The 56,456-nt window shown below is 74.3% G+C and carries 51 protein-coding genes (1 of these 51 running past the window's edge); 28 read left to right on the top strand and 23 right to left on the bottom strand.

Annotated elements, in window-relative coordinates; translation table 11 throughout:
- Positions 1 to 732: the 3' portion of a hypothetical protein gene (locus tag AB0J53_RS37830; protein WP_364181310.1), read on the top strand. Its footprint begins 444 nt before the window's first position; the window shows 732 of its 1,176 coding nt (coding positions 445-1,176); its start codon lies beyond the left edge, outside the window; its stop codon occupies positions 730 to 732.
- Complete coding sequence (locus AB0J53_RS37825) at positions 729 to 1,652, top strand: glycosyltransferase (RefSeq protein ID WP_364181307.1); 924 nt, start codon at positions 729 to 731, stop codon at positions 1,650 to 1,652. The genes AB0J53_RS37830 and AB0J53_RS37825 overlap by 4 nt, the downstream gene beginning before the upstream one ends.
- Positions 1,653 to 1,713: 61 nt before the next feature.
- Here the strand turns inward: AB0J53_RS37825 and AB0J53_RS37820 are convergent, their stop codons facing one another.
- Entirely contained in the window at positions 1,714 to 2,364 is a 651-nt protein-coding gene (locus tag AB0J53_RS37820) for a response regulator transcription factor (RefSeq protein ID WP_364181304.1), read from the bottom strand.
- Complete coding sequence (locus tag AB0J53_RS37815) at positions 2,349 to 3,518, bottom strand: histidine kinase (protein ID WP_364181300.1); 1,170 nt, start codon at positions 3,516 to 3,518, stop codon at positions 2,349 to 2,351. Before AB0J53_RS37815 ends, AB0J53_RS37820 begins: the two co-directional genes overlap by 16 nt.
- A 157-nt stretch (positions 3,519 to 3,675) precedes the next feature.
- Here AB0J53_RS37815 and AB0J53_RS37810 point away from each other — a divergent pair, with 157 nt between their 5' ends.
- Together AB0J53_RS37810 and AB0J53_RS37805 are read left to right on the top strand one after the other, a co-directional pair.
- On the top strand, positions 3,676 to 4,659 hold the full coding sequence (locus tag AB0J53_RS37810; RefSeq protein ID WP_364181297.1) for an ATP-binding cassette domain-containing protein: 984 nt from the start codon (positions 3,676 to 3,678) through the stop codon (positions 4,657 to 4,659).
- A complete protein-coding gene (locus tag AB0J53_RS37805) occupies positions 4,656 to 6,974 on the top strand; it encodes an alpha/beta fold hydrolase (protein ID WP_364181294.1) in 2,319 nt (772 codons plus the stop codon). Before AB0J53_RS37810 ends, AB0J53_RS37805 begins: the two co-directional genes overlap by 4 nt.
- Positions 6,975 to 7,013: 39 nt before the next feature.
- Here AB0J53_RS37805 and AB0J53_RS37800 read toward each other — a convergent pair whose 3' ends face one another.
- The gene (locus AB0J53_RS37800) at positions 7,014 to 9,248 is read right to left on the bottom strand and encodes an excinuclease ABC subunit UvrA (protein ID WP_364181291.1); all 2,235 of its coding nucleotides are present in this window, start codon (positions 9,246 to 9,248) and stop codon (positions 7,014 to 7,016) included.
- Positions 9,249 to 9,309: 61 nt separating this feature from the next.
- Between AB0J53_RS37800 and AB0J53_RS37795 the strand changes: the two genes are divergently transcribed.
- Positions 9,310 to 10,272: a WYL domain-containing protein gene (locus tag AB0J53_RS37795; protein WP_364181288.1), complete on the top strand. Its 963-nt coding sequence runs from the start codon at positions 9,310 to 9,312 to the stop codon at positions 10,270 to 10,272.
- Positions 10,273 to 10,293: 21 nt separating this feature from the next.
- Here the strand turns inward: AB0J53_RS37795 and AB0J53_RS37790 are convergent, their stop codons facing one another.
- Complete coding sequence (locus tag AB0J53_RS37790; protein ID WP_364181285.1) at positions 10,294 to 11,034, bottom strand: CPBP family glutamic-type intramembrane protease; 741 nt, start codon at positions 11,032 to 11,034, stop codon at positions 10,294 to 10,296.
- Between the two features lie 87 nt (positions 11,035 to 11,121).
- On the opposite strand from AB0J53_RS37790, the gene AB0J53_RS37785 reads away from it, so the two are divergent.
- Together AB0J53_RS37785 and AB0J53_RS37780 are read left to right on the top strand one after the other, a co-directional pair.
- A complete protein-coding gene (locus AB0J53_RS37785; protein ID WP_364181282.1) occupies positions 11,122 to 11,751 on the top strand; it encodes a TetR/AcrR family transcriptional regulator in 630 nt (209 codons plus the stop codon).
- A complete protein-coding gene (locus tag AB0J53_RS37780; RefSeq protein WP_364181279.1) occupies positions 11,741 to 12,412 on the top strand; it encodes a GNAT family N-acetyltransferase in 672 nt (223 codons plus the stop codon). The genes AB0J53_RS37785 and AB0J53_RS37780 overlap by 11 nt, the downstream gene beginning before the upstream one ends.
- 56 nt (positions 12,413 to 12,468) lie before the next feature.
- Here AB0J53_RS37780 and AB0J53_RS37775 read toward each other — a convergent pair whose 3' ends face one another.
- The 14 genes from AB0J53_RS37775 to AB0J53_RS37710 form a co-directional block, all read right to left on the bottom strand.
- Entirely contained in the window at positions 12,469 to 12,672 is a 204-nt protein-coding gene (locus tag AB0J53_RS37775) for a cold-shock protein (RefSeq protein ID WP_049565464.1), read from the bottom strand.
- A 202-nt stretch (positions 12,673 to 12,874) separates the two neighbouring features.
- Positions 12,875 to 14,038: an ATP-binding protein gene (locus tag AB0J53_RS37770; RefSeq protein ID WP_364181274.1), complete on the bottom strand. Its 1,164-nt coding sequence runs from the start codon at positions 14,036 to 14,038 to the stop codon at positions 12,875 to 12,877.
- The gene (locus AB0J53_RS37765; protein ID WP_219510678.1) at positions 14,035 to 14,688 is read right to left on the bottom strand and encodes a response regulator transcription factor; all 654 of its coding nucleotides are present in this window, start codon (positions 14,686 to 14,688) and stop codon (positions 14,035 to 14,037) included. The genes AB0J53_RS37770 and AB0J53_RS37765 overlap by 4 nt, the downstream gene beginning before the upstream one ends.
- A gap of 42 nt (positions 14,689 to 14,730) precedes the next feature.
- Entirely contained in the window at positions 14,731 to 15,027 is a 297-nt protein-coding gene (locus tag AB0J53_RS37760) for a DUF3817 domain-containing protein (RefSeq protein ID WP_364181270.1), read from the bottom strand.
- 118 nt (positions 15,028 to 15,145) lie between these two features.
- Entirely contained in the window at positions 15,146 to 16,270 is a 1,125-nt protein-coding gene (locus AB0J53_RS37755; RefSeq protein WP_364181268.1) for a site-2 protease family protein, read from the bottom strand.
- A 57-nt stretch (positions 16,271 to 16,327) separates the two neighbouring features.
- Complete coding sequence (locus AB0J53_RS37750) at positions 16,328 to 18,007, bottom strand: glycogen debranching protein (protein WP_364181265.1); 1,680 nt, start codon at positions 18,005 to 18,007, stop codon at positions 16,328 to 16,330.
- A complete protein-coding gene (locus AB0J53_RS37745; RefSeq protein ID WP_357592334.1) occupies positions 18,007 to 18,828 on the bottom strand; it encodes a carbohydrate ABC transporter permease in 822 nt (273 codons plus the stop codon). The genes AB0J53_RS37750 and AB0J53_RS37745 overlap by 1 nt, the downstream gene beginning before the upstream one ends.
- Before the next feature lie 10 nt (positions 18,829 to 18,838).
- A complete protein-coding gene (locus AB0J53_RS37740; RefSeq protein WP_364181261.1) occupies positions 18,839 to 19,786 on the bottom strand; it encodes a sugar ABC transporter permease in 948 nt (315 codons plus the stop codon).
- Between the two features lie 2 nt (positions 19,787 to 19,788).
- Entirely contained in the window at positions 19,789 to 21,069 is a 1,281-nt protein-coding gene (locus tag AB0J53_RS37735; protein ID WP_364181258.1) for a sugar ABC transporter substrate-binding protein, read from the bottom strand.
- A gap of 43 nt (positions 21,070 to 21,112) precedes the next feature.
- On the bottom strand, positions 21,113 to 21,868 hold the full coding sequence (locus AB0J53_RS37730; RefSeq protein ID WP_364181256.1) for an SDR family NAD(P)-dependent oxidoreductase: 756 nt from the start codon (positions 21,866 to 21,868) through the stop codon (positions 21,113 to 21,115).
- Positions 21,865 to 23,013 carry an NAD(+)/NADH kinase gene (locus tag AB0J53_RS37725; protein WP_364181253.1) on the bottom strand — a complete coding sequence of 383 codons (1,149 nt, stop codon included), beginning with the start codon at positions 23,011 to 23,013 and terminating at the stop codon, positions 21,865 to 21,867. The genes AB0J53_RS37730 and AB0J53_RS37725 overlap by 4 nt, the downstream gene beginning before the upstream one ends.
- The gene (gcvPB, locus tag AB0J53_RS37720) at positions 23,010 to 24,551 is read right to left on the bottom strand and encodes an aminomethyl-transferring glycine dehydrogenase subunit GcvPB (protein WP_364181250.1); all 1,542 of its coding nucleotides are present in this window, start codon (positions 24,549 to 24,551) and stop codon (positions 23,010 to 23,012) included. Before gcvPB ends, AB0J53_RS37725 begins: the two co-directional genes overlap by 4 nt.
- Complete coding sequence (gene gcvPA, locus AB0J53_RS37715) at positions 24,548 to 25,873, bottom strand: aminomethyl-transferring glycine dehydrogenase subunit GcvPA (RefSeq protein ID WP_219514270.1); 1,326 nt, start codon at positions 25,871 to 25,873, stop codon at positions 24,548 to 24,550. The genes gcvPB and gcvPA overlap by 4 nt, the downstream gene beginning before the upstream one ends.
- Positions 25,870 to 27,834 carry a beta-galactosidase gene (locus AB0J53_RS37710; protein WP_364181246.1) on the bottom strand — a complete coding sequence of 655 codons (1,965 nt, stop codon included), beginning with the start codon at positions 27,832 to 27,834 and terminating at the stop codon, positions 25,870 to 25,872. Before AB0J53_RS37710 ends, gcvPA begins: the two co-directional genes overlap by 4 nt.
- Positions 27,835 to 27,959: 125 nt before the next feature.
- Here AB0J53_RS37710 and AB0J53_RS37705 point away from each other — a divergent pair, with 125 nt between their 5' ends.
- Positions 27,960 to 28,607 (top strand): GntR family transcriptional regulator, encoded by a 648-nt coding sequence (locus AB0J53_RS37705; RefSeq protein ID WP_364181243.1) that lies wholly within the window; start codon positions 27,960 to 27,962, stop codon positions 28,605 to 28,607.
- Here the strand turns inward: AB0J53_RS37705 and AB0J53_RS37700 are convergent.
- The gene (locus tag AB0J53_RS37700; protein ID WP_364181240.1) at positions 28,596 to 29,210 is read right to left on the bottom strand and encodes a TetR family transcriptional regulator C-terminal domain-containing protein; all 615 of its coding nucleotides are present in this window, start codon (positions 29,208 to 29,210) and stop codon (positions 28,596 to 28,598) included. The genes AB0J53_RS37705 and AB0J53_RS37700 overlap by 12 nt on opposite strands.
- Positions 29,211 to 29,265: 55 nt before the next feature.
- On the opposite strand from AB0J53_RS37700, the gene AB0J53_RS37695 reads away from it, so the two are divergent.
- The 5 genes from AB0J53_RS37695 to AB0J53_RS37675 all read left to right on the top strand — a co-directional run bounded on the left by AB0J53_RS37695 (position 29,266) and on the right by AB0J53_RS37675 (position 33,260).
- Positions 29,266 to 29,811 (top strand): GNAT family protein, encoded by a 546-nt coding sequence (locus AB0J53_RS37695; RefSeq protein WP_364181237.1) that lies wholly within the window; start codon positions 29,266 to 29,268, stop codon positions 29,809 to 29,811.
- Between the two features lie 80 nt (positions 29,812 to 29,891).
- A complete protein-coding gene (locus tag AB0J53_RS37690) occupies positions 29,892 to 30,470 on the top strand; it encodes a TetR/AcrR family transcriptional regulator (RefSeq protein ID WP_364181234.1) in 579 nt (192 codons plus the stop codon).
- A gap of 59 nt (positions 30,471 to 30,529) precedes the next feature.
- Positions 30,530 to 31,141, top strand: coding sequence for an ECF transporter S component (locus AB0J53_RS37685; RefSeq protein WP_364181231.1), 612 nt, complete (start codon positions 30,530 to 30,532; stop codon positions 31,139 to 31,141).
- Positions 31,138 to 32,559 (top strand): ATP-binding cassette domain-containing protein, encoded by a 1,422-nt coding sequence (locus tag AB0J53_RS37680; protein ID WP_364181228.1) that lies wholly within the window; start codon positions 31,138 to 31,140, stop codon positions 32,557 to 32,559. Before AB0J53_RS37685 ends, AB0J53_RS37680 begins: the two co-directional genes overlap by 4 nt.
- On the top strand, positions 32,556 to 33,260 hold the full coding sequence (locus AB0J53_RS37675) for an energy-coupling factor transporter transmembrane component T (RefSeq protein ID WP_364181225.1): 705 nt from the start codon (positions 32,556 to 32,558) through the stop codon (positions 33,258 to 33,260). Before AB0J53_RS37680 ends, AB0J53_RS37675 begins: the two co-directional genes overlap by 4 nt.
- Before the next feature lie 17 nt (positions 33,261 to 33,277).
- Here AB0J53_RS37675 and AB0J53_RS37670 read toward each other — a convergent pair whose 3' ends face one another.
- Positions 33,278 to 33,931, bottom strand: a complete 654-nt coding sequence (locus tag AB0J53_RS37670; RefSeq protein ID WP_364181222.1) for a helix-turn-helix domain-containing protein — start codon at positions 33,929 to 33,931, stop codon at positions 33,278 to 33,280.
- A 53-nt stretch (positions 33,932 to 33,984) separates the two neighbouring features.
- Here AB0J53_RS37670 and AB0J53_RS37665 point away from each other — a divergent pair, with 53 nt between their 5' ends.
- On the top strand, positions 33,985 to 34,968 hold the full coding sequence (locus AB0J53_RS37665) for an MBL fold metallo-hydrolase (protein ID WP_364181219.1): 984 nt from the start codon (positions 33,985 to 33,987) through the stop codon (positions 34,966 to 34,968).
- Positions 34,969 to 35,036: 68 nt separating this feature from the next.
- Positions 35,037 to 36,392: a GAF domain-containing SpoIIE family protein phosphatase gene (locus AB0J53_RS37660; protein WP_364181216.1), complete on the top strand. Its 1,356-nt coding sequence runs from the start codon at positions 35,037 to 35,039 to the stop codon at positions 36,390 to 36,392.
- Between the two features lie 25 nt (positions 36,393 to 36,417).
- Here AB0J53_RS37660 and AB0J53_RS37655 read toward each other — a convergent pair whose 3' ends face one another.
- Positions 36,418 to 38,031, bottom strand: a complete 1,614-nt coding sequence (locus tag AB0J53_RS37655) for a sulfatase (RefSeq protein ID WP_364181213.1) — start codon at positions 38,029 to 38,031, stop codon at positions 36,418 to 36,420.
- A gap of 119 nt (positions 38,032 to 38,150) precedes the next feature.
- Between AB0J53_RS37655 and AB0J53_RS37650 the strand changes: the two genes are divergently transcribed.
- The 10 genes from AB0J53_RS37650 to AB0J53_RS37605 all read left to right on the top strand — a co-directional run bounded on the left by AB0J53_RS37650 (position 38,151) and on the right by AB0J53_RS37605 (position 51,149).
- Complete coding sequence (locus AB0J53_RS37650; protein ID WP_364181210.1) at positions 38,151 to 39,134, top strand: NAD-dependent epimerase/dehydratase family protein; 984 nt, start codon at positions 38,151 to 38,153, stop codon at positions 39,132 to 39,134.
- 495 nt (positions 39,135 to 39,629) lie between these two features.
- Positions 39,630 to 39,866 carry a phosphopantetheine-binding protein gene (locus AB0J53_RS37645; protein WP_364181208.1) on the top strand — a complete coding sequence of 79 codons (237 nt, stop codon included), beginning with the start codon at positions 39,630 to 39,632 and terminating at the stop codon, positions 39,864 to 39,866.
- A complete protein-coding gene (locus AB0J53_RS37640) occupies positions 39,863 to 41,038 on the top strand; it encodes a nucleotide disphospho-sugar-binding domain-containing protein (RefSeq protein WP_364181205.1) in 1,176 nt (391 codons plus the stop codon). The genes AB0J53_RS37645 and AB0J53_RS37640 overlap by 4 nt, the downstream gene beginning before the upstream one ends.
- An 11-nt stretch (positions 41,039 to 41,049) precedes the next feature.
- Positions 41,050 to 42,480: an amino acid adenylation domain-containing protein gene (locus AB0J53_RS37635; RefSeq protein WP_364181203.1), complete on the top strand. Its 1,431-nt coding sequence runs from the start codon at positions 41,050 to 41,052 to the stop codon at positions 42,478 to 42,480.
- A 5-nt stretch (positions 42,481 to 42,485) separates the two neighbouring features.
- A complete protein-coding gene (locus AB0J53_RS37630) occupies positions 42,486 to 42,656 on the top strand; it encodes an MbtH family NRPS accessory protein (RefSeq protein WP_219514375.1) in 171 nt (56 codons plus the stop codon).
- A 5-nt stretch (positions 42,657 to 42,661) separates the two neighbouring features.
- Positions 42,662 to 43,948 carry an NAD(P)/FAD-dependent oxidoreductase gene (locus tag AB0J53_RS37625; RefSeq protein ID WP_364181200.1) on the top strand — a complete coding sequence of 429 codons (1,287 nt, stop codon included), beginning with the start codon at positions 42,662 to 42,664 and terminating at the stop codon, positions 43,946 to 43,948.
- The gene (locus AB0J53_RS37620; RefSeq protein ID WP_364181198.1) at positions 43,945 to 44,613 is read left to right on the top strand and encodes a DUF6875 domain-containing protein; all 669 of its coding nucleotides are present in this window, start codon (positions 43,945 to 43,947) and stop codon (positions 44,611 to 44,613) included. Before AB0J53_RS37625 ends, AB0J53_RS37620 begins: the two co-directional genes overlap by 4 nt.
- Positions 44,610 to 48,821: an amino acid adenylation domain-containing protein gene (locus AB0J53_RS37615; RefSeq protein ID WP_364181195.1), complete on the top strand. Its 4,212-nt coding sequence runs from the start codon at positions 44,610 to 44,612 to the stop codon at positions 48,819 to 48,821. Before AB0J53_RS37620 ends, AB0J53_RS37615 begins: the two co-directional genes overlap by 4 nt.
- Positions 48,818 to 50,107 (top strand): MFS transporter, encoded by a 1,290-nt coding sequence (locus tag AB0J53_RS37610; protein WP_364181192.1) that lies wholly within the window; start codon positions 48,818 to 48,820, stop codon positions 50,105 to 50,107. The genes AB0J53_RS37615 and AB0J53_RS37610 overlap by 4 nt, the downstream gene beginning before the upstream one ends.
- Positions 50,108 to 50,117: 10 nt before the next feature.
- Positions 50,118 to 51,149: a methyltransferase gene (locus AB0J53_RS37605; RefSeq protein ID WP_364181189.1), complete on the top strand. Its 1,032-nt coding sequence runs from the start codon at positions 50,118 to 50,120 to the stop codon at positions 51,147 to 51,149.
- A gap of 16 nt (positions 51,150 to 51,165) precedes the next feature.
- Here the strand turns inward: AB0J53_RS37605 and AB0J53_RS37600 are convergent, their stop codons facing one another.
- Entirely contained in the window at positions 51,166 to 52,851 is a 1,686-nt protein-coding gene (locus tag AB0J53_RS37600; protein WP_364181186.1) for an RICIN domain-containing protein, read from the bottom strand.
- A 285-nt stretch (positions 52,852 to 53,136) separates the two neighbouring features.
- Between AB0J53_RS37600 and AB0J53_RS37595 the strand changes: the two genes are divergently transcribed.
- Positions 53,137 to 54,687, top strand: coding sequence for an AMP-binding protein (locus AB0J53_RS37595; protein WP_364181183.1), 1,551 nt, complete (start codon positions 53,137 to 53,139; stop codon positions 54,685 to 54,687).
- Positions 54,688 to 54,690: 3 nt separating this feature from the next.
- On the opposite strand, the gene AB0J53_RS37590 is transcribed toward AB0J53_RS37595, so the two are convergent.
- Positions 54,691 to 55,401: a hypothetical protein gene (locus tag AB0J53_RS37590; protein ID WP_357593611.1), complete on the bottom strand. Its 711-nt coding sequence runs from the start codon at positions 55,399 to 55,401 to the stop codon at positions 54,691 to 54,693.
- Positions 55,402 to 55,858: 457 nt separating this feature from the next.
- On the opposite strand from AB0J53_RS37590, the gene AB0J53_RS37585 reads away from it, so the two are divergent.
- Both AB0J53_RS37585 and AB0J53_RS37580 read left to right on the top strand, forming a co-directional pair.
- Positions 55,859 to 56,050 (top strand): hypothetical protein, encoded by a 192-nt coding sequence (locus tag AB0J53_RS37585; protein WP_219514363.1) that lies wholly within the window; start codon positions 55,859 to 55,861, stop codon positions 56,048 to 56,050.
- Positions 56,051 to 56,064: 14 nt separating this feature from the next.
- On the top strand, positions 56,065 to 56,241 hold the full coding sequence (locus AB0J53_RS37580; RefSeq protein WP_219514365.1) for a hypothetical protein: 177 nt from the start codon (positions 56,065 to 56,067) through the stop codon (positions 56,239 to 56,241).
- The last annotated feature ends 215 nt before the right edge of the window (positions 56,242 to 56,456 follow it).

Raw genomic sequence — 56,456 nt, 5'->3', positions numbered from 1 at the left:
TTCGCCGTGCTCGGCCTCGGGATGGGCGCGATGGCGGCGCTCGCCTTCCTCGCCGGGGTCGGCCCGGCCGGCTACCTGGCCGGGCTGCTGGCGCTGGTCACCGCGCTCAACCTGTCCCTGCTGCCCGGGCTGCCGCGCGCATCACGGCCCCGGCCGGGGCTGCGCCGCGTGCTCACCGGCACGGTGCTGCTGATGGGCGCCGCCGATGTGATGAACAACGCGATGATCGGAGTGCTCTTCGTCGAGCTCGCCCTGAGCCCGTACGCGGCCCACAGCGGCGAGCTGTACCTGGTCACGCTGGGCTGGGGGTTCGCGCTGTCGATCCTCTACACGGTGCAGCGCATCTACCAGCCGCAGCTCTCCCTGCGGGTGGCCGGCGGGGGAGCGGCCGGGGCGCGCGTGTTGGGGCGGCGCATGGCCGGGCTCGCCGCGCTGGGCGCCGCCCTCTGGCTGACGGCCGCCGGGTTCGCGCTGGCGGCAGGCGCGCACGGGCCGGTCGCGCTCGCCGCGCTCGCCCTCACGCTGCTGCCGATGCAGGCCCTGGCCAGCGGCGCCACCTTCGTCGTCGAACACACCGACCTACGGGCCAACGCCCGGGCCGTCGTCGTCGCCCTGGTCGCGGTCGCCGCGCTGGGCGCCGTGGCCGTACCCCTGACCGGGGCGGCCGGAGCCGTGTACGCGCTGGGGGCGAACCCGCTCGTCCTCGGCCTGGCGCTGTGGAGGGCGCGATGAGCACCGGGCTGACCGTGCTGGTTCCGTGCTACAACGAGGGCGCGCAGGTGGAGGTCGCCTACCGGGAACTCACCGGGGAGCTGGCGGACCTCGCCGACCTGCAGATCCTGTTCGTCGACGACGGCAGCACCGACGACTCGCTCGCCCGCATCCGGGCGCTGGCCGGGGCCGACCCGAGAGTGGGCTACCTGTCCTTCACCCGCAACTTCGGCATCGACGCCGTCACGGCCGCCGGCTACCGCTACGCCGCGTGGCCGTGGATCGTGCAGTGCGACGCCGACCTGCAGGTGCCGCCGTCGCAGATCTGGAAGCTGCTCGACAGGGCCGCCGAGGGCTACGACGTCGTCTTCGGCCGCCGGGTGCGCCGGCGCGACCCGCTCCTGCGCAAGATCGGCTCGGCCGGGCTGCACTGGGCGGCGCGGGCCGTGTTCCGCATCGACATGCCGCGCGGCGCCTCCACGTTCCGGCTCATGCGCACCAGCGTCGCCCGGACGATCAGCGAGCTGCGCCTGCCCTGGTTCATGCCCGCGGTGCCGCTGGTGGGGGCGCGGCACACCGCGGTCGACGTCAGCCACCGCGAACGCGACGCCGGGCGCTCCAAGCTGCGGCCCGCCCGGCTGGCCGGGCACGCCTTCGAGCTGTTCTTCGGCTTCTCGTGGCGGCCCCTGAACGCGCTCTACCTGGTGGCGGTGCTGGCGCTGGCGGCGGCGGCACTCGGGCTGGAGGCCGCGCACCTGCTGGTGTCCGCGGCCACGCTCGCCGGGGTGGCGGTGGTCGGCCGCTACGTCCACCGCGTCGCCCCCCGCGCGCCCGCGTTCTACGTCCGCGAGTCGAACCTCCCCGTACGTCCCGAGGACACGCTCACCGGCGGCGCCCCGACCCCGCCCCCGCCCGGCCGCGTCCCCCCGGACGGCGACTGAGCCCTCCCCCGGCCCCCGTGCCCGTCCGGTTCGTCAGTGTGGACGGTGGGGCCGGGGGTGGCTATGGGGTGGCCTGGAGGTAGGCCAGGACCGCCATGACGCGCCGGTTGTGGTCGTCGGACGGCGGCAGGCCGAGCTTGGCGAAGATGTTCGTGGTGTGCTTGGCGACCGCCTTGTCGGTGACGCGGAAGCGCGCCGCGATCGCCAGGTTGGACAGGCCCTCCGCCATCAGGGCCAGCACCTCCCGCTCGCGCGGCGTCAGCGCGGCCAGCGGCTCGTCCCGGCCGCGCCGGGTGAGGAGCTGCGAGACGACCTCCGGGTCCATCGCGGTGCCCCCGGCCGCCACCTGGCGCACCGCGCCGACGAACCCGTCGACGTCGCCCACCCGGTCCTTCAGCAGGTAGCCCACCCCACCGGACCGGTCCGACAGCAGCTCCCTGGCGTACAGCTGCTCCACGTACTGCGACAGGATCAGCACCGGCAGCCCCGGCACCCGGGCCCGCGCCTCCAGGGCGGCGCGCAGCCCCTCGTCGGTGAAGCCCGGCGGCAGCCGCACGTCGATCACCGACACGTCGGGGCGGTGCCGCAGCAGCGCCTCCAGCAGCATCGGGCCGTTGTCGACCGCCTCCACCACGGTGCAGCCGTACGCCGACAGCAGCCGGACCAGCCCGTCGCGCAGCAGGGCAAGGTCCTCGGCTATGACAACGCGCACGGCACCTCCATGATCAGCTCGGTCGGCCCGCCCGGCGGGCTGTCCACGGTGAGCGTGCCGTCGAAGGCCGACAGCCGGTCCTCGATGCCGCGCACGCCGGTGCCGAGGTCGCGGCGCACGCCGCCGTGACCGTCGTCGCCCACCGTCAGCCGCAGCACGCCACCGGTGTGCCGCAGCCGCACCCAGGCCCGCGACGCGCCGCTGTGCTTGGCCACGTTGGCCAGCGCCTCGGCCGCCGCGAAGTACGCCGCCGACTCGACGGGCGGCTGCGGGCGGCCGGGCAGCTCGGCGTCGACGTCGACGGGGATCGGGCAGAGCAGCGCGGACGCCCCGATCGCGCCCGGCAGGCCGCGGTCGGCCAGCACCGGCGGGTGGATGCCGCGCACCAGGTCGCGCAGGTCGGTCAGGGCCTGACCGGCGACCTCCCTGGCTTCGTCGACCGCGCGCAGCACCTCGTCCGGGTCGGCGGCGGCGCGCGCCAGCCCCAGGCTCATGCGGATGGCGATGAGCTTGGCCTGGGCGCCGTCGTGCAGGTCGCGTTCGATGCGGCGCAGCTCGGCGGCGTGCGCGTCGACGACCGCGGCGCGGGAGGCGGTCAGCTCCCGGATGCGCGCGTCCGGCGCGGGCCGCGCGTCGAGCAGGCGCCGCGCCAGCCACGCCTGCCCGGTGCGGAACAGCGGCACGGCCAGCAGGGTCATGACCGCGATCGCCACGAGGGCCAGGCTGATGGAGTACGTGTTCAGCGTGCTCGGGCGGGACGGCTGGAGCCGGAAGAACAGATGGTCGAGGGCCGCCAGCATCGCCCACACCACGGCCACGGGAGCCGGTCCGGACACCGTGTGCACGGCCAGCCACAGCACCTCCCGCCGAGCGTCCGCCGGGGCATCCACCGGGCCGCCCGCCGGTGCGTCCGCCGGGCCGCCGTCCCGGGCGAGCACCCGCCGCGCCCACCGGCGCTGATGCCCGGCCAGCCGGCGCACCGCCGTGCGCGCCCACGCGAGCGGCCGCCCGGTGAGCGGCGCCAGCGCGGCGCCCGACGCCAGCAGGGCGAGCAGGACGGGCGCGGCCACCCCGGTGGCGGCGTTCAGCGCCAGCGCCCCCACCCCGGCGACGGCGCCGAGCGCCCGCCGGGCGACGGTCTTCCTCCCCTTCACCCCTGCAGTCTGCCGTGCCCGCGAGCATGCGGCGGTAGGTCTGCGCCTACCACCGGGGTGGTGAATTCCCACCCCGGAGGTGGACCGGCCCCCCTGGAGACCGGGCCCGCGCACCGCGAGGCTCGTTCCGGCCGACCATGCCGGACGAGGGGGAGACGTGATCGACGTACGGGGACTGACCATGCGCTACGGCCGCACGGTCGCCGTGGACGGGCTGACTTTCAGCGTGAGACCGGGCCTGGTGACCGGATTCCTGGGCCCCAACGGCGCGGGCAAGTCCACCACCATGCGGGCCGTGCTCGGGCTGGAGGTGCCCGCCGGAGGCGAGGCGCTGGTGGACGGGCGGCCGTACGCGTCGCTGCGCCGCCCGATGCGCACGATGGGCGCGCTGCTCGACGCCGGGGCCGTGCACGGCGGCCGGACCGCCCGCGACCACCTGCGCTGCCTGGCCCGCAGCAACGGCATCGGCGCCGGGCGGGTGGACGAGGTGCTCGGCCAGGTGGGGCTGACGGACGTGGCCGGGCGGCGGATCGGCGGCTTCTCCCTGGGCATGAAGCAGCGGCTGGGGATCGCGGCGGCGCTGCTGGGCGACCCGGCGGTGCTGATGTTCGACGAGCCGCTGAACGGGCTCGACCCGGAGGGCATCCGCTGGATCCGCGACCTGCTGCGGGCGCTGGCCGCCGAGGGGCGGACCGTCCTGCTGTCGAGCCACCTGATGAACGAGCTGGCGCTCACCGCCGACCACGTCGTCGTCATCGGGCGCGGCAAGCTGATCGCGGACACGGCGATCGGCGAGCTGGCCGGCCGCTTCCGCCGCGACGTGCTGGTCCGGGCCGCGGACCCGGAACGGCTGGCCGGGGTCCTGCGCGCGCACGGCGCCACCGTGACCCCCGAAGAGGAGCCCCCCGGCCCACCCGTGCGCGACCCGTCCGTACGTGGCCCGTCCGTGCGTGACCTGTCCGTGCGGGGGCTGTCCGTGCGGGGGCTGGACGCCGAGGTGATCGGGGAGCTGGCGCTGGGCGCGGGCGTCGCGCTGCGCGAGCTGACACCACGCGGCGCATCACTGGAGGAGGCATTCATGGAGCTCACCGAGGACAGCGTCGAGTACGGCGCCCGTACCGGGACGGAGCAGGGCCGATGACGGACGCGATCGCCGCCGAATGGCACAAGCTCCGCTCGCTGCGCTCCAACGCGTACCTGCTGGCCGTCTCGCTGCTCGCCGTGCTGGGCTGCGCCGGGGTGGCGTACCTGATCGGGCGCGGGTTCGACCGGCAGACGTTCGAGGAGCGGCTGGGCTTCACCGGCATCGGCGCCGGGCTGGGCACGGGCCTGCCGATCGCCTACGTCGTGTTCGGCACGCTGGGCGCGCTCACGATCACCGCCGAGCACGCCACCGGCCTGATCCGCACCAGCCTGGCGGCGGTGCCGAGGCGGCAGGTGTTCCTGTTCGCCAAGGTGCCGGGCCTGGCCGCCGTCACCCTGGTCGCCGGTCAGGTCCTGGCGTTCGCCATGCACGGGGCCGCGCAGGCGGTCCTCGGCAGCCGGGCGGACCAGCTGCTGCTCGACGGCGGGACGCTGGGGACCTCGCTCGCCGAGCCGGGCGTGCTCGCGTCGGTGGCCGTCTCCGGGCTGTCCATGACGGCGGCGGCCCTCGTCGGGCTGGGGGCGGGCGCGGCGATCCGGTCGACGCCGGGCACCCTGGTCGCGCTCGTGCTGGTCTTCCTGGTGCTGCCCGTGGCCGCGCAGGCGCTGCCGTCGCCGCTGCGGGCCCAGGTGGGCTCGTACCTGCTGGAGAACCTGCCCGCGCAGGTCGCCGGGGTGGACGGGCTGCTGCCGCCCGTCGCGGCGGCGGCGCTGCTCGCGGGCCACGTCGCCGTCGCGCTGGCGGCGGGCGCGACGGTCACGGCGCTGAAGGGCCGCAGGCTCAGGCCGCTGCTCGCCGGCGCGGCCGCGGTGCTGCTGATGGCGCTGACGGCGGTCCTGCCCACGGTCCTGCCGGCGGCCGGGCTGTCACCAGGGGTGCCGGAAGGGCCGGCGGTGGCGCCCGCGTCCGGTGACGCTGGCGGCGCGGCGTCCGCCCTGGCCTGGCGGCCGTGCGCGGACAAGGACGCGCCCGGGGACCTGCGGTGCGCCTCCGTCGAGGTGCCGCTCGACTGGCGGAAGCCCGCCGGGCGCACGATCACCGTGCCGGTCGCGATGCTGCCCGCCTCCGGGGCGGGCCGCCGGATCGGCGTCCTGTTCTCCGTCCCCGGCGGCCCCGGCGGGTCGGGGATCGACGACCTGAAGCAGCACCACGCGCGGTTCGCCAAGCTGCGCAACCGGTTCGACGTCGTCAGCCTCGCGCCCCGCAACACCGCCGTCCCCGGCGGCCCGCTGCCGTACGCGTGCCTGTCCACCGGCCCGTGGATCACGCTGCCCGGCGACCGCGCCGAGTGGGCCGAGCTGGCGCGGGCGAACCGGGAGCACGCCGAGCGGTGCCGCGCCGCAGACCCCGAGCTGTTCGACCACATGGACTCCGCCTCCGTCGCCCGCGACATCGAGGCCGTCCGCGTGGCGCTCGGCGAGCCGCGGCTGAGCTTCCTGGCCAACTCCTACGGCGGTCACCCCGCCGAGGCGTACGCCCGGCTGTTCCCCGCCCGGGTGCGCGCGATGGTCCTGGACGGCGCCGCCGACCACCAGGAGCCGGTCGCCGCCACCGAGCCCGCCCTGTACGCGCGGCTGGAGCGGCAGCTGGTGCGCTTCGCCGCCTGGTGCCGGGCGGACACCGCCTGCGCGCTGCACGGCAGGGACGTGGCCGGGGTGTGGCGACGGCTGGTCACCGCCGCCGACCGGAAGCCGGTGCCGGTGCGCGGCGACCCGTCGGGGGCCGCCTACAGCGGGTTCGACCTGAAGGTCGCCGCCGGGCCCAGCTTCGTCTCGCCCGGCCGCGAGCCCGAGGTGCCCCGCTGGGTCCAGCTCGCCGCCGCGATCGAGAAGGCGGAGGGCGGCGACGCCTCCGGGTTCGCCGACTACGTCAGGCAGGCCACCGGCAGCGCCAAGGTGCCCTCGGCCGCCGGCCAGAACATGACGCACTGCCTGGACGGCAAGGGGTACGGGAGCTACGCCGCCTTCCGTGAGGCGCTGCGCGAGGCGGAGCGGGTATCGCCGCACTTCGCCGGGCAGCGCTCGTGGTGGCCGCTGGCCTGCGCGGGCTGGCCCGCGCCGGTCACCAACCCGCCCGCGCCGCTGCCCGCGCGGGGGCTGCCGCCGCTGCTCGGGGTGGGGAGCTGGACGGACCACGACGAGGTGGCCCGCGCCGTCCGCCGGGTGCCGGGCTCGTCCAGCCTCCGGTACGAGGGCCACGGGCACACGCTGTACGTGTCCGGTCCTGGCGGCTGCGTCACCGCGCACGTCAACCGCTACCTGATCAGCCTGCGCCTCCCGCCGCCCGGCGCCACCTGCCCGGGCGCCGGGTGAGGGCCGCCCGCGATCACCCGGCGCGGTCACCCGGCGCGGTCACCCGGCGAGGGCGCGGCCGGTGGGGGTCGAGCGGTCGGTGCAGCCGGCGACGGGGCCCTCGTACAGCACGCTCCCGCCGTGCTGGCCCGGCCCCGGCCCGAGGTCCACGAGCCAGTCGGCCTGCCGGACGACGTCCAGGTTGTGCTCGATGACGACCACGGTGTGCCCCTGCGCCACGAGGTCGCCGAGGACGCGCAGGAGCGTGCCGACGTCGCTCGGGTGCAGGCCGGTCGTCGGCTCGTCGAGCACGTACACGGTGGGCCGAGCCGACTCCCGCAGCTCCTTGGCGATCTTGACGCGCTGGCACTCCCCGCCCGACAGCGTGCTCAGCGACTGCCCCAGGCGCAGGTAGCCGAGGCCGACGGCGGAGAGCTGGCGCAGCGCGTCCGCGATGGCCCGGTCGGGCAGCCGGTCGACGGCCTCGGCGATGGTGAGGTCGTCGACGTCGGCGATCGACAGGCCGTCCACGGTGTGGGCCAGGACCTCCGGGGTGAACCGGCGGCCCGCGCAGGTCTCGCACCGGACCTCCTGGCCGTCCATGAACGCCAGGTCGGTGTAGATCACGCCGAGCCCCTTGCACGCCGGGCAGGCGCCCTCGGAGTTGGCGCTGAACAGCGCGGCGGGGACGCCGTTGCGCCGGGCGAACAGCCTGCGGATCGCCGGGGCGATCCCGGTGTAGGTGATCGGGGTCGAGCGGCGGTTCGCGCTGACCGGCCGCTGGTCGATCACCGTGGCGTCGTGCTGGGCGACGAGCTCGTGGGCCAGGCTGGACTTGCCGGACCCGGCGACCCCGGTGAACACGGTCAGCACGCCCGTGGGGATCCGTACGGTGAGGTCGCGCAGGTTGTTGCGGGAGGCGCCCGCCACCGTGAGGTGGCCCGTCGCCTGCCGCGGGGCGGTGTTGACCGGCAGCCGCCGGGCCAGGGCGCGGCCGGTGGGCGTGTCCGCCTCCCGCAGCCGGTCGAACGGCCCCTGGAAGACGAGCCGCCCGCCGCCCGCGCCGGCGCCGGGCCCGATCTCGACGACCTGGTCGGCGTGCGCCATGACGGCGGGGTCGTGCTCGACGACGAGCACGGTGTTGCCGCTGTCGCGCAGCCGCTCCAGCAGCTCGATCATGGACTCCACGTCGGTCGGGTGCAGGCCCACGGTCGGCTCGTCCACCACGTACGTCATCTCGGCGAGGCTGGAGCCCAGGTGCTTGACCATCTTGATCCGCTGCGACTCGCCGCCGGACAGCGTCGTGGTCGCCCGGCCGAGCGTGAGGTAGCCGAGCCCGATCGTGACCATCGCCTCCAGCCGTTCCACCAGGGCGGCGACGACGGGCGCGACGCCGGGGGAGTCGATGGCGCGGACCAGGGCGGCGAGCTCGGTGATCTCCATGCGGGACAGCTCGCCGATCGTGCGGCCGAGCACGGTGGCCGTCCTGGCCGCCTTGGCGAGCCGGTCGCCGCCGCACTCGGGGCAGGTCCCGGCGCGGGTGAAGCGCCGGATGGCCTCCTGCTTGCGCTCGGACAGGTTGTCGGAGGTGTGCAGGTAGATGCGTTCGAACCGCTCGACGACGCCCTCGTAGTCCCGGGGCGGCCTGCTGCCGAGCGCGGCCGCGGCCTCGCCGCCGTACAGCAGTGCCTCGCGTTCGGCCGGGGTCCAGTCGCGGAGCGGGGTGTGGGCGTCGAAGGCGCCGATGTCGGCGTACCGGGAGTACCAGTAGCCGCCGTTGCCGAAGCCGGGCAGCAGGATCGCGCCGTCGGCCAGCGACTTGTCCAGGTCGAGGAAGCGGTCGACCGCGCTGACCACCACCTCGCCGAGCCCGGAGCAGGTGGGGCACATGCCGGCGGGCTCGTTGAAGGAGAACCGGTTCGACTCGCCCACGTACGGGCTGCTGAGGCGGGAGAACAGCAGCCGCAGGTACGTCCACGCGTCCGTGATCGTGCCGACCGTCGAGCGGGCGTTGCCGCCGATGCGCCGCTGGTCGATGACGACCACGGGGGTCAGGCCGCCGATGTGCTCGACGTCGGGTCGCGTCCACTTCGGCAGCCGGTTGCGGGCGAACGGCGGGAACGTCTCGTTGAGCTGGTGGCCCGCCTCGGCGGCGATCGTGTCGAACACCAGCGACGACTTGCCCGAGCCGGACACGCCCGCGAACACGACCAGCCGGTTGCGCGGGATGTCGACGTCCAGACCGGCCAGGTTGTTCGTCCGGGCTCCGCGAAGGGTGATGGTGCGCGCTGTCATGCCGTCACGCTACGAGCAGATGTGGCCGGATTCTGACCGCGTCCGATGGCAGGATCGAGGCATGGCGGACGTCACCGAGCGCATGCTGGCCCTGCTGTCGACGCTGCAGACCGGGCGGCCGTTCGGCGGGGAGGAGCTGGCCCGGCGGCTCGGCGTCAGCCCGCGCACGCTGCGCCGCGACGTCGACCGGCTGCGCGGCTACGGCTACCCCGTTGAGACCCAGCCGGGGCCCGGCGGCTACTACCGGCTCGCGGCCGGGCGCACGATGCCGCCGCTCGTCCTCGACGACGACGAGGCGGTGGCCACGCTGCTGGCGCTCGCCTCGCTCGCCGCCGTCGGGGCTGCGGCCGAGGGCGGGATCGACGACGCCGCGACCCGCGCGTACGGCAAGCTGGACCAGTTCCTGCCCGCCCGGCTGCGCCCGCGCGTCGCGGCGGTGCGGGCCAGCCTGGAGACGAGCCCGCAACGCGCGCCGAGCGTGCCCGCCCAGCAGCTCGCGCTGGTCGCCGACGCGATCGCGCGCCGCGAGGTCCTGTCGTTCGCCTACACGGACGCGCGCGGCGGCCGGAGCGAGCGGCGGGTGGAGCCGTACCGGCAGATCCACCACCTGCTGCGCTGGTACGTGCTCGGCTGGGACCTCGGGCGCGGCGACTGGCGGGTGTTCCGCCTCGACCGGGTCACCGGCGCGACCGGCACCGGCGACCGCTACGAGCCGCGCCCGCTGCCCGCCGAGTCGGCCACCGACTACCTGCGGCAGGGGATCAACCGGGACAAGCAGGACGTCGGCGTCCTGGTCGATGCCCCGGCCGCCGCGGTGCTCGACGCGCTGAAGTTCCAGGACGCCGAGGTCCGCGCGCTGGACGACGGGCGGACCGGCGTCAGCCTCGCGCTGGACTCCTGGCAGTGGCTGATCCTCAACCTCGCCTTCCTGGACGCCGACTTCCGGATCACCGCGGGCCCGGAGTTCACCGCGGGCTGCCGTGCCTTCGCCGCCCGGCTCCTGGCCGCGACCGAACCGGACTAGCCGATCACATGGGGCGGCCGATCACACCAGCCCGGCGGCCAGCAGGAAGATCGCGATCCCGTGGGCGAGCGCGGCGGCGGTGACCCCGTGGCGCACGCGCAGGAACGCGCAGATCAGCCCTTCGTACAGGGTGAAGGCCAGCAGCGGCCAGCCGGCGTCGGTGACCGTCGAGGCGAGGAAGGCGTGGCAGGCGGCGAACAGCAGCGCCGACAGCAGGGCGGCGCGGGTGGCGTCCAGGCGCTGTTCGAACCGTCCCTGGAGGAAGCCGCGGAACAGCACCTCCTCGGCGAGGTTGCCCGCCAGGCTGAACAGCAGCAGCACCGGCAGCAGCGCGACCGCGACCGCGCCGCCGCGCCCGTCCAGGGGCGTGGTCAGCGACAGCAGCAGCACCGGCGCGGCGGCCAGCACGCCGCCGCCCGCGCCCCACACGACCGTGCCGGGGCCGAAGCGCCCCCAGCGCACCAGCGACCGCAGCCCCGCGTCCAGGCGCAGCACCGCGACCGTCGCCGCCACCGTGCCCAGCCCGAACACCACCAGGACGCCCGCCTGGTCGGTGAAGCGCAGCCACGGGACCGCCCCCGCCGCGCCGATCCGCCAGAACCCGAGCGGCGTCATCGCGTCCCTGATCAGGACGAAGGCGAGCACGAGCGCCATGACGCGCGCGAGCGGGTCGCGCTCGCCGCGCGCCAGCGCGTAACAGCCGCCGATCAGGAGCAGGCCGGGCAGCACCCGGGCGCCGTAGGCGAGGAGTTCGGGCAGCACAGAGGGGGCTCCGTTCACGAGGGGGAGAGCGAGACGCCTCCAATAATGCGAGCTATTCTCAGTTTTCGGTACTCGCATAGGAGGGTCGTGCTCACACCCCGTAAACAGCCACGCCAGCAGCGCTCCAGGGAGACGGTCGCGGCGATCCTGGAGGCGGCGGCTCAGCTTTTCCAGAGGCACGGCTACGCCGGCGCCACCACGAACAAGATCGCCGAACGCGCCGGGGTGTCCATCGGGTCGCTGTACCAGTACTTCCCGAACAAGGACGCGCTGCTGGTGGCGCTGGCCGAGCACTACCTCGCCGAGAGCGCCGACCGGGTCGCGCAGGTCTTCGCCGGCGCGCAGGGGCGGCGGCCGTCCCTGTCCGCCCTGCTCACCGACCTGGTGGAGGGCGTGGCCGCCCTGCACACCGACCGGCCGGACCTGCACCGGCTGCTGTACGACCACGTCCCCCGCACGCCCGGCCTGGTCGCCCGCTTCCGGGACGCCGAGCGCCGGATCGCCCGCGCGCTGGCGGCCGAGCTGCGCCGCCTGGGAGCCGGTGGCCCCGATCCCGAGCTGAACGCGCTGCTGGCCGTCCAGGGCATCGAGGCCCAGTTGCACGGCGCGCTGCTCGACCCGCCGGACGGCCCCGGCCACGTCAGGGCGGTGGTGATGCTGTGGGAGCGTGCGCTCTCGTTACCCCCGGAGGGTATAGGATCCGGGCATGACTCCTGAGCGAAGGCTGCACGAGCATCTGACCCGGTGGCTCGGAGCCTGGCCGCCCGGCGGGCCGCTGGACGTCGTCGCCCATCCCGGCCGCGCGCTGCCCGCGTGGGACGGCGCGATCCATCCCGTGCTCGGGGTCGGCGGTCCCGGCGGGGCCGTGCTCTCGGTGCTGCCCGAGCACGCCGAGGAAATCGCGAAGCTGCACGCCGACGACCCCGGCGGCTTCGGGCCGCGGGTCCCCGCGCTGCTCGGGTCGCCCGCCCGCGCCTGGTTCACCGCCGTCTACCGCTGGACGGCCCGGCCCGCGCCGCTGCCCGACGCCGGGGTGTGGGTGCCCGCCACCGATCCGGAGGTGCCCGAGTGGCTGCGGCCCTTCGGCGGCGAGGTGCTGGTGGCGCGCGACCCGCGCACGGGCGCGCACCTGGCCGGCGTGGGCGTCAAACGGCATGACGACCACGGGCGCGAGCTGGCCGTGGTGACCGAGCCCCGGGCGCAGGGGCGCGGGCTCGCCCGGCGGCTCGTCGCCCAGGCGGCGCGCCGGGTGCTCGACGAGGGGGCCGTGCCCACGTACATGCACGCGCCCGGCAACCTGGCCTCCGCGGCGGTCGCCGCCGCGGCCGGGTTCCCCGACCTGGGCTGGACGGCCTTCGGCGTCAGCGCCGCCCAGTAGAGACGGCGACAGCCCCCCGTCCCGGAGGACGAGGGGCTGTCTTCACGTTCTGCGGATCAGAGAACGGTCACGCCGACGGCCTGGGGGCCCTTGGCGCCCTGGCTGATGTCGAACTCGACGCGCTGGTTCTCCTCCAGGCTGCGGAAGCCGCCCGACTGGATCTCGGAGAAGTGGACGAACACGTCCGCGCCGCCGCCGTCGACGGCGATGAAGCCGAAGCCCTTGTCAGCGTTGAACCACTTCACAGTGCCCTGTGCCATTGCGATGTCTCCTCGTCAGAGATGGGTGACCCGCGGGATCGCGGATCGCCGGCCGGGGTTGTCTTTGCTGCGACCGCACCATCTCTCAAGAAGAAACAGCCGCTCACCCGAAGGCGTGCGGGGCAAACCACATACACGGAACTGACCCGGCTGTTCTGTACAACGGCGGCGGCTCGCCGATCATTCCCGGGGCCGTATCCGATCAGCTGGACAGGGGGAGGGCCACGGTGACGCGGAGGCCGCCGTCCGGGTTCGGGACGGCCTCCACGCGGCCGCCGTGTGCGGCCGTGATGGCGGCGACGATCGACAGCCCGAGCCCCGCCCCGCCCGCCGAGCCGGTCCGGTCCGGGTCCAGCCTGCGGAACGGCTCGAACAGCTCGCCGACCCGGCCCGGCGGGACGTGCGGGCCGGTGTTGCCGACGACCAGCCCGGCGGCCGGGGACAGCTCGACCAGGACGCGCCCGCCCCGATGGTTGTGCCGGACGGCGTTCTCCACCAGGTTGGCCACCAGCCGGGTGAGCATCACCTCGTCGCCCGCCACGACGACCGGGCCGCCGGTGACGGAGACGGCGACCGTGACGTCCTTGTCCCGCGCCGCCGGCGACTGCTCCGCGACGACCTGCTCGACCACGGCCGCCAGGTCCACCGGTGCGGGCGCGTCGAGGCCGCGCTCGCCCTGGGCCAGCACGAGCAGGCCGTCGATGAGCCGCTCGGACCGCTCGGTGTTGCGCAGCAGCTCGGCCCGGATCCAGGCCAGCCGTTCCGGCGAGGGGTCGGCCAGGCCGACCTCGACGGCGGTGCGCTGGATGGCGAGCGGCGTGCGCAGCTCGTGCGAGGCGTTGGCGACGAACCGGCGCTGCCCGGCCACCGCGCGCTCCAGCCGGTCGAGCATGGCGTCGAAGGTGTCGGCCAGCTCCTTGAGCTCGTCCTGCGGCCCGGTCAGCGCGATGCGCTCGTGCAGCGTCGACAGCGACAGCCTGCGGGCGGTGGCGGTGATGCGGTGCAGCGGGCGCAGCAGCCGCCCGGTGAGCCACCAGCACACCGCGAACGCCAGCAGCGCGATCGCCACGAACGTGACGAGCGTGATGATCCGCTGCGAGTCCACCAGTTCCTGTTCGAGCTCGTCCGCCCGGACGAACGTCTCCACCCCGGGCGGGACCAGGCAGGGGGCGCCCGGCTCGCACGGCCCGTCGACCTTCCGCCGGACCGCCACGTCCTGGAGGTTCCTGCCGACGGCGTCCCCTTGGAGCCGCTGCGCCACCACCAGCGCCCCCAGCGTGATGGCCGTGAAGATCCCGCCGTAGAGCAGCGTCATCCGGGCCCGCACCGAGAGGCGGCCCAGCGGCCGGATCCGCCGCCCTCTCACAAGCGGTACCCGGCGCCCGGCACGGTGACGATGACCGGCGGCAGGCCCAGCTTGGCGCGCAGCTTGCTCACCGTCACCTTCACGACCGTGGTGAACGGGTCCGTCTGCTCGTCCCAGGCGCGTTCCAGCAGCTCCTCGGCGCTGACGGCGGTGCCGCGCGCCCGCATCAGCACCTCCAGCACCCCGTACTCCTTGCGCGACAGCGCCAGCGGGCGGCCGTCGCGGAACGCCTCACGGGCGCCGGTGTCCAGGGTGATGCCGGCGTGCTCCAGCACCGGCGGCAGCGGCGGCCCGGACCGCCGGGCGAGCGCGCCGACCCGGGCCGCCAGCTCGTCGAAGGCGAACGGCTTGGGCAGGTAGTCGTCGGCGCCCAGGTTCAGGCCGGCGACGCGGTCGTGCACCGTGCCCGAGGCGGTCAGCATGAGGATGCGCACCGGGTCGCCGCGCTGGGCCAGCTCCTGGCAGATGTCGTCGCCGTGCCGCCGGGGCAGGTCGCGGTCCAGGACCAGCACGTCGTAGGCGCCGGCCGCGAGCCGCTCCAGCGCGTCCGCGCCGTCGTAGGCGACGTCGACCGTCATCGCCCGCCCGCGCAGCCCCTCGGCCACGAGATCCGCCAGGACCCGCTCGTCCTCGGCCACCAGAATTCGCATGGTGGCATTCCCGCAGATCGGTGGTAAGAGCGCGGTTAACGCTCAGGCGAGCTGGCGGGCCTCCGTGCGCGCCGCCATCCGCCGCTCGAACCAGATCGAGGTGAACGGGGGCACCGCGCACGCCAGGCCGAGCACGATCGTGCCCCGGCTCCAGCCCGCCTCCCGCGCCGACAGGATCACGCCGAGCCCGTACAGCACGAACAGCGCACCGTGGATCGGCCCGAACACCTTCACGCCGAGCTCGCCGGTCTCGGTCACGTACTTGAAGAACATCCCGACGAGCAGCCCGGCCCACGAGCACGCCTCGGCCACCGCCACGATCCGGAACCAGCGCAGCACGCCCCCACCACTTTCATCCGATTTTCGCGCTCACTCTACAGCCTGTAGAGGACGGCGGGCGCGGTCACTCCGCCGCGAGGACCTCGCCGTACGGGGGCGTCACATCCCGGGAGCGCCGTCAGGGCCCGGGACGGAGGCCGGCGGTCTGGATGGCGCGGCTGATGTCGGTCGGCGTGAGCAGGCCGATCAGCCGGCCCGACGGGTCCAGCACCACGGCCCGGCCGTCGGCGCAGCCGTCCATCCGCGACAGCAGGCCGGTCAGCGGCTCGTCCGGGCGGGCGCTCGGCACGTCCCCGGCGGGACAGGCGATGTCGCTCAGCCGGGTCGTCTCCCGCGCGGCGGGCGGCACGTCCCGGATGCGGTTGAGCGTCACCAGGCCCAGGAAGGCGCCGCGCTCGTCCGTGAGCGGGTACGTGGACAGGCGGCTCGTCATGACCAGGCGCTCGATCAGCCCTGCGACGGTCTCGTCAGGACGGGCGACCACGGGCGGCCCGGTCATCACGTCGCCGACGCGGACGCCGCCCAGCGCCGAGGACACCTGGGTCTGCCGCTCCTCCGCGCCGGCGGCGTTGACCAGGAACAGGCCGATCAGTGCCAGCCACAGCCCCTGGAAGCCGAGGCCGGTGACGACCTGGAAGAGCCCGAGCGCGACGAGCGCGTACCCGAACGCCCGGCCCGCGCGGGCGGCGGTGACCGCGGCGCGCGTCCGGTCGCCCGAGCGCGCCCACAGCGCGGCGCGCAGCACCCGGCCGCCGTCCAGCGGCGCGGCCGGGATCAGGTTGAACACGGCCAGGAGGACGTTCAGCCCGGCCAGGTAGAGGAAGACGCCCGCCGCCAGGGGCGCGCCGGACAGCAGCATCGCCACCGCGCCGCAGACGATCCCGCAGGCCAGGCTGGTCAGCGGCCCCACCACGGCGATCTTCAGGTCGGCGCCCGGAGTACGGGGCTCGCCGCGCAGCTCGGCCACGCCGCCGAGCAGCCACAGCGTGATCCTCGGCACCTCGATGCCGTGACGCTGGGCCACCAGCGCGTGCGCGAGCTCGTGCGCCAGCAGCGACGCCAGGAACAGCACCGCCGCCGCCAGCGCCGCCAGCAGGTAGAGCGCCGTGGCCCGGCCCGGGAACAGCGCGGGGAAGCTCCCGAAGGCCAGGCCGACGACCAGGATCGCGACGATGAACAGCACGCTGACGTTCAGCCCGACGGCGACGCCGCCGATGCGGCCCAGCGAGATCGACGAGCGCATCCGGCCTCCCAGGTCCTCACCCGTCCGGTACCCCGGTGGACGGGCGGAAACATGAGGTCAGCCGGTGTGCGCGAGATCCAGGAACAGGGCGGCCGACCAGCCGAAGCCGCTGGTCGCCCGGCCCGCGCGGCGGCCGGTGCGCGGGTTCCAGTACTCGTACAGCCCGCCGCCGTCGCGGACCATCGCCAGCGTCCGCTCCCGCAGCTCGGCGGCCGTGTCCGGGTAGCCGGAGCGGTGCAGCCCCTCGACGAGCAGGTAGTTGACGTTCAGCCACACCGGGCCGCGCCACATCGCGTCCGGGTCGAACCGCGGGTCGTCGAACGCCACGGTCGGCACCGGCCGCTCGCCCCAGAACGACGGCGACGTCAGGTCCGCCACCAGCCGGTCCGCGACCTCCCGGGGGAGCCTGCCGGTGAGCAGCGGCATGAACTCCAGCGGCGTGCGCACGTCCACCTCGCCCCCGCCCACCCGGGTGACGAAGCGGCGGCCGTTCCACCGGCGCTCGACCATGAGGTCCACCAGCGCCTGCGCCCTCTCCCGCCACGGGCCCGGGTCACGGCCGAGCACGGCGGCGATGTCGCCGAGGCGGTCGTACTGGAGCGCCAGGTAGGAGTTCAGGTCGGGCGGCTCGGCGCGCGGGCCGTGGTCCCAGATCGGGCTGTCGTCGAGGCCGGAGGAGTACGGGTGCAGGTACTCGGCCAGGCCGTCGCCGTCGGGGTCCGAACGGGTGAACCACCACTCCTGGGAGCGGGCGAGCGGCTCGAACACCTCCGCGAGGAAGGCGGGGTCGGGGTCGGCCTCGTGGATCTTCCACACGGCCCAGGCGGTGAGCGGCGGCTTGGTGACCGGGACGACCGTGGGGTCCGGCGGGCCGCCGACGTGCTGGGCGAGCCTGGCCAGGTCGGAGCGGGGCAGGTCGGTGGTCTCGGCCAGCACGCCGTGGTCGTGCACCACGTCGGGGATCAGGCCGTCGGGGCGCTGGTTGTCGAGCAGGATGCGGATCTGCTCCCTGGCCAGGGCGGGGTCGGCGTGGCGGAGGGCGATGGCGTGGAAGTACGCATCCCAGTTCCATAAGCCGACATATCCGTACTTGGAGGGGATGAGGGATTCCCGGCCCCGGATCGGCACCAGGTTCACCGCCAGCGTCCACCACGCCTGCTCGGCCCGTTCCCGCAGGCCGGGCGGCACGGCGGGCATCCGGTCGAACCACGCCCGCCACCGCGCCCCGGCCGCCGCCACCACCGCCCCACCATCCAACCCCGGCCCCTCGGGGAAGGCCCCGTCCGGGGAGGAACCGTCCGGGGTGGGGCCGTTCGGGGTGGGGCCGTCTGTGGTGGGGTTGTCCGGGGTGGAACCGTCCGGGGTGGAACCGTCCGAGGTGGAACCGTCCGGGTTGGGGTTGGGGTTGGGGTTGGGGGTGGTGAGGGGGAGGACTCCGTCGATGGGGGCCTCGCCGCCGTCCCACACGGCGCGGGCGTCGCGGCCGGTGAGGACGAGCGTGTCCGGCCCGGCGAACGCCATCGTCACCCCGCCCGCGAACTCCACCCGGTCCGGCAGCGCGCGCCGTACCGGAAGCTCCCGATCGCCCGACAGGACCCGCAGCCCCGTCAGGACGGTCGCGTCGGCGAGCCGCGTCTCGTACAGCGCCCTGGCGATCCACAGGGAGCCGTCGTCCGCCGCCATCACGAGCAGCCGGGAGCCCCGGTCGGTGAACGGGCGCTCGCGCAGATCCAGCATCAGCGGCCTCCCAGCCCGGACGCGGCCATCGAGTTGATGATCCTGCGCTGCCCGAACAGGAAGGCGATCAGCGTGGGCACCACCGCGATCGCGGAGGCGGCCAGGATCAGCCCGTAGTCCACGGCCATGCGCTGGCCGGAGAACTGGCTCAGCAGCAGCGGCACCGTGGCCAGCTCGGGGGAGTTCAGGAAGATCAGGGGGAAGAAGAACGAGTTCCAGGACGCCAGGAAGGCGATGATGCCGAGCGCGCCCAGGCCGGGCCGGATGTTCGGCAGCACCACGTTCCAGAAGCACCGCCAGCGCCCGGCGCCGTCGATCCTGGCGGCCTCCTCCAGCTCCACCGGGACGGCCCGGATGAACTGGCGCAGCAGGAAGACCGCGAACGGGTTCGCGACGGTGGGCACGATGAGCGACAGGTGGGAGTCGATCCACCCCAGCTCGGCCAGCATCAGGTAGAGCGGCACGACCGTCACCTGCGAGGGCACCATCTGGGTGGCCAGGAACACCACGAACAGCACCTCGGACCCGCGGAAGCGGATCCGGGCGAAGGCGTAGGCGGCCATGGCGGAGGTGAGCAGCGTCAGCGTGACGTTGATCGCGGCGATGTAGAAGCTGTTCCAGTACGCGAGGCCGAACGGCATGGCGCCGAGCGCGTCGGGATAGTTGGCCCAGCGCCACGGGTCGGGCAGCCAGGCCAGCGGGTCGTTCAGCATCTGGCGGACGCCCTTGAACGACGTCAGCAGCATCCAGACGAACGGGAACAGCATCGCCAGGCCGCCGACGGCGAGCGCGGCGTGCAGGGCTATCTGCCGGGGTCGCATGCGGGCCCCCTCACGAGTCGTAGTGGACGAGGCGCTTCTGCGCCGCGAACTGGACGAGGGTCACGAGCAGCGTCAGCACCAGCAGGATCAGCGCGGCGGCACTGCTCAGCCCGAACTGGAAGTCGCGGAAGCCCAGCTCGTACACCTGGTAGACGATGGTCCGCGCGCCGTCGTTGTCCTGGGGGTTGACCAGCACGTAGATCTGGTCGAACGCCTGGAACGAGCTGATCACGGCGACCACGGTGGAGAAGAAGATCGTCGGCGAGAGCAGCGGCAGCGTGACGGAGCGGAAGATCCGCACGGGGCCGGCGCCGTCCATGCGGGCGGCCTCGACGATCTGCGGCGGGATGGTCTGCAGCCCGGCCAGGAAGATCACCACGTTGAGGCCGAGCGACGACCAGATCGTCACCGCCGCGATGGCGACGATCACCCAGTCCGGGTTGCCCAGCCAGTCGGGGGCGGTGATGCCGAACCACTGCTGCAGGCTCGTGTTGAGCACGCCGAACTCGTCGCCCGCGAGGATGATCTGCCACATCAGCGCGACGGCGACCGAGCTGGTGACCACCGGCAGGAAGTACAGCACCCGGTAGAAGCCGCTGCCCCGGACGTTGTTGAGCGCGACGGCGATCAGCAGCGCCAGGGCGAGCCCGGCGGGCACGGTGAGCAGCGCGAGCTTGACGGTGTTCCACACCGCGCGGCCGAACTGCGGGTCGGTGAGCACGGCGGCGAAGTTGGCCAGGCCCGCCCACTCCTTCTGGCCGAGCCCGTCCCAGTGCATGAACGCCAGCACCACGGCGAAGCACAGCGGCCCGACCAGGAACACGACCAGCGCGCTGACCTGCGGCGCCAGGAAGAACGCGGCCCACCAGCCGTCACGGTGGCGCACCCGGCCGGCGCGAGCCCCAGGGCGGGCGCTCCCGGTGCGGGGCCCGGTCCGGGCCCCGGTGTCGAGCGCCACGGCTAGCCCAGCTTGCTCTCGACGAGCGAGCCCAGCTCGGTCATGCCCTGGTCGAAGGGCACCTTGCCGGTCCACACCTTCATCAGGTGCTCGTTGATCGCGGCGGTGAGACCGGGCACGGCCACCTCCTCGGGGTAGTTCGCGAACCCGGTGTCACGCACGTCGAGGAACGTCTGCGCGTGCGCCGGGTAGCCGTCGGCCAGCACGATCTGCTCGGCGCCCTTGATCGACGGCACCGCGCCGCCGCTCTTGAGCCGGATGAGCTGGCCCTCCTTGCTGACGAACTCCGTCAGGAACGTGAACGCCTCCTCGGGCAGCTTCGTCTCCTTGTTGATCGACAGGTAGGAGGCGGCGACGGCGCCCGGCATCGGCTTGCCGTCGGGCGAGGGGAACGGCACGATGTCGTAGTCGGCCAGCTCGCCGCCCTTCTTCAGCGAGTCGATCATCCACCGGCCGCCGGCGTAGAAGCCCACCTTGTGCTTGAGGAACTGCGTGCTCGCGCCGTTGCTGGCGGGCAGCAGGTCGGCGCTGAGGAACGTCTTGTCCTGGTAGCCCTTGGCCAGCGTGCGCAGCGCCTCCACGGACTTGGCGTCGGTGGCGGCGACGAACTTACCGCCGTCCCACACCTTCCCGCCGAAGCCGTTGATCATCGAGTACGTGGATCCGTACCAGTTCCAGAAGATGGACCCGGCCTTCCCCGCGGCCTTGAGCTTGGCGTTCATGGCCAGGTACGTGTCCATCGTCCACTGGCCGGCCTCGTGCAGGGCGGCGGGGTCCTCGGCGATGCCGGCGTCCTTGAGCGCCTTCTTGTCGTACCAGAGCACCTCGGGGTTGGTGTCGTTGGGGACGCCGTAGATCTGGCCGTCCTTCTTCGCGCCGCCGTACACGCCCTCGAAGAAGTCGTCCGGGCGGCTCTTGGAGGAGGGCCCGGCGAGCTTGTCGTTGAGCGGGGAGAGCACGCCCGCGGCGACGAACTTGCCGACGTTGTCGTCGCCGACGAAGAACACGTCGGGCGCGGTCTTGCTGGTGAGCTGGGTGAGCAGCTTGGGGTGGTAGTCCTCGTACTTGGCGACCGACTCCAGCTTGAGCCGGATGTTCGGGTGGCGCTTCTGGAAGTCCTGGGTGAACGCCTCGTACAGCTTCAGGTCCTCGGCCGATCCCCAGGTGGACCAGCGGACGGTGACAGGGCCGTCGCCGCTGCCGGGGACGTTCCCGCCGCCGCTGCCGCTGCACGCGGTGGTCGCGAGGGCGAGCACGCCCAGGATTGCGAGGGCACGCCTCATGGTGGACTCCTTCGGGGGGTTGTGCGTGGGGGGTGGGGGGAGGTCAGGCGAGCCCGCCGCCGTCGACGACGAGGGCGGACCCGGTGACGTAGCTGGCGGCGTCGCTCGCCAGGAAGAGCACGGCCTGGGCGATCTCGTCGGGGCTGCCGGCGCGGCCCATCGGCCGGTCGGCGGCGTCGGCGTGGAAGGCCGTCCAGTCCTCGCCGAGCTGGCGCGCCTCGTCGCGCAGCATCGGCGTGTCGGTGTCGCCCGGATTGACGGAGTTGACGCGGATGCCGGCCGCGGCGTGGTCGATGGCCAGGGCGCGGGTCATGTTCACCACGGCGGCCTTGGAGGCGCAGTAGGAGATGGCGTTGCCGCCGCCCTTGAGCCCCCACCCGGAGCCGGTGTTCACGATGGAGCCGCCGCCGGTCATCGCCGGGACGGCGTGCTTGCACATGAGGAAGACGGACCTGACGTTGACCGCCATGACCCGGTCCCACTCCTCCACGTCGAGGTCGAGCGCCGTGGTGCGGCGGATGATCCCGGCGTTGTTGAACAGCACGTGCAGGCCGCCGAACGTGTCGACGGCCGTGCGGACGACCTCGCGGCAGTCGTCGGAGGCCGACACGTCGGCGCGCACCGCCACGGCGGCGCCGCCCGCCTCCTCGATCGCCGCCGCCGTCGCCTGCGCGCCGGGCCCGTCGATGTCGGCCACCACCACGCGGGCGCCCTCGCGGGCGAACAGCAGGGCCGTGGCGCGGCCGATGCCGGACGCGCTACCCGTGACGATCGCGACCTTGCCGTCGAGCGTGTTCATCCGTCGTACTCCTCACTTGCCGCGCTGAGGCGGTAGATCGTGCTCTCGCGGTGCCCGGTGATCACCCGGACGTGCCCGCTCAGTGTTCTGTCGAGGTCCTCGTCGCCGCTGTCGGCGAGCAGGGGGCGGCCGTTCAGCGCGGCGAGCTTGGGCTGGGTGGCCAGGACGAGCAGCATGGCCCCGGAGGCCCTGAGCACCCGGGGCGAGATCTGCTGGTTGCCCCGGCCCAGGACGAACCCCTGCCCGCCGATCACCGACAGCACCACCACCGTCTTCCCCGGCCTGACCAGGCCGAACAGCTCGGCCTCCGGCACGTCGGCGGCGATCAGCCGGCCGTCGCCTACCACGTCCACGCCGAGCAGTGTCGTGGCCAGCCCCAGCTCGTCGCCGACCGCCCGGGTGGTGGCGCCGGGGCCGAGGACGTACCGGACGCCGGGTCGCATCCGGGACACGACCTCGCGGGCGATCGCGCCGACCGTGGCCGGGGGAGTGCCGGAGGAGCCGGTCTTGCGGCCGGAGAAGGCGGTGCGGGCCCGCGGGACGCGGACGGTCCCGTACAGGCGGGGCCCGACCAGGCCGCGCCGGTAGCCGTCCTCGTCCAGGTCGACGACCTCGGCCTCGGCGGTGGAGCCGGGCCGGAACCCGGCCGCCACCAGGCCCGCCGTGGCGGGGCTGACGGCGAAGCAGCCCGAGTAGACCTTGACCCCGGCGGGCACGCCGAGCACGGGCGGCGCCTGGTCGCCCAGCTCGCACAGCGCGTCCAGCACGTCCCTGGCGGTGCCGTCGCCGCCCGCGAACAGCAGCAGGTCCACCCCGGCCAGCGCCGCCACGGCCCGCCGCGTGTCCTCCGCCGTGGTCACGGCCGGGGCGTCCGCGCCGCCGGGCCGGACGAGGGCGCAGGCGCCGCCGGCGGCGCGGACGGCGTGCTCGCCCATCGGGCCCGGCACCGTGACCAGGCTGGCCCCGGGGCGGCGGGCCAGCAGGGCGCGCACGGCCCGCGCCGCCCGCTCGGCCGCCCTGGGCACCGCGCCCCTGGCCAGGGCCGCGCGCTGCGCCGCCGCGCCGTCGCTGCCCTTGAGCCCGGCCGCGCCGCCCAGCCCGGCGACCGGGTTGACGACCAGCCCGATCGCCGGCTGCCCGGTCATGCCAGGTGCTTGCGCACGTAGGCGCGCCAGGTGGGCGCCCACTCCGCGGGGTCGTCGAGCGACGTCATGTCGATCTTGTGCACGGTCTGGTTGTACGGGGCCTCCTTGACGAAGGCCGGGTCGCTGCGGGCCTCGGACGCCACGTGCGCCAGGATGGCCGCGTACTCGTCGAGGTCCTCCTTGGAGTACGACTCGGTCGGCTCCAGCGTGAACGGCTCGGGCACCACGTACGGGTGGTGGCTCGTCCAGTAGTGCACGCCGAAGTCGGCGGCCCGCACGCCGATCTCCTCGGAGTGCACCCCGGTCTCCTCGGTGAGCTCCTGCCACGAGTAGCGCACCTGCTCGACCCGCCGCCGCCCCCAGGGCGCCGAAGCGCCGGGAATGTCGAGGATGCGGTGCATGAGGTAGTTGTTGTTGAGCACCGCCGTCTCGGCCACCTGCCGCAGCCCCTCGGCGCCCAGCGCCATGATCCACGCGTACGCGCGGACGATGTTCGGGGTGACGCCCAGGAACGGCCGCACCTTCCCGATCGACGCGGCCGGCGTCTCCAGCCGGTACGTCTCGCCGTCGAAGCCGACCACCGGGCCGGGCAGGAACGGCGCCAGCTCCTCGGAGACGCCGCACGCCCCCGCCGCCGGCCCGCCGCACGCGTGCGGCGTGGAGAACGTCTTGTGCAGGTTGAAGTGGCACAGGTCGAACCTGGCGTCACGGGCCCGGGTGATGCCCAGGATGCCGTTGGCGTTCGCCTGGTCGTAGCAGGCCAGCCCGCCCGCCTCGTGCACCAGGTCGACGAACTCCTGGATGCGCGGGTTGAAGATGCCCGTGTCCTCCGGGTTCGTGATCATCAGGGCGGCGGTGCGCGGGCCGACGGCCGCGCGCAGCGCCTCGATGTCGGGCAGCCCCTCGGCGTCCGGCATCAGCGTGATCACCTCGTACCCGGCGGTCTTGGCGCAGGCCGCGTTCGACGGGTGCGAGAACATCGTGGTGATGACCTGGTCGCGGTGGCTCTCGCCGCGCGAGGCGTGGTAAGCGCGGATCATCGCGATGTTGGCGTAGATGGCCGCCGACCCCGACCCCGGCTGCAGCGAGACCCGGGCCATCCCGGAGATCTCCGCCAGCATCCGCTCCAGCCGCCAGTAGACCTCCAGCACGCCCTGCACGGTCTCCTCGGGCTGCAGCGGGTGCAGCTCCGCCACCATCCCGGCGAAGCGGTCGTTGACCTTCGGGCTGTACTTCATCGTGCAGGTGCCCTGGCCGACGTCGATGTTGAGGTCCACGCCCAGGTTCTCCTGCGACAGCCGCAGGTAGTGGCGCAGCACGTGCAGCTGCGACATCTCGGGCAGCTTCGGCGGCTCCGCCCGGCGCACCGCGTCGGGCAGCTCGACGGCCGGGGCGCCCGGCTCGGGCACGGCGACGCCGCGGCGGCCCGGCGACGACAGCTCGAAGATGATCGGCTCGTCCCATCGCGCCTGGTGGAAGCGGCGCAGCGGCGGCTTGGGGGCGACGGGGAGCTTGGCGAAGGACTCCGCGGGGTTCACAGCGTCTCCTGTACGGCTGCGGCGAGCCGGTCGATGTCGGCGATGGAGTGGCGTTCGGTCACGCAGACCAGGACGGTGGTGCCGTCGAGCGGGACGCCGCCGTAGATGCCGCGCTCGCGCAGCCCGGCGAGCAGGGCCGCGCTGGAGGGCACCTCGACGGCGAACTCGCGGAAGTGGACGGCCCCGGGGTGCAGCACGGTGACGTGCCGGGCCAGCGCGTCCATGGCGTAGCGGGTGCGGGCCAGGACGGTCTCGCCGACCTCCCGCATGCCCTGCGGGCCCATCAGCGCCAGGTAGACGCCGGCCGTGATGCCCCAGAGCGCGGCGGCGGTGCCCACCCACTCCTTGCCGTCCTCGCGGTGGGCGAAGGAGGTGCGGTCGTAGAAGACGTCGCCGAACCCGTACTCGCCCGGCACCTTGGTCGGCGCGATGCCGAACAGCCGCGACGGGAACTCCGCCACCAGCGGCTCGTGGTCATGGGTGGCGATGTAGCCGGCGTGGCCGCCGCCGTAGTTCTGGTGGATGCCCAGCGACTGGATGTCGCCGCAGACGATGTCGGCCCCGTACGAGGCGGGCGGCGCCAGCACGCCGAGCGAGATCGGGTCGGCGCCCACCACGAGCAGCGCGCCGTGGGCGTGCGCCAGGTCGGCGAGCTCGCGCCCGCGCGTCTCGACGACGCCGTAGACGTTCGGCGTCTCCAGGTAGATCGCCGCGTACGAGCCGTCGAGGCCGGGCACCGCGATCTCGCCGTCGCGGCCGACCGGGGCGAGCGTCACCTCGACGTCCGGGGCGAGGAAGTCACGCAGCTTGCTCAGCTTGTCGGCGGTGATCGCGGCGCTGACCAGCACCTTCGACCGCCCGGTGTAGCGGCAGGCCATGCGCAGCGCGGTGCCCGCCGCCTGGAAGCCGTCGTAGGTGGGGACGTTGACGACGTCCATCTCCAGCAGCTCGCCCATCATGCTGACGTACTCGAACAGCGCCTGGAAGCGGCCGTGGTCCTCGTACGGCTCGCCCGCGTACGCGGTGAGGAACTCGCTCCTGGAGTTGACCTCGTCGCACACCGCGGGCACGTAGTGCGGGTAGCAGCCGTGGCCGAGGAAGCTCAGCGCCCGGTCCGTCCCGGTGTCGCGGCCGAGCAGGCCCTCCATGTGACGGACCAGGTCCTGCTCGGCGACGAACGGCGCGGGCAGGTCGAGCGGCCGGTTCAGGCGCAGCTCGGCGGGGATGTCGGCGTAGAACTCCTCGACGCTCGCCGCGCCGATCGCGGCGAGCATCTCGGCCCGCACGCCGGGTTCGGCGTTCGGGATGTACGGGTGCGTCACGTGTCTCCTTCGATCCTGAGCACTACGGCGTCGCGCGGCGCGAGCTCGATCTCGCCGCGCATGCGGGTCCGGGTGAGCAGGTCCGTGCCGGGCTCCGGCAGCGTGACCCGTCGCGGGGTGGTCGTGTGGTTGAGCAGGAACAGGTGGCGTTCGCGCCGGACGGCCTCGACGCCCGGCGGCACGTCGATCGACGCCACGCCCGGCAGGACGCGGCCGAGGATCGGCGTGACGTCGTCGAGCAGGCAGCTCACGTACGTGACCGAGCCCTTCCTGACGACGGCGGGCAGCCCGTCCAGGTCGCCGCCCTCGTAACGGGCCAGGACCTCGGCGCCGTCGTGCGGGCGCAGCCACTCCGCCCAGGTGCGGGCCTGGCCCGTGCCGCCGTCCGCGTGGCGCACCCGCTGGGTGACGCCGTCGGGCAGCGGCCAGAACTCCTCGACGTCCACGCCGAGCAGGTCGCGCAGCGGGCCGGGCGGGCCGCCGGGGTGCACCTGGTCGGCCTCGTCGACCACGCCGCTGAACGGGCCCACGACCAGCTCGCCGGTGGCCGTCGCGAGCGCCTTGGCCTGCTCGTCCGTGCACAGGTAGAGGTTCGGCACGATGACGGCGCGGTAGCCCGACAGGTCGCGGCCCGGCGGGACCAGGTCCACGGCGACGCCCCGGGCGTGCAGCGGCCGGTACCACGACAGCAGCAGCTCCTTGAGCCTGAGCCGGGCCGACGGCATCGACTCCGGCGCCTCCAGGCCCCACCAGCTGTCCCAGCCGAGCACGAGCGCCACCTCGGCGGGCGTGCCGGTGCCCGCGACCTCGGCCAGCCGGCGCAGGTCGGCGCCGAGAGCCAGCGTGTCGCGCCAGCCCCGGGTGCCGGTGCCGCCGTGGGGGAGGAGGGCCGAGTGGAACTTCTCCGGGCCGTAGCGGGCCTGGCGCCACTGGAAGAACATCACGCCGTCGGCGCCGTGCGCGACCGCCTGAAGGCTGTGCAGCCGCATCATGCCGGGCGGTTTGGGGACGTTCACCTCGCGCCAGGACACCGCCGACGGCGCCGACTCCAGCAGCAGCCACGGCCGGCCCTTGAGCGAGCGCATCAGGTCGTAGCTGAGCGCCACCGCCACGTGCGAGTCCGGGTCGGCCGGGTCGGGGTAGGCGTCGTCGCTCACCAGGTCCTCGGCCTCGGCCCACTTCCAGTAGTCGAGGCCGTGCAGGATGCTCATGAAGTTCGTGGTGACGGGGACGCCGGGGGTGCGCTCGCGCAGCACGTCGCGCTCGGCCGCGAACAGCTCCAGCAGCGCGTCGCTGCAGAACCGCCGCCAGTCGAGGAGCTGGGCCGGGTTGACCGGGCCGGGCGCCTGGCGCGGCGGCTCCACCTGGTCGATCGCGGTGTAGTGCTGGCCCCAGCAGGAGGTGCCCCAGGCCGCGTTGAGCCCGCCGACGTCGCCGTAGCGCTCGCGCAGCCAGGCGCGGAAGTGGCGGGCGGACTCGGGGCAGAAGCATTCGAGCGTGTGGTCGGCGTACTCGTTGCCGACATGCCACATCGCCAGCGCAGGGTGGTCGCCGTAGCGCTCCGCCATCGCAGCCGCCAGCCGTACGGCGTGCTCGCGGAAGACCGGCGAGCTGGGGCAGTAGCCCTGGCGGGAGCCGAACTCCAGCCGCACGCCCCGCGCGTCGACGGGCATGACCTCGGGGTGCTCACGCACCAGCCACGGCGGCGGGGTCGCGGTGGCGGTCGCCAGGTCGGCGGCCACTCCGTGCTCGTGCAGCAGGTCGAGCACCCGGTCCAGCCAGCCGAAGTCGTACGATCCCCGGCTCGGCTCCAGGCGTGACCAGGAGAAAACGGCGACGGTCGCCATAGTGACCCCGGCCTCGGCCATGAGCCGCACGTCCTCGGCCCAGACCTCCTCCGGCCACTGCTCAGGGTTGTAGTCGCCGCCGAACAGCAGCCCCGGCACTCGGGTCAGCCCCACTCCCGGCCTCCTTCCTGGGTCGTTCCAAAGCCATGTGATATTTTGTATTCAGAATTCATAGTGCAGCATTTTGTATCACGTCAAGAGGTAGAATCGGCCTCGCCACTAATCCCCGAAGGAGCGCCATGCCCATCGAGCGGCGACCGCTGCGCGAGCAGATCAGGGAAGAGCTGCTTGCCAGGATCGACCGCGGCGACTTCGTCGCCGGCACCGACATCAACGAGGCCGCTCTGGCCGGCGAGCTGGGAGTGAGCCGCACCCCGCTCCGCGAGGCCCTCATCACCCTCGCCGGCGAGGGAGTCCTGGAGAGCAACCAGGGCCGCGGCTTCCGCTTCGCGCCGGTCAGCCGCAAGGAGTTCCGGGAGCTGTGCGAGATCCTCGCCGCCCTGGAGGTGCTGGCCCTCGACTCGTCAGACCCGGCCCACCTGCGCCGCGTCGCGCCCGAGCTGCTCAGGCTGGCCCGCGAGTTCCCCGACCGGGTGGCCGAGCAGCAGGTCATAGAGCGTCACGACGACGAGTGGCACGACCTGCTGCTCAGCGGCTGCCGCAACGAACGCCTGCTCGACCTCATCACCAGCGTCAAGGCCGGGCTGCGGCGCTACGCCCACGTGCTGGCCGGTGACGAGACGCCCCTGGAGCGCGAGGCCGCCGAGCACCGCCGGGTGGCCGAGCTGCTGCTGGCCGGCGACCACGACCAGGCCGCCCAGGCACTGCGGGACAACTGGGTCAACGGGATGGAGCGCATGGTGGCCCGCATCCCCTCAACCGGCTGACCCGCCGGGGGTTTCGGACAGCAGGGACGCGAGGAAGTCGTCCAGCATGGCGGTCTGCGTGTCCGGCGGGAAGCGTTCGGCGTCGAAGAGGGCCTGCACGACCAAGCCGTGGACGAACGCGACCGCCGTGGCCGCCAGCCGGTCGAGGTCGGCCTCCGGGGGCAGCTCGCCAAGACGGCGCGCGGCCTCCAGGTGCGGGCGGATCGCCGCGCGCATGCGGACGTAGCGGCCGGCCTGGTCGGCGCGCAGCCCGTCGTCGGCCAGGGCCAGGTCCCAGGAGCTGACCCAGACGCGGTTGCGGGCGGCGTCGTCGGGCGTGAGCGGCAGGACGTCCAGCAGCACGGCCCGCAGCGCGGCGGCGCCCTCGGCCGGGCGCGGGCGGCGCGGGCGCGCGGAGGTGTGCTGTTCGAGCAGGTGCAGGGCGTGCCCGACCAGGGCCCGCTTGGTGGGGAAGTAGTGCATGAGCATCCCCGTCGACACCCCCATCTCGGCGGCGACGGCCCGCAGGGTCAGCCCGCCGAACCCGTGAGCGGCCAGGATGCGCCAGACGGCCTGCGAGACGTCCTCGCGGCGGGCATCGCGGTCTCCGGGTGCGGGCGGCATGGTGCTAGCTTACATACCGAACGCTCGTTACGTACCCCCGAGATCGAGGTTGCCCGTGTTCGCACTGCCGCTCGCCGACGACGCCCAGCTCCGCCCCCTGGAACCCTGGAACGCCGAGGAGTTCCTGGCCCACATCGACCGGGCGCGGCCCGACGTGGATCCGTGGATCCCGTGGGCGTCGCAGAGCACCGACCTCGCCTCCGCCACCGCCGTCCTGCAGCGCTACGCCGACAGGCAGGCCCAGGACAGCGGCCGCATCTACGGCATCTGGCTCGACGGCACCCTGGTCGGCGGCGTCATGTTCACCAGCTTCGACGCCGCCACCGGGGTGTGCGAGATCGGGTGCTGGCTGGAGGCGGCCGGCACGGGCCGCGGCCTGGTCAACCGGGCCTGCCGCGCGCTCATCGACTGGGCGTTCACGCGGCGCGGGATGAGCCGGGTGGAGTGGTGGGTCTCGCCCGGCAACGCGCGCAGCATCGCGGCGGCGCGCAGGCTCGGCATGACCCGCGACGGCGTGCTGCGCGGACGCTACCCGTATCGCGGGGTGCGGCACGACAGCGAGGTCTGGTCGATTCTCGCCGACGAGTGGCCCGCCCCCTGACCCCCGCGGCGGCGGCCGGTCACGGCTGCCCCATAATGACACCCGTACCGTTTCATTACAGGCTGACGAAGGAGGGCACGGTGGTCGTGGAGCGCAAGCGGGGCCGGCCCACCGCGGAGGAGCGGGAACGGCGCCGCGACGAGATCCTGGACGCCGCCGTGCGGCTGTTCGTCGCCGACGGCTACCAGGGCATGTCCATCGACAGGCTGGTGGCCGCCGCGAAGGTGACCAAGCGCACCGTCTACTCCTACGTCGGCGACAAGCCCGAGATCTTCGCCGCCGCCGTGGAACGGCTGCGCCGGCGCACCCTGGAGCCCGTCGCGGGCGAGGACGAGACGCTGGCGCGGCTCGCCACCCGGATCGTGTTCACGCTGCATTCCGACGAGGCCGTCGGGCTGCACCGGCTCATGATCGCCGAGGCTCGCGCGTTCCCCGGGCTCGCGGCCAGGTTCTACCGCGAGGGCCCGGACGAGTACGTCGCGGCGCTGCTCACCCGGCTGCCCGAGCCGGACCCGGCGCTCGCGGAGGCCCTGTTCGCGCTGCTGCTCGGGGAGCCGCACCGCCGGCGCCTGCTCGGCCTGCTCCCGGCCCCCACCGAGAGCCGCGCCCGCGAGCAGGCCGCCGCCGCGCTGCGGCTGCTCGGGCTCGACCCCCACTGATCGCGCAAGGAACGCCGGCGCCGGCGATGGAAGGCGCCCGGCGAAGGAAGGTGCCCGCAATGTTGGACAACCCGGCTCGGCTGCGGTATCGCACGATCGACCTGGTCACGGTCGTGATGCTCGGTGTCGCGGTCGGCGTCGTGTTCTGGGGCTGGGACCAGCTCTATCACGTGCTGAGCGGCGCCGCGGCGTTCGCGTTCCCGCCGAGCAAAGGGATCTTCGGCGGCGCCTGGCTGCTCGGCGGCCTGCTCGGCGGGCTGATCGTCCGCAAGCCGGGGGCGGCGCTGCTGACCGAGGTGGTGGCCTCCTCGGTGGAGGCGTTGCTCGGCAACGGCTGGGGGTTCACCAACGTGATCTCCGGCGCCATCCAGGGCGCGGGCGCGGAACTCGTGCTCGCCCTGTTCCTCTACCGGCGCTTCGGGCCCGTGGTGGCGATGCTCGCCGGGACCGTCGCGGCCGCCGGTGAGGCCCTGTACGAGTGGGCGGTGTACTACCCCGAATGGGCGCTCGGCTACAGGCTCGCCCACCTGGGCTTCTTCGGCGTCTCGGGAGCCCTGGTCGCCGGGCTCGGCGGCTGGGCGGTGGTGCGCTCGCTGGCGCGGACCGGGGCGCTGGACGCCTTCGGACCGGGGCGGGAGCACCACGATCGCGCCGCGGCGCGCCTGCGATGAGCCGGGCACGCGCCCGGCTGCGCGGCTTCGGCTGGTGGCCGCTCGGCCGGCCCGCGCCGGTCGTCGAGGGACTCGACCTCGACATCGGGGCCGGGGAACGCGTCGGCCTCGTCGGCCCGAGCGGCGCGGGGAAGACGACCGTCATCCACGCGCTCGCCGGCGTGCTCGGCGAGGCCGTGCCCGGCAGGCGGAGCGGAGAGGTGCTGGTCGACGGCGGCATCGGCCTGGTGCTGCAGCATCCCGGCGCGGCGGTCGTGGCCGACCGCATCGGGCGGGACGTCGCCTTCGGCCCCGAGAACGCGCGGATGCCCCGGGACGAGATCTGGCGGCGCGTGCACGACAGCCTCGAACGGGTCGGCCTCACCTACCCGGTGGACCGGCCGACCTCCGCCCTGTCCGGCGGCGAACTGCAACGGCTCGCCCTCGCCGGCGTGCTGGCGCTGCGGCCGGGCCTCATGCTGCTCGACGAGCCCACCTCGATGCTCGACCCCGCCGGCGCCGCGGCCGTGCGGGCCGCGGTGGCGCACAGCCTGGCCGGCACCGGCGTCTCGCTCGTGGTCGCCGACCACCACATCGGACCCTGGCTGCCCCACCTCGACCGGATCGTCGTCCTCGGCCGGGCCGGCGAGATCACGCACGCCGTAAGCCCGGCCGCCTTCCGCGACCTGACCGGACCGCTCGCGCACACCGGGATCTGGATGCCGGGCCTGCCGCCGCCCCGGCCGCAGCCGGTCGCGGACGCCCTGGTCGCGCCCGGCGGGCCGGGGCCGACGGTGCGCGCGCGGGAGCTCGGCGTCGACCTCACCGTCCGCCGCCTGCGCGCGACCGTCACCGTGACGGCGCTCGACGCCGTCACGGCCACCCTCCCCCCGGGCCGGACCACCGTGCTCACGGGCCCGTCGGGTGCGGGCAAGTCCACGCTCGTCGCGGCGCTGGCCGGCCTCGTCCGCCCGGCCCGGGGCGAGATCACCGGGCTGCCCGCGCCGCCGCACCGGCTGCGGTCGGCCGCGCTCGCCCGCCTCGCCGGGTGGGTGCCGCAGCACCCCGAGCACGGGTTCCTCGCCGCCACCGTCCGGGCCGAGATCGCGCACACCGGCACGCGGCTCGGCATCCCGGTCGACCCGGAGGCGATCATGGACCTGCTCGGCCTCACCGCGCTCGCCGACGCGAGCCCGTACCGGCTCTCCGGCGGCGAGCAGCGGCGGCTCGCCCTCGCCGCCGCCCTCGCGCACCGGCCCCCGCTCGTCCTGCTCGACGAGCCCACCGTCGGGCAGGACCGCCACACCTGGGCCGCCGTCGCCGGGTGGGTGCGCGCGAGCGCCCGCGGCGGCGCCACCGTCGCGGTCTCCACCCACGACCCGCACCTGATCGGGCTCGCCGACCACCGGCACGCCCTCGACCCGGGGCGGGCCCGGTGACCGGCGTCCTGGCGCGCGTCAACCCGCTGGTGCTCATCGCCGTCAGCCTGCTGGCCCTCGTCGCGTCCCTGGGCATCCGGGACCTCACCGGCGCGGTGATCACCCTCGGCTGCTACCTGGTCGCCGGCGTGATCCTGCTCCCGGCGCGCTCCGGTCCGCCCGCCCGGTTCGCCGCCGTGGCCGCCGGGGCCCTCTCGGTCGCGTACTCCAGCTGGCTCCTCGGCGGCCGGCACCTGGAGGCCGCCGTCGTGGCCGGGCTCCGCATCGTCGTGCTCGCGCTTCCCGGAGCGGCCGTGGCGCCCCTGGTCGACCCGGCGGCGCTGGCCGGGCAGCTCGGCCAGCGCCTGCGGCTGCCGCACCGGTTCGCGGTGTCGCTCGCCGCCGCGCTGCACCGCTTCGACCAGCTCGGCCGGACCTGGCACGAGCTGGCCCGGGCGAGGCGGGCTCGCGGTTCCGGGCCCGGCCGGGGGCCCGTCTCGCGTGCGCGGTACGCGGCGTCGATCACGTTCGCGCTCCTCGTCGCCACCCTGCGCGACGCCACCGGCCTGGCCGTGGCCATGGACGCCCGGGGGTTCGCCCGCGCCCGCACCCGCAGCTGGGCCGAGCCCGCGCCGTGGACCCGGGCCGACACCGCGGTGCTGCTCGCCGGCGTCGCCCTCGCCGCCGTGCCCCACGCCGTGGGGGCCTTCTTCGTACGCTGAACGCCGCCGGGCGGCCGTCAGCCTCGCGCCGCCGGCGGCGTGACGGCCCGGGCGAACAGGTCGGCGTGGCGCAGGGCGCGCTCGCGGGCCTTGTCACGCTGGGCGGGGGTGGCGTCGTCGTGCAGCCACAGCACGCGGGCGTGCGCGATGGGCGAGAGCAGCGCGTACGCGAGGTCGTCCGCGTCGCCCAGGTCGTCGCGGATCAGCCCGTCGTCCAGCCAGCGCCGGAACACCCCGGCCAGGTGCTCCAGGGAGGCGTCGATGGCGTCGGCGAGCGCGGGGTCGTGCATGAGCCCGTCGCGGGCGGCGAGGCTGGCGAGCCGGCGCCCCTCGGGGGTGTCCCAGGCGTCCAGGACGGCGGCGGCCAGGTCGCGCACGTAGGCGGCGGGGGAGCCCGCGGGCGTGGCGTCGAGCCCGGCGATGGCGGCGACCGTGATGTGCGGCCCGCCGAGCGCCAGGGCGGCTTCGAAGATCGCCTGCTTGCCGGGGAAGTGCGCGTACAGCACGCTCTCGCTCAGCCCGACCTCGCGGGCGATGGCGCGCACGGAGGTGCCCGCGTAGCCGTGCCGGGCGAAGAGGGTGAGCGCGGCGCGCAGCAGCTCCGCCTTGGTGTCGCCGGCGTCGGCCTTGGCGGGGCGGCCGGGACGCCGGCGGGGTGCTGGCCGGTTCATGCGCCCACCCTATCGCTTGCAAATAATCGAACGTTCGCTTAGTTTCGGTGGACATGAACGTCACCTTCGACCGCGAGATCGCCGAACGGCCGCCCGGATTCCAGGGACCCAATCTGACGCCCGCAGGGCTCGAATTCGTCCCGCGCGAGCTCGCCCCCGGCGTGCACGCGCTGATGGCCAACCTGCCGCCCAAGGACAACAGCGGCGTCATCGCCGGCACGGACGCCGCCCTGGTGATCGACTCCGGCATCACGCCGGGGATCGCCCGCAAGATCCAGCGCCTCGCCGCCGGCCTGACCCCGGCGCCCGTGCGCTACCTGGTCAACACGACCTACCACGGCGACCACACGTTCGGGAACGCCGCCTTCCCGGCTGACGTCACCATCGTGTCCCACCGGGCGAACCGCGACGCCATGACCGACCTCGGCCGGGAGAAGGCCATGCGCGCCGAGAGCATGTACGGCGACGACGCGCTGCTCGACGAGGTCACCACGTGGCGCGGGCCCGATCTCGTCTTCGACTCCTCCTGTGAGATCGACCTCGGCGGCCAGGTGGTCGGGCTGCACTGGTTCGGGCAGGGCAACGGACCCGGCGACACCGTGGTTTACGTGCCGTCCGCCCGCGCCGCGTGGACCGGCAACTTCGTGGCCGTCGGCGGCATCGCCATGCTGCTGCAGGGCGGCCCGGGACCCTACCTGGCGGCGGTGCGCCGGATGCGGGACGCGCTGCCCGGCCTGGAACGGATCGTCCCCGGCCACGGCCCCGTCGGCAGCGCCCCGGTCGCCCTCGCCGAGCTGATCACGTACCTGGAAAGGCTGGAGAGCGAGGTGGCGGAGGCCGTCCGCGCCGGACTGACGCTGGAGGAGACCTACGCCGCGTGCACGGACCCGTTCGAGCGCGGCCTGCCCGGCTCGCTCCTCGACGGCCTGGCCGCGTACGAGCTGCCGCAGGAGATCGCCCGTCCGCGCTTCCTCCACGCGGTGCGCGAGCTGCACCGCCTCAACGTCCTCGTCACCTACCGGGTGCACACCGGGTGACCTCACGGTGCGTGTCGCGCGGACCGCGGCGGGGCATGAGCAGGCTGGGGGCATCTCGGGGGGGTGAGGTGGGCGAACAGCGCGGCGACGGCGCGTCCGAGGGCGACCACGGGCGGCGGCCGGATGCGGGCCACGGGCAGGCCGGGCTCGGGCGGGCCGGGCTCGGGCAGGTCGGGGAGCTGAACGAGCGGTTCGCGCGCCTGCTCGCGGCGGTCCTGGCGATCAGCTCCGAGCTGGAGCTCGACGCGACGCTGCGCACCATCGTCGAGGTCTCGGCCGACCTGGTCGACGCCCGCTACGGCGCCCTCGGCGTGCTGAACGAGGAGGGCGAGTTCAGCGACCTGTTCACCAGCGGCGTCTCCGACGAGGTGCACGAGGCCATCGGCCGGCTGCCGACCACGCACGGCCTGCTGGAGGAGCTCATCAGCCATCCGCGCCCGCTGCGCGTGGACGACGTGACGGCCCATCCCAAGTTCCGCGAGTTCCCCGAGGGGCACCCGGTGATGCGGACGCTGCTCGGGACGCCGATCCTGGTGCGCGGCACCGCGTACGGCAACATGTACTTCGCCGACAAGCGGTCCGGGGCGCCGTTCACCGGCGACGACGAGCGGATCATCGCGGCGCTGGCCAGCGCGGCGGGCGTCGCCATCGAGAACGCCCGCCTGTACGCGCGGATCCGGCGCAGCACCGAGGAGTTCCAGCGCAGCCTGCTCCCACGGCTGCCCGAGCTGCCCGGCATGCAGGCGTGCGCCCGCTACCGTCCGTCCAAGACGGTCCCGCAGATCGGCGGCGACTGGTACGACGCGATCGTGCTGCCCGACGGCGTGCCGTGCCTGATCGTCGGTGACGTGATGGGCCACGACATGCGCTCGGCCACCGTGATGAGCCAGGTCAGCAACATGCTGCGGGTGCTCGCCTACGAGCAGTGCGAGCCGCCCTCCCGCATCCTGCACCGCCTGGACGAGGTGCTGCACGGCCTGCACGGCGGCCCGATGGCCACCGTCCTGCTGGGCCGCCTGGAGGAGCGCGGCGACAGCGAGTGGCGGCTGCGCTGGAGCAGCGCCGGGCACCCGCCTCCGCTGCTGGTCCCGGCCGCCGGACCGGCCCGCTACCTGCGCGCCGACGGCGGCCATCCGCTCGGCGTCACCGCCGAGCTGCCGCGCCCGGACCACGAGCACGTCATCCCCACCGGGTCCACCCTCATCCTCTACACGGACGGGCTCATCGAGAACCCGGGGCACGGGCTGGACGAGGGCATGGACAGCCTGGCCAGGGCCGCCACCGAGCTGCGCCACCTGCCGGTCGACGAGATGTGCGAAGGGCTGCTGGGCCACCGGGACGGCGAGTTCACCGACTTCACCGACGACGTGGCCCTGCTCGCCCTCCGCCTCGCCGAACCGGCCACGCTCTGCGGCGGCGTCTGAGCCCGCAGCCCCCGCGCGCCGGTGCTCAGGAGCCGGTACGCGCCGCCGTCCAGCAGTCGGTCTTCCCCGGGCGGCCGCAGTCCGCCAGCCGGTCGAGCGCCTCGGCCAGGCCGGCGGTGCGCGCGTTGCCGGGGTCGTTGTGCTCCTGGTGGGGGTCGGTGGCGGTGTTGTAGTACTCGGGCTCGGCCACGCCCCGGTACTCGACGTAGAGCTCGCCCGCCGTGCGCACGGCGGCGTAGTCGGGCGGCCCGCCGTTGCCGCGCTTGAGGTCGTCGGCGTCCGGGTCGGGCCTGCCCTCCGCGGCCGGGTCCGGCCTGACGTGCTCGATCAGGGCGGCGTCGCGCCACTCCTTCGGCCGGTGCCCGGAGATGAGCGGCAGGAGGCTGCGGCCGTCACGGCTGTCACGCCGCGCCGGGTCCACCCCGGCGATGTCGAGGAAGGTCGCGAACAGGTCCACGTTCTGCGCGATCGCGCCGGTGACCAGGTCGCCCTGCCGCCCGGCGGCCGGGCGCTTGACCAGCAGCGGCACCCGTACGTCATGGTCGTAGGCCGTGGACTTGCCGCGCACCAGCCGGTGCTGGCCCAGGTGGAAGCCGTTGTCGGAGGTGAACACCACGTAGGTGTTGCGCCGCTCGGCGGGCGTGAGCGCCGACAGGACGCGTTCCACCATGTCGTCGACCGCCTGCACCATGCGGACGCGGTCACGGAAGTCCGTGCGCAGCTCCTTGGTGAGCTTGGGGCCGATGGGCTGCCTGCGCACCCAGGCCGGCTTGTCCGAGGTGTCCTCGTCGAAGGCGGGCAGCGAGGTGACGTCCACGGTGTCGCAGTCGACGCCGCCGCAGTCGCCGTTCGGGAACTGCCCGGCCGGCCACTGCTTCTTCGGCCGGTCCCGGTACGCGGGCGGGAAGCGGGGCTCCTTCTGGCCCGGCTTGACGTTGACCCTGGAGTGCGGGGAGAACGGCGCGACCTGGAGGAAGAACGGCTTGCCCGGCGCGTGCTCGCGCGAGCGCTCCAGGAACTTGACCGCGCGCCGGCCCAGCACGTCCACCAGGTAGTCGCCGCCGGAGACGATCGGCTTGCGCCCCGGGGTCTCCTCCTCGATGTAGCCGGTGAGCCGGTAGCGGAACTCGTTGTAGCCGCCGCCCGCGGACACATGCCACTCGGCCCAGCCCGGCGGCACCTGGTAGCCGGCTTCGGCCGGATACTCGTTGATGTACTTGCCCAGGTAGCCGGTGCGGTAGCCCGCCTTGCGGAGGTCGGTCGCGTACGTGCGGCCCTCGTGCTTGGCGAACGCCGCGTGGCCGCCCCGGTCGGCGCCCTGGTTCGTCTGCACGCCGGTGTTGTGCGGGAACTCGCCGGTGAACGTCGAGGCGCGCGACGGGCAGCACAGCGAGTTGGACACGTAGTAGTTGCTGAACGTCGTGCCGTCCGTGGCGAGGCTCTTGACCGTGTCCATGTAGTTCAGCAGCTCGGCCGACATGTCGTCGACGAGGAAGAACACGATGTTCGGCTGCTTGGGCCGCTCCGCTTGTGCACTCCCTTGGGCGGCGGTCTCTTGGGCGCTCGCCGGCGCTGTGCCGGAGAGCGCCAGCGCGACGGCGGCGGCCGCCGCGGCGAGGCGTTTGCTGGGGATTCGCATGATCAGGGGGCTCTTTACTGTCGGTGCATTCGGGGTGTAAGCACACTAATCACGCATTTGACGTCCTCGCACCAGAAAGCCCCTCAGGGGTTTCTGGGAACCGTGGCAGGCTGGGACGCATGAGAGTCCTGATCCTCGGCGGCACCAGGTTCACCGGCAGGCGGATCACCGAACGGCTGTCCGCGCGCGGCGACGACGTCCTGGCCGTCCACCGCGGCAACACGCCGCTGCCCGGCCTGCCCGGCGTCACCCACCTGCTCACCGACCGCCACGACCTGGCCCGCCACGCCGGCGCCGTGCGCGACTTCGCCCCCGAGGCGATCGTCGACTCCTACGCGCTGACCGCCGCCGACGTGGACGCCGTGCTGCCCGTCCTGCCCGGCGTGCCCGCCGTGGTGCTGTCCAGCGTCGACGTCTACCAGGCGTTCACCGGGCTCAACACCGGCCGCGAGCTCGCCGCGATGCCCATCGACGAGGACTCCGAGCTGCGCCGCGAACGCTACCCCTACCGAGGCGCCGGGCTGCCCGGCGTCCCCGACGACTACGACAAGCTCGACGTCGAGGAACGCTGGCTGCCGCGCGGCGCCGTCGTCCTCCGGCTGCCCATGATCTACGGGCCGCACGACGCGCAACGCCGCGAGGACGTCATCCTGCGCCGCGTCCGCGCCGGCCGCGACCGCATCCCCGTCGGCGCCGCCAACCTGCTCTGGACCCGGCTGCACGTCGACGACCTCGCCTCCGCCGTCCTCGCCGCCCTCGACAGCCGGGCCGCCGACGGGCAGGCTCTCACCATCGGCGAATCGCGCACGCTCACCTTCGGCGGCTGGTTCCGGCAGATCCTCGACGCGGCCGGCTCCTCCGCCGAGCTCGTCCGCGTCCCCGACCACGCCCTGCCGCCCGCCCTGGCACTCGCCGGAGCCCCGGCCCAGCACGCCCTCGTCTCCTCCCACCGGGCCGCCGCCCTGCTCGGCTGGTCCGCCGCCGACCCAGCCACGCGCGTCGCCGAGTCCGTCCGCTGGCACCTCGCCCACCCGTCCCCGAACCCCTGGACCCCGGAAGAAGCCGCCGCCGACGACGCCGCCCTGGCCGCCGCCACCCCCTGACCTGCTCCCCCGATCAGGGGAGCACCCCGTACGGGAGGGACGCGCCCGCGGGAAGGGCGCGCTCGCGTACGGAAGGGAGGCCCCGGGGAGGGCGCGCGTACGGGAGGGGAACCCCGGTGGGGCGGCGCGCTCGCGCTCTGAACGCGCGCCCTGTACGCGGGCGCGCGCCTCCCGGGGGTGCGCGCTTTCGGGCGGGCGTGGGGGAGGGCGGAAAGGGATCGGCCTGGATGACCGGTTCGTGCCCGTTAGGACGTGGGAGCGCTCCCAACCCCCGTCCTGACAGTGGCGCAATTGGGGGTGAAAAGGTTGACTCGCCCGCTGAGGCGACCCTAGCGTTTCGTTTTGGGAGCGATCCCATGATCTTGGACGGGGCCCTGATCGGTCAGGCGCCCAGGTCGTCGAAACCCCTTCGCAGGCGATGAGCGCCACTGGAGGCGCAAGGTCCTTCTCTCGCTTGGTGACGGGCGTCCATTCCGCGCAACGAGGAGAATTGATATGGCGATGTCCGGCGTGCTCGAAACGGAGGTCATGCGGCTGTGGTCGGAGATCCTCGGGGTCGAGGTCACCTCCGCTGACCAGGACTTCTTCGAGCTGGGCGGCCAGTCGCTGGCGATGGTCCAGTTCCTGGCGATGGTGGAGAGCGAGTTCCGGGTCGAGCTGCCGGTGGAGGTGCTCTTCGTCGAGGGGCTGACGGTCGCCGAGGCGGCGCGGGCCATCGGGGAGCACTCTTGACCGGCGTCGTCCTGGTCACCCACGGCACGCACGGCGACGTGCTGCCGTTCGTGGGCCTGGGGCGGGTGCTGCGCGAGCGCGGGCACCGGGTGGAGCTTCTCACTCATGCGCCGTTCGAGGCGGTGGCCCGGCGGGCCGGGCTGGAGTTCACGGCCATCGACACCGAGCGCGACTACGAGCGTTACCTGGCGGACACGCCGATGCTGCTGGGCGCCGGGATGGACCGGTGGCGGCGCTTCTACGACGCCATCGGGCTGTTCGACCAGATCGCGTACGAGTGCGAGGTGCTCAAGGCCAGGCACGTGCCGGGGGAGACGGTGTTCGTGGGGCGGCACACGACGGCGGTCTCCACGCTGTTCGCCGGTGAGGCGCTGGGCGTGCCGGTCGCGTGGGTGGCGGTGACGCCGGTGCAGTACATGTCCGAGCGGCCCGCCGTGCACATGTACCGGGAGACGATGGCCGACCGGCTCGACACCGTACGGGCCACGCTGGGGCTGGGCCCGGTCGGCGACTGGGGCGCCTGGTTCACCTCGGCCGGGCTGCATCTGGGGCTGTGGCCGGACTGGTTCGACCGGGCCGGGATCGCGGCGCCGGCGCGGGCGCGGCTGACCGGGGCGCCCTACGGCGACGACACGTTCGCCGACCCCGTGCCGCCGGAGGCGGAGCGCCTGCTGGAGCGGGGTGCGGTGATCGTGACGGGCGGGACGGGACGCATGATCCACGAGCGGTTCTACCCGGCCGCCGTGGCGGCGTGCGCCGAGGCGGGGGTGCCGGCCCTGGTGGTGGCGCGGCATCGGGACCTGGTGCCCGACCGGCTGCCCGAGGGCGTCGCGTGGTTCCCGCACCTGCCCTTCCACCGGGTGATGGCACGTGCCAGGGCGGTGCTGCACCACGGCGGCATCGGCACCGTCGTCAGGGCGGTGGCGGCCGGGGTGCCGCAGGTGCTGCTGGCGCACGGTTTCGACCGTTCCGACAACGGCATGCGCCTGGCCAGGCTGGGGCTCGGGTCCTGGCTGCCCGAGCGGCGGTGGACCACGGGCGAGATCGTTCCACTGCTGCGCGCGGCGCTGGCCGACGACGGTTACGCCGCCCGGGTTGCCCCGTACGAGCAGTCCGCCCAGCCGGGGCTGCGGGCCGCCGCGCAGGCCGTGGAAGAGCTGCTGGAAAGCTGAGGAGTTGACGCATGCCTGAATTGGGAGCGCTCCCAAACGTTGTTCAATTATTCGCGCGCCAAGCGGCGCGCACCCCGGACCGCATCGCGCTCGCCGACGGAGACGAGCGCCTGACCTACGCCGCGCTGGACGCGGCCGTGAACCGCCTCGCCGCCCGGCTGGCCGCCGCCGGGGCCGGTCCCGGCGTCCTCGTCGGCATCCGCGCCCCGAAGTCGGCGGCCTGCGTGACGGCCATGCTCGCCGTCCTGCGGACCGGCGCGGCCTACCTGCCGCTCGACCCGGAGCACCCGGCGGCCCGCACCGAGCTCGTCCTCGCCGACTCCGGCGCGCGGCTCCTCGTGACCGCCGGCGAACCCGCCACGACCACGCTGCCCGCCGTCCGGCTGGACGAGGACGTCCCCGCCACGGCCGCCGTCCCCGAGACGCGGCCCGGCCCGGCATCTCCCGCGTACGTGATCTACACCTCCGGGTCGACCGGCCGCCCCAAGGGCGTGGTGGTGCCGCACGGCGGGCTGGCCGCGCTGCTCGCCGGCATGCGCGACCTGGTCGGCTCGGCGCCCGAGCACGTCTGGCTGTCGGCCGCCGCGCTCACGTTCGACATGTCGGTCCCCGAGCTGTACCTGCCGCTCGTCACCGGCGGCCGGCTGGTCCTCCTCGACCCGAAGGCCGCGATCCTCGGCAAACGGCTCGCCGCCCTGATCGAACGCGAGGGCGTCACCCACATGCAGGCCACCCCGTCGGGCTGGCGCGTCCTGCTGTACGCCGGGTTCCGCGCCCCCAGGCTGACCGCGCTCGCCGGCGGCGAGGCGCTGCCCCCGGCCCTGGCCAAGGACCTGCGCCCACGCGTCGGCCGGCTGATCAACATGTACGGGCCGACGGAGGCGTCCGTCTGGGCCACCTCGTGGGAGGTGCCGTGGGAGCCGGACACGGTCTCGCTCGGCACCCCGCTGCCCGGAGCCTCGGTCCACGTCGTGGACGACCGGCTGGACCGGGTGGCCGAGGGCGAACTGGCCATCGGCGGGACCGGCGTGGCGAGCGGCTACCTCGGCAGGCCCGCCCTGACCGCCGAACGCTTCGTGCCCGACCCGTACGGCGAACCCGGCGGCCGGCTCTACCTGACCGGCGACGTCGTGCGGCGGACGGAGAGCGGCCTGGAGTTCCTGCACCGGTCCGACACCCAGGTGAAGGTACGCGGCTACCGGGTCGAGCTCGGCGAGGTGGAGGCCGCGATGGACGAGCTGCCCGGCGTGCGGCAGGCCGTCGCCGCCGTGTCCGGCGACGCCCTGGTGGCGTTCGTGGTCGGCGACTGCCCCGCGCTGCGCACCCGGCTGGCCGCGACGCTGCCCGCGTACATGGTGCCGAGCCGGGTGATCCGCCTGGACTCGCTGCCCCTGACCCCCAACGGAAAGATCGATCGGCGCGCGCTCGAGGAGAAGCTGTGAGCGACATGGTCGTGGTCGTCAACCACGAGGAGCAGTACTCCGTCTGGACGGCGGACCGGGAACCGCCTCCCGGCTGGCGGGCGACCGGGTTCGCCGGCACCAAGGAGGAGTGCCTGGCGCACATCGAGACCGTGTGGACCGACATGCGTCCGCTGAGCGCGCGCGGCGAGGGGTGACGGTCATGGCACCCCACGCGATCATCGTCGGGGCGGGACTGGCGGGGCCGCTGCTGGCGATCCTGCTCGCCCGCGGCGGGCACCGGGTCGACCTGGTCGAACGCCGCCCCGACCCGCGCTCGGCCGCCCACGACGGCGGGCGGTCGATCAACCTGGGCATGTCGGCGCGGGCCATCGCGGCGCTGCGCGAGGTCGGCCTGTGGCAGGAGGCCCGGCGGCTGTCGGTGCCCATGCGCGGCCGCATGGTGCACGCGGGCGGCCGGCCGGCGTTCTACCCCTACGGGGGCGACCCGTCGCAGATCCTGCACTCGATCCGGCGCGACACGCTGGTCCGGCTGCTGGTCGAGCACGCCGAGAAGCAGCCGGGCGTGCGGCTGCGCTTCGAGACCCGGTGCGTGTCCGTCGACCGGGACGCCGCCGCCGTCACCCTGGAGGACGGCACGACGCTGCGGGCCGGCTTCGTCGTCGGCGCGGACGGCGCGTCCTCGCTCGTCAGGACCGCCATGCAGCGCGGCCTGCCGGCCGGGTTCAGCCGCGAGTACCTGGAGTGGGGCTACAAGGAGGTCACCATCCACGCCACGCCCGGCGGCGAGCCGGCCGTGCCGCTGGAGGCGCTGCACATCTGGCCGGGCGAGCGCGGCCTCGGCGTCGCCCACCCCAACCTCGACAACAGCCTGACCTGCACGCTCTTCCTACCGCGTGACGAGCCGCCGGACCCGGTGTCCGCGGCCTTCCCGCACCTGGCGACGCTCGTCCCCGACCTCGACGAGCAGGCGTCGGCCGCGCCGATGAGCCACCTCACGACCGTGCGCACCGCGCCGTGGCGGCACCGCGACACGACGGTGCTCGTCGGCGACGCCGCCCACGCCGTCTACCCCTTCTACGGCCAGGGCATGAACGCCTCGTTCGAGGACTGTCTCGTCCTCGACCGCATGCTGGCCCGCCATCCGGGCGACCGGGAGGCCGCCTTCGCCGCCTACGAGCGCGCCCGCAAGCCGCACACCGACGTGCTGGCCGAGCTGTCGGAACGCAACTTCCTGGAGCTGCGCGACGGCATGCGCTCACCGCTCGCCCTGGCCAGGAAGCGCCTGGACCTGCTGCTGCACAAGACCTTCCCCGGCACCTGGGTGCCGCTGTACACGCTCGTCTCGCACACCACCGTGCCTTACGGCGAGGCGCTGCGACGCGCCCGCCGCCAGGACCGGCTGGCCGCCGCGCTGGCCGCGGCCGGGGCGGGTCTCGCCGCCGCCGGCCTGCTCGCCGCGCGGCGTACCGGGAGGACCACCCGATGATCAGGCACCCCCAGGACGACACGCTCGTCCTGTTCGACCCCGCCGACCTGTTAGACGCGGCCGACGCGGAGCAGAACCCCGCGCCGCACCCGCTGGCCGCCGAGCACGGCGCCGACCTGCGCGCCGTCGTCGCGTGGGCGCGCGCCTACCTGACCCGGCCGCACCCGGAGCTGGGCCGGCGCGGCCCGGTGTGCCCGTACGCGCAGGCGTCGCTGGACCGGAACGCCTTCCTGCTGGCCGTCCAGCCGGGCGGCGGCCACACCGTCGCGTCGCTGAGCGCTCTGCTCGCGCCCTACCGCGACTGGTTCCTCGACCTCGCGCCCCGGGGCGGGCCCGCCGCGCAGTCGACGACCGTCCTCGTGCTGCTGCCGGGCATGCGCGACGCGCGCGAGGTGATCGACGCCGCGCAGCGCGAGCTCAAGGACGCCTACGTGGGCCACGGCCTGATGATCGGCGAGTTCCACGACGGGCCGCCGGACAAGGCGGGACTGTGGAACCAGGACTTCCGCCCGCTGCGCAGCCCGGTCCCGATGCTGGTGATCCGGCACATGGTGCCCACCGACCTGCCCTTCCTCATCTCCGACGAGACGCACCTGGCCGCCTACCGCGACCTGTTCGGCGAGCAGGTGCCCGGCCACCTGCGCGACCTGGCGGGCCGGGCATGACGGGCCTCCCGGCGACGCCCGCGCAGGAACGGCTGTGGTTCCTGCACCAGGCGGACCCCTCCGGCCACCCGTCCGGCTACCACGTCTGGGGCGGGCACCGGTTACGCGGCCCGCTCGACCCCGCCCGGCTCGGCGAGGCGCTGAACCGGCTGGTCGCCCGGCACGAGGCCGTCCGCACCGGCCTGGCCGACGGCGGCGACGGGCGTCCCGTCCGGATCGTGTGCGCCGAGGCCCGGGTCGAGCCGGAGCTCGTGGAGGCGACCTGCGAGGACGAGGCGCGCACGGCCTGCGCCGCGTTCGTGGCCCGGCCGTTCGACCTGGGCCGCCCCCCGCTCATGCGTGCCCTGCTCGTCCGGCTCGCCCCGGACGACCACGTGCTCGTGCTGGTCCTGCACCACGCGATCTGCGACGGCCGCGCGCTGCGCATCCTCCTCTCCGAGCTGTACGGCCTGCTCGCCGGGACGTTCGAGCCCGGCACGCCCGCCGTCCCGTTCTCCGACTACGTCGACCGGCTCGGCCGGACCGGCGGCGCGCGGGCCGAGGCCGACCGCGACTACTGGCGTGCCCGGCTGGCCGGGGCGCCCACCCTGCTCGCCCTGCCCACCGACCGGCCCCGGCCCGCCGTGCCGAGCGGGCGCGGCGCGCAGCACCGCTGGGTCCTGCCCGCCCATCTGCGCACCGCCCTGCTGGAGAGCGCGCGCCGTACCAGGACGACGGTGTTCGCGATGGTGCTGGCCGCGCTCGGCGTCACGCTGGGCCGGTGCGCCGGGCAGGACGACGTGGTGGTCGGCTGCCCCTTGGACGGCCGCACCGACCGGCGGTTCGGGCAGACGGTCGGCATGTTCGCCAACACCGTCGCGCTCCGGCTGGACCTCGGCGGCGACCCGACGGTGGCGGACCTGCTGCGGCGCGGCAGGCGTACCGTCGCCGAGGCGCTCGCGCACGGCGGCACGCCGTTCGACGAGGTCGTGGAGCTCACCGGAGGCCGCCGCGACCTCAGCCACAACCCGCTCTTCCAGGTGATGCTCGTCATGGAGCACCTGGACGGCGGCCCGGTGACGGCGGGCGAGCTGACGGTGGGGCACTGGGAGCTGCCCGCCCCGGAGGCCCGCTTCGACCTCACTCTGTTCGTCACCGTGGGCGACGAGGTCGAGCTGTACCTGGACTACGCGGCCGACCTGTTCGACGCCGCGACGGCCGCCGCGCTGGCGGGGCACCTGACCACGGCCGTCGAGGCCCTCGCCGGCGACCCGGACCTGCCGGTGAGCCGCATCCCGTTCGACTCCGGCCCGGCCCCCGCCGAGCCTTCGGCGCCGCCTCCGGGCGAGTGGGAGAGCGTGGCCGGGCTCGTGCTGCGGCAGGCCGGGCGGGACCCGGACCGGGTCGCCGTCGTGGCCGAGGGGGAGCGGCTGACGTACGGCGAGCTGGCATCCCGCGCGCTGGAGCTGGCCGCCCGGCTGGAGCCGCACCTCACGCCCGGCGGCGGGCGCGAGGTGGTCGGCGTGTCGCTCCCGGCGGGGCCGGACGGCATCGCCGCCGTCATCGGCGTCCTGCTCGCCGGGGCCGCGTACCTGCCGCTCGACCCCGGCCACCCGCCCGCCCGCGCGGACCTCCTGCTCCGGCAGGCGGGCGCGGCCGCGCTGATCGCCCCGCCCGCCCGGCTGGCCGAGCTGGCCGCCTTCCCCGGCGCCAAGCTCGTGCCGCACGCCGCGGACCCGCCCGGGGGCGGCGGAGGCAGGAGCCCGCGGCCCGGGGACCCCGCGTACGTGATCTTCACGTCGGGGTCGACCGGGGCGCCCAAGGGCGTGGTGGTGCCGCACCGGGCCGTCGCCGCGTTCACCCGCTCGTTCGTGGACGCGCACGGGTTCGGGCCGGGGCAGCGGGTGCTCATGCTGCCGCCGCTCACGTTCGACGCCTCCGTCGGCGACCTGTTCCCGGTGCTCACGTCCGGCGGCACCCTGGTGATCCACCCCGAGCCCGCCCGGCTCGACGGCGCGGAGCTCGTCCGGTTCTGCGCCGCGCACGGCGTCACCGCCGTGGACGCGCCCGTCGCGCTGTGGCGGCGCTGGGTCGCCGACCTGGCCGGGACCGGCGTCCCCGGCGGCTGGCCCGTCGAGATCATGATGGTCGGCGGCGAGGAGGTCCCCGCCGAGGACGTACGCGCCTGGCAGCGGCTGACCGGCGGCCGGTGCGCGCTGTTCAACCACTACGGGCCCACCGAGGCCACGGTGTGCGCCACCGTGCACCGGATCGGCGGCGCCGACGATCTCGGCGACGCGGCCCGGGTGCCGATCGGCACGCCGCTGCCGCACGTGCGCGCCCGCGTGCTCGACGCGGCCGGGCGGCCGGTGCCGGTCGGCGGCGCCGGCGAGCTGCACCTGGGCGGGGCCGGCCTGGCCGACGGCTACACGGGCGCGCCCGCGCTGACCGCGGCGGCCTTCGTGCCCGACCCGGACGGCCCCGCCGGGGCGCGCCTGTACCGGACGGGCGACCTGGCCCGGGTGCGGCCGGGCGGCGCGATCGAGTTCCTGGGCCGGCGCGACCGCCAGGTGAAGATCCGCGGCCACCGGATCGAGCCCGCCGAGGTCGAGCACGCCGTCACCGCCCATCCGGCCGTCACCGACAGCGCCGTGCTCGTCGACGGCGACCGGCTCGTCGCCTACGCGGCGACCGGCGCGCCGGATCTGACGCCGGGCGCGCTGCGGGCCTACCTGCGCGAACGGCTGCCCGGATACCTGGTGCCGGCCGCGTTCGTCCTGGTCGGGGCCATCCCCCGGACGACGCACGGGAAGGTGGACCGGGCGGCGCTGCCGCCGCCTGGACCGGTGGGCGAGCCGCCCGCGACCGCCACCGAGTCGGCGCTGGCCGAGGTGTGGCGGCGGGTCCTCGGCGTGGCCGACGTGCGCAGGTCGGACAACTTCTTCGAGGCGGGCGGCCACTCGCTGCTGGCCGGCCGGGTGGTCGCGGAGATCAGGCGGGCGCTCGGCGCCGACGTGCCGCTGCGCGCGGTGCTGGAGACGGCCGACCTGGCCGAGCTCGCCGCCACCGTCGACCGGGACGCCGCCGGCCAGGCAGGTGCCGGCCAGGAGCGTCCCGATCTGGAGGCGCAGGCCACCCTGCCGCCCGGCTTCACGGTCGAGCCCGCCTCCTCGGTACGGCGTGGCGGGGCGATCCTGATGACCGGCGCGACCGGGTTCCTCGGCGCGCACCTCCTGGCCGAGCTGCTGGCCCGTACCGACGCCGAGATCGTCTGCCTGGTCAGGGCGGCCGACGAGGACCGGGCCCGGCGGCGGGTGCTGGACAACCTGCGCGCCCACGGCCTGGACGCCCCGCCCGGCCGGGTGCGCGGCCTGCCGGGCGACCTGGGCGCGCCCCGGTTCGGCCTGGACCGGGACCGGTTCGCCGAGCTGGCCGGGCAGGTCGGGGTGATCTGCCACAACGGCGGCCAGGTGAACTTCTACGAGAGCTTCCCCCGCATGCGCCCGGTCAACGTCGGCGGCACGGTCGAGGCGCTGCGCCTGGCCGGGCTCGGCGGCGCCCGGCTGCACTTCGTCTCCACCCTCGGCGTCTTCCTGGGCCTGGCCCACCGGGACCGGGTGGTCACCGAGGCGAGCGCCCCGGACGACCCGGCCGGGCTGGAGACCGGCTACGACCAGAGCAAGTGGGTGGCCGACCGGCTGGTGCGCCGGGCCAGGGACGCGGGCCTGACGGCGGTGGTGCACCGGCCGGCCCGGGTCGGCGGGCACAGCGTGACCGGCCGGGGCAACGCGGCCGACTACTTCAGCCGCCTGCTGGCCACCTGCGTCCGTCTCGGCCTGGTGCCGGACCTGCCCGTCGAGGAGGACCTGTCGCCCGTGGACCACGTCGCGGCGGGCATCGCCCACCTGATCGCCGACCCGGCGACGGCCGGGGACTTCCACTACTTCAACGGCGCGACGATCTCCTACCGGCGCATCGCCGACGCGCTCGGCGCCCGCCGCGTGCCGTGGGACACCTGGCGGGCGCGGGCCGCCGGGCTGGGCGCGGACAGCCCGATGGCGCCGTTCGCGCCGGTGCTGGACGCCGCCGACCCGCAGTTCCGGCGGCCCCTGTTCGACTGCCGCCGCACCGAGCGCGCTCTCGGCCTGGCCGGGATCGTCTGCCCGCCCGCCGACGAGACGCTCGTCCGCCGCTACGCCGGGCGCCTGGCCGGGGCGGTGCGCGGATGAACGTCCTCAGGTTCGCGCTCCTCTGGACGGCGTCGCTGCTGTCGTCCGTCGGGTCCAGCCTCACCACGTTCGTGCTCGGCGTCTGGGTGTACCAGAGCACCGGGTCGCCGACGGAGTTCGCGCTGGTCGTGCTCAGCGGCATGCTGCCGGGCATCCTCGCCGGCCCGTTCGCGGGGGTGGTCGTCGACCGGTTCGACCGGCGGCTGGTGATGATCGTCACCGACTGCCTGGCGGCCCTGTCGACGGCCGCCGTCGGCGCGCTGATCTGGGCGCAGGCGCTGGCCGTGTGGCACGTGGCGCTGGCCGCGGCGATCAGCGGCGCGTGCGGCGTCTTCCACCTGACCGCCTACCAGGCCATGACGCCGCTGCTGATCCCCGAGCGGCACCTGGGCCGCGCCAACGGGCTCATGCACCTGTCCAGCGGCATCCAGATCGCCGCGCCCGTGCTCGGGGCCACGCTGCTGGCCGTCGCCGGGATGGGCGGGGTGGTGGTGCTCGACCTGGTCACGTTCGGCGTGGCCATGTCGGCACTGGTGCTGATCCGGCTGCCCGCGGAGGTGCTGCGGCCCAACGCCGCCGCCGCGCGGCCCGCCGTGCTGCGGGACCTCGGCGCGGGGCTGCGCCACCTGCGGGCCCGCGCCGGGCTGCCGTCGCTGGTGGCGGCGCTGACCGGCTTCAACTTCGCCTTCGCGGTCGCCGGGGTGCTGGTGCAGCCGCTCATCCTGTCGTTCGCCGGGCCCGGCGTGCTGGGCGTGCTGATGTTCGCCGGCGGCGCGGGCATGCTCGCCGGCGGGCTCGTCATGGGCGCCTGGGGCGGGCCGCGCCGGAAGATCGGCGGGATGACCGCGTTCATGGCGCTCGGCGGCGTCTTCCTCGTGCTGCACGCGCCGGCCCCGTCGCCGCTGCTGGTGGGGGCCGCCGCCGCCGGGTTCCTGTTCACGCTGCCCGTGGTGAACGGCTGCGCGCACGCGGTCCTGCAGAGCCGGATCGAGCCGGCCGTGCTCGGCCGCGCCATGGGGACCGTGCACACGCTCGGCTCGGCCGCCGTTCCGGTCGGCTACCTGCTGGCCGCGCCCGTCGCCGAGCACCTGCTGAACCCGGCGCTGCTGCCCGGCGGGGCGCTGGCCGGCAGCGCGGGCCTGCTCGTCGGCGTGGGGGAGGGGCGCGGGATCGCCCTCGTCCTGCTGCTCGACGGGCTGCTCCTGCTCGTCATCGCCGCCGTCTTGGCCGCGCTGCCCGCGCTGCGCCGCCTGGACCGCCGCCCGGTCCCCGTCCCCGTCGCCTGAGAGGAACGCCATGCCCGTAGAACTGACGCCCGGAGAGGCCGCCGCCTTCCGCGGCGGCGACGCCCCGGCGCCGATGCTGGACCTGATCGGCCTCATGGCCTGCCACGCCGTCGGGGCCGCGCGCTCGCTGGGCCTCTTCGACGCGCTCGCCGCCGGTCCGCTGACCACCGGCGAGCTCGCCGCCTCGGCCGGCGTCGCCCCCGCCGGGCTGGAGCCGCTGCTCGGCCTGCTGCACGCCACCGGGTACGTGGAACGCCACGACGGCCGGCACGCCAACACGCCCGCGACCACCGCCTGGCTCTGCTCCGGCTCCGGCACCGACTACGGGCGCATCCTGGACCTGTGGCAGGCGATCGTCGAGGAGCAGTGGGGCGGGCTGGCCGCCTCCGTCCGCTCCGGCGTCCCGGCGGGCGGCTTCTACCCCTGGCTCGCCGCCCGCCCCGACCTGTCGGCCGCCTTCCACGACCTGCAACGCGGGCTGGCCGGCTGGCTGGCGGAGGAGGTCGTCTCGCTGACGCCGCTGCCCGAGGGCAGCAGGAGCCTGCTCGACCTGGGGGGAGGCCACGGGGAGTACGCGCGCGCGTTCTGCGGCGCGTACCCGGGGATGTCCGCCACGATCGTCGACGCCGCCGTCACCGGGCGCTCCGACGGGCCGCTGACCTGGCAGGAGGGCGACCTGCTCACCGCCGGGCTGCCGGGCGGGCAGGACGTGACCGTGCTCTTCAACGTGCTGCACGGGTTCGCCGCGCCCGACGCCGCCGCGCTGGTCGCCAGGGCGGCGGCCACGCTGCGGCCGGGCGGCCTGCTGGTCGTCCTGGAGAGCGTGCCCGAGCCGCGCGGCACCGCCGCCGACCTGGCCTTCGGCGCGGGGTTCGCGCTCAACCTGTGGCACACGCAGGGCGGCGCGCTGCACGCGACCGGCACGATCAGCGGCTGGCTGGAGGCGGCCGGGTGCGTGGCCGGGCCGTGGCGGGAGCTCGCCCGCTCGCCGTCGCACGCGCTCGTGACAGCCCAAAGGCTCTCACCCCGGCACGCGGGGTGAGGGCCTGGCGGGGAGCCTACGGGGTGCCGCCGAACGTCACGACGAGCCGCCCGTCCGAGGCGAACGACCAGCTCAGCGCGCCGTCGTAGGAGGAGCACCGGGAGCCGTTCGAGCCGGTCCAGAACTGGTTGGAGCCGTCGGCCGACCCCACTGTCTTGTCGTTGGCGCCGTCGCCGGAGCGGCAGGAGGTGTTGTCGCGGAACACCGTGGAGCCCGCGTCGAAGGAGAAGTTGCGCTCGGCGTTGTCGATGCTGACGTTGCCCGTCATCGTCATCGTGCCGGGGTTGCGGTTGTAGGTGAAGCCGTGCTTGCCGTTGTCGTAGGCGATGCTGCGCCGGATGACGTGGTTGACCGGGATGTCCTCGCCGCCGAGCTTGTAGCCGTTGCGGTCGCCGTTGCCAGCTTGGCCACCGTTGCTCAGCGTGCCGTTGCCGTAGGACAGCGAGTCCTCGATCGTCACCGCGCCGATCGGGCCGGTCTCCGACTTGGTGTAGAGGTCCCAGCCGTCGTCGATGTTGTTGCGGGCCACCGCGTAACGGAAGACGTTGCCGGAGCCGACGGTGAGCTTGGCGGCGAACCCGTCGGCGTCCTCGCCGTCGGAGTCGGCGTTGTCGTGCGAGAGCGCGCTCAGGATGAGGTTGTCCGACGGCCACTGCTCGCGCGGCGTGGTGGAGAGGGTCCGGGAGAGCTGCAGCCCGGTGTCGCGGTTGTAGCGGGTCACCGTCCGCTCGATGACGTTGTGGCTGCCGCCGACGAAGATGCCGTTGTCGCCGGCCCGCTCGACGACGATGCCGTGGACGTGCCAGTAGGACCCGTTGACGGCCAGCCCCCGGTTGGCCGGGTCCTCGCTCTGGCCGGAGAAGTTCAGGACCGGCGTCTCGCCCGGGTAGGCGGCCAGCTTCTTGCGGGCGCCGGAGGCGCCGTCGTTGCCGGGCGCGATGGTGACGGTCTGCGAGAAGGCGTACGTGCCGCCGCGCAGGTAGATCGTGCCCCCGGCGGCGACCCTGGTGATCGCGGAGGTGAGCGTCGTCGGGTCGGCCTGAGTGCCGGCGGCGCCGTCCCTGCCGTTCGGGGCCACGTACAGCGTGTCGCCGGTCGGCGGCGGGGTGACGGTCGGCGTGATCGTCGGCGTGGGAGTCACGGTCGGGGTGACGGTCGGGGTGGGGGTGCCGCCCGTGGGCCGCAGCGTCCACTGCTTGGTGGGCTTGGAGTCGCAGGAGTTCTGCTGCAGGAGGGCGCCCGCGGCGGTGGAGTCGTCCTTGACGTTGACGCACTTGCCGCCGTTGGCGTTGACGATCCGGTAGGCGGACCCGGAGGCGGTCAGCCGCCACGTCTGTGAGGCCGCGCCGGTGCAGGTCTCCTGCTGGACGGGCTTGCCCGCGCTGGTGGAGGCGTCCCGGACGCCCAGGCACCTGCCGCTGTGCGCGGCCCTGATCTCGTAGTCGCCGCCGGAGGCGGTGAGGGTGAAGACCTGCCCCGCGCCGGCTCCGCAAGGGCTCTGCACGAGTTGCGTGCCGTCGGCCGTGGCCGCGCCGGGCACGGCGGCGCACAGGCCGCTTCCGGCGTTGACCAGCGTGTAGTCGCCGCTGCTCGGCGCGGCCGAGGCCGGCGCGTTGAGCGCGGCGACCAGCCCGCCGGTGGTGAGGAGTCCGGCGGACAGCACGATCGCCAGCCGCCTGCCGAGTTGTTCTTGCTTGCGCACGTCCAGCTCCGTTCGGGGGGTACGGGGGCACCGGGGCACCAACCGGTTGCACTCACAGTGGCTACGCGCCGGGACGGCGTCAATACGCCTGAGTAAAACTGCAAACGCGGCCAGGAGTTTTGCCAGGTCTCAGCTCGGATTTCTGCAACAACCGCTTGCAAGAAGCGGGGTCTGCTTGCAGGGCCGGGTTGGGGCGGGCTTCACAGCCGGCCGGGCGCGTGATCTAATCGAGGAATCAATATCTAGAATCCAGTTCTATTATTGAGTCGAGAGTGGAGATCAGCGATGGCCCGACTGCTGCGCCGCTTCGCCGAGACCAGGCCCGGCGACCTCGCGCTGGCCGACGAGGACGGCGTCACCACGTGGCACGAGCTGGACGAGCGGGTCGACCGGCTGGCCGGCGCGCTCCTCGGCGCGGGCCTCGCCGCCGGCGACGTGCTCGCCCTCCACGCCGCCAACCGGCGCGAGTACTTCGAGGTCATGGCCGCCGCCGGCCACATCGGCCTGCGCTACGTCCTGGTCAACTGGCACTGGACCGCCCAGGAGCTCGCCTACGTCCTGCGGGACGCGGGCGCGCGGGCGCTGCTCTCCGACCCGGCCTTCGCCGCCCAGGCCGCCGAGGCCGTCCAGGGGCTCGACCTGCCGGTACGCGTGGCGTTCGGTGAGGGAATCGAGGGCTTCGTCCCGTACGAGGACTTCATCGCCGCGGCCCCGCCCGGCGAACCGGAACCGCAGGTCATGGGCAGCCCCATGTTCTACACCTCCGGCACCACCGGCAGGCCCAAGGGCGTCAGCCGCAAGCAGTCCACCACCGGCCTGCCCGTCGAGGCCCTCGCCCTGGCCGCCGACCGCTTCGGCCAGACCTTCACCGTGCCCGACGGCGGGCGGACGCTGCTGGCCGGGCCCGCCTACCACTCCGCCCAGTGGATGTTCTCGTTCATGGCGCTCATGGGCGGCTGCCCGGTGGTCATGCGGCGCGCGTTCGACCCCGCCGAGACGCTGCGGCTCATCGACGAGTACGGGATCACCAACGTGCACCTGGTGCCCACCCAGTTCGTCCGCCTGCTGCGCGTGGACGCCGCCACCCGGCAGGCGTTCTCCGGGGCGAGCCTCACCTCGGTCTGGCACGGCGCCGCGCCCTGCCCGCCGCAGGTCAAGCGGCAGATCATCGAGTGGATCGGCCCCGTCGTCCACGAGTACTACGGCTCGACCGAGGCGGGCGTCAACACCGTCATCACCGCCGAGGAGTGGCTGGCCAAGCCCGGCAGCGTCGGCCGCCCGCAGGCGGCGACCGAGATCCACATCCTGCTCGACGACGGCACGCCAGCCAAGCCGGGGGAGCAGGGCCAGATCTGGTTCCGCTACGCCAACGGCGACGACGTCGAATACTGGGGCGACCCGGACAAAACCGCGTCCATCCACCGGGCTGGCGGGCTGTTCACCACCGGCGACATCGGCTACTTCGACGAGGACGGCTACCTGTTCCTGTGCGACCGCGCGATCGACATGATCATCAGCGGGGGCGTGAACATCTACCCGGCCGAGATCGAGAGCGTGCTCATCACCCACCCGGCCGTCCGGGACGTCGCGGTGTTCGGGGTGCCGGACGAGGAGTTCGGCGAACAGGTCAAGGCCGCCGTCGAGCTCGCGGACGGCGTCGAGCCGGGCGGCGGCCTGCCCGCCGAGCTGACGGCCCACTGCCGCGCCTCGCTGGCCGGGTACAAGGTGCCCCGGTCGTTCGACTTCGTCCCCGAACTGCCGCGCACCCCCACCGGCAAGCTGTACAAGCGGCTGCTGCGCGACCCCTACTGGCAGGACGGCGCCCGCCGGATCTGACGCTCACCCCGGCCGGACCTCACCCCCGACGGGCGCGGGCAGCAGCTTGCCGAACGGAAGCGCGCGCATCACCCGCAGCCGCTGCGCGGCCGGCCGATGGCCGTGCCGGGCCGCGAGCCCGTAGTAGAACCTGGCGATGTCGTGCTTGGCCCGGCCCTCCTGCTCGTACGCCTGGCCGTAGGCGAACGACAGCCGCGCCGCGAACTCGACCGGGCGCGGATCGGCGGCGAACGCCTCGGCGTCGGGATGATGCCGCCCGCGCGCGGCGTGGAGCCAGTAGCGGGCCGCCGCCAGATCGCCGGTCAGCACGTGGATGATCGCCAGCCGGTAGGCGGACTCTGCGTCACCGTCGCCCGCCCGCCGCACCAGCCGCGCGACCGTCCTGGTCGTCCGCCGCTCGGCCTCGTCCGCGGGGGTCCGGTAGTGGTCGTACGTGCCGGTGACGTGCGCACCGGGCGCGGGCGTGCCGGGGACGTACGGGGTGCGCGGCGGCTGCTCGCTCCTGGCGGCGCGCCAGCGGGTCTGCCACTGCTCCACGGTGCCGAGGGCGTCGCGGGGCAGGCCCGTCTGCTCGGCATGACGGTGACAGACCATCACGAACGAGGCGACCAGCTTCCAGTCCGGCAGGCGTTCCCGCTTGCCGGTGAGGATGTCGCTGACGGTGCTCGCGGGCAGTTCCTTGGGAACGTCCGGAGCGCGCGACAATCGGTGCATCTCTGAATAGCTCGGCTGGCCGGCCGATTCCCGGAGCTCTATGAGCGCGGCTATGAAGGCGGAGTGAGATCCTGCCCGGGGAGTGTCAGTCATCGTCCTTGTTGGGGTGGTGGGCTAAGAATTGTCGCCATATTTGCAGAAATATTCTCGCGTCGATGACACTTCGCAGATTCCATCTCATCCGGTTGCCGTGGCCACTCCGGATGATCACTGTCCCACCGGTCCCAGTCGCCCATTCGGGTAGCTAGCAGCACTTTCGACGCCATTCATGGGCGGGCTGCCGGATAACTCCGGATGAATCCGGACGATGTCGGATGCTTACGGAGTTTAACGTCCACTGCCGTCTATTTCCGATCTCGTACGGCTCCGTCCGAGCACGTTTGGATCGCTGGCCCACGGCCTCCGTCAAGCCGCATGGTTACCGCATTCATCGCTGCTCTTCGGGAGGCCACCGCCCATGCCGATACTCACGGCCCGCCCGTCCAGCATCGTGTACTGCGCCGACGCCCCCTGCCCGGCGGACGAGCACCTCCTGGTCACGCTCCTGACCACCTGGGTGCTCGCCACCGGGCGCACCCCGCCCGCCGGGCGTCCCGAAGACCTCACCCCGGAAGAGCTCATCGACTTCTGGGCCGACGACCGCACCTGAGGAGACGAGGACCGATGTTCACCACGCGCCAACTGCTCACGCTCACGCTCACCGTCATGATCGCCGCCATCACCTGCGCCCTCGTCCTCGCCACGGGCGCCGAATGGCCCGGCGCCCTCCTCAGCGCCGGCGCCGCCGGCGGTGCCACCCTCGCCACCCTCCCCAAACTCCTCCACAAACGCGACCCGTAACCCGGGCCCGCCCCCGGCCTGGCTCCCGCCCGCCCCCGGCCTGGTTCCCGCCCGCCCCCGGCCTGGTTCCCGCCCGCCCCCGGCCTGGTTCCCGCCCGCGCCCGGCCTGGCCGCGCCCGCGACCGGCCCCCGGCCCCGGCCCCCGCCCCCGGTCCCGGGCCCCCCGCATGGCCGCCCCCCCCCCCCCGCCGGGCCCCCCCCGCGCGCGGGCCCCC

It is taken from the genome of Nonomuraea sp. NPDC049725, from assembly GCF_040674795.1.
Taxonomy (GTDB): Bacteria; Actinomycetota; Actinomycetes; order Streptosporangiales; family Streptosporangiaceae; genus Nonomuraea; species Nonomuraea ceibae.
This window is presented reverse-complemented; position numbering and strand designations above follow the sequence as displayed.

Coding starts and splice junctions, on each gene's coding strand:
- AB0J53_RS37825 (WP_364181307.1), top strand. CDS start 729: ATGAGCACCGGGCTGACCGTGCTGGTTCCGTGCTACAACGAGGGCGCG.
- AB0J53_RS37805 (WP_364181294.1), top strand. CDS start 4,656: ATGACGGACGCGATCGCCGCCGAATGGCACAAGCTCCGCTCGCTGCGC.
- AB0J53_RS37800 (WP_364181291.1), bottom strand. CDS start 9,248: ATGACAGCGCGCACCATCACCCTTCGCGGAGCCCGGACGAACAACCTG.
- AB0J53_RS37795 (WP_364181288.1), top strand. CDS start 9,310: ATGGCGGACGTCACCGAGCGCATGCTGGCCCTGCTGTCGACGCTGCAG.
- AB0J53_RS37780 (WP_364181279.1), top strand. CDS start 11,741: ATGACTCCTGAGCGAAGGCTGCACGAGCATCTGACCCGGTGGCTCGGA.
- AB0J53_RS37775 (WP_049565464.1), bottom strand. CDS start 12,672: ATGGCACAGGGCACTGTGAAGTGGTTCAACGCTGACAAGGGCTTCGGC.
- AB0J53_RS37765 (WP_219510678.1), bottom strand. CDS start 14,688: ATGCGAATTCTGGTGGCCGAGGACGAGCGGGTCCTGGCGGATCTCGTG.
- AB0J53_RS37755 (WP_364181268.1), bottom strand. CDS start 16,270: ATGCGCTCGTCGATCTCGCTGGGCCGCATCGGCGGCGTCGCCGTCGGG.
- AB0J53_RS37750 (WP_364181265.1), bottom strand. CDS start 18,007: ATGCTGGATCTGCGCGAGCGCCCGTTCACCGACCGGGGCTCCCGGCTG.
- AB0J53_RS37745 (WP_357592334.1), bottom strand. CDS start 18,828: ATGCGACCCCGGCAGATAGCCCTGCACGCCGCGCTCGCCGTCGGCGGC.
- AB0J53_RS37735 (WP_364181258.1), bottom strand. CDS start 21,069: ATGAGGCGTGCCCTCGCAATCCTGGGCGTGCTCGCCCTCGCGACCACC.
- AB0J53_RS37730 (WP_364181256.1), bottom strand. CDS start 21,868: ATGAACACGCTCGACGGCAAGGTCGCGATCGTCACGGGTAGCGCGTCC.
- AB0J53_RS37725 (WP_364181253.1), bottom strand. CDS start 23,013: ATGACCGGGCAGCCGGCGATCGGGCTGGTCGTCAACCCGGTCGCCGGG.
- AB0J53_RS37705 (WP_364181243.1), top strand. CDS start 27,960: ATGCCCATCGAGCGGCGACCGCTGCGCGAGCAGATCAGGGAAGAGCTG.
- AB0J53_RS37700 (WP_364181240.1), bottom strand. CDS start 29,210: ATGCCGCCCGCACCCGGAGACCGCGATGCCCGCCGCGAGGACGTCTCG.
- AB0J53_RS37685 (WP_364181231.1), top strand. CDS start 30,530: ATGTTGGACAACCCGGCTCGGCTGCGGTATCGCACGATCGACCTGGTC.
- AB0J53_RS37680 (WP_364181228.1), top strand. CDS start 31,138: ATGAGCCGGGCACGCGCCCGGCTGCGCGGCTTCGGCTGGTGGCCGCTC.
- AB0J53_RS37670 (WP_364181222.1), bottom strand. CDS start 33,931: ATGAACCGGCCAGCACCCCGCCGGCGTCCCGGCCGCCCCGCCAAGGCC.
- AB0J53_RS37665 (WP_364181219.1), top strand. CDS start 33,985: ATGAACGTCACCTTCGACCGCGAGATCGCCGAACGGCCGCCCGGATTC.
- AB0J53_RS37655 (WP_364181213.1), bottom strand. CDS start 38,031: ATGCGAATCCCCAGCAAACGCCTCGCCGCGGCGGCCGCCGCCGTCGCG.
- AB0J53_RS37650 (WP_364181210.1), top strand. CDS start 38,151: ATGAGAGTCCTGATCCTCGGCGGCACCAGGTTCACCGGCAGGCGGATC.
- AB0J53_RS37645 (WP_364181208.1), top strand. CDS start 39,630: ATGGCGATGTCCGGCGTGCTCGAAACGGAGGTCATGCGGCTGTGGTCG.
- AB0J53_RS37635 (WP_364181203.1), top strand. CDS start 41,050: ATGCCTGAATTGGGAGCGCTCCCAAACGTTGTTCAATTATTCGCGCGC.
- AB0J53_RS37630 (WP_219514375.1), top strand. CDS start 42,486: ATGGTCGTGGTCGTCAACCACGAGGAGCAGTACTCCGTCTGGACGGCG.
- AB0J53_RS37625 (WP_364181200.1), top strand. CDS start 42,662: ATGGCACCCCACGCGATCATCGTCGGGGCGGGACTGGCGGGGCCGCTG.
- AB0J53_RS37620 (WP_364181198.1), top strand. CDS start 43,945: ATGATCAGGCACCCCCAGGACGACACGCTCGTCCTGTTCGACCCCGCC.
- AB0J53_RS37615 (WP_364181195.1), top strand. CDS start 44,610: ATGACGGGCCTCCCGGCGACGCCCGCGCAGGAACGGCTGTGGTTCCTG.
- AB0J53_RS37610 (WP_364181192.1), top strand. CDS start 48,818: ATGAACGTCCTCAGGTTCGCGCTCCTCTGGACGGCGTCGCTGCTGTCG.
- AB0J53_RS37605 (WP_364181189.1), top strand. CDS start 50,118: ATGCCCGTAGAACTGACGCCCGGAGAGGCCGCCGCCTTCCGCGGCGGC.
- AB0J53_RS37595 (WP_364181183.1), top strand. CDS start 53,137: ATGGCCCGACTGCTGCGCCGCTTCGCCGAGACCAGGCCCGGCGACCTC.
- AB0J53_RS37590 (WP_357593611.1), bottom strand. CDS start 55,401: ATGCACCGATTGTCGCGCGCTCCGGACGTTCCCAAGGAACTGCCCGCG.
- AB0J53_RS37585 (WP_219514363.1), top strand. CDS start 55,859: ATGCCGATACTCACGGCCCGCCCGTCCAGCATCGTGTACTGCGCCGAC.
- AB0J53_RS37580 (WP_219514365.1), top strand. CDS start 56,065: ATGTTCACCACGCGCCAACTGCTCACGCTCACGCTCACCGTCATGATC.